At 36.6% G+C, this 52093-nt stretch carries 47 protein-coding genes and 2 pseudogenes; 31 read left to right on the top strand and 18 right to left on the bottom strand.

The features are described from left to right. The first annotated feature begins 173 nt into the window (after positions 1-173). Positions 174-2102 carry a ribosomal protection-like ABC-F family protein gene (gene abc-f / locus V7024_RS09145; protein WP_335518608.1) on the top strand — a complete coding sequence of 643 codons (1929 nt, stop codon included), beginning with the start codon at positions 174-176 and terminating at the stop codon, positions 2100-2102. A gap of 268 nt (positions 2103-2370) precedes the next feature. Here the strand turns inward: abc-f and V7024_RS09140 are convergent, their stop codons facing one another. Then, positions 2371-3036 carry a TetR/AcrR family transcriptional regulator gene (locus tag V7024_RS09140; protein WP_335518605.1) on the bottom strand — a complete coding sequence of 222 codons (666 nt, stop codon included), beginning with the start codon at positions 3034-3036 and terminating at the stop codon, positions 2371-2373. A 150-nt stretch (positions 3037-3186) separates the two neighbouring features. On the opposite strand from V7024_RS09140, the gene V7024_RS09135 reads away from it, so the two are divergent. The 3 genes from V7024_RS09135 (at position 3187) to truA (ending at position 5887) form a co-directional block, all read left to right on the top strand. Further along, on the top strand, positions 3187-4155 hold the full coding sequence (locus tag V7024_RS09135) for an aldo/keto reductase (RefSeq protein WP_335518602.1): 969 nt from the start codon (positions 3187-3189) through the stop codon (positions 4153-4155). A gap of 59 nt (positions 4156-4214) precedes the next feature. Beyond that, entirely contained in the window at positions 4215-4712 is a 498-nt protein-coding gene (locus tag V7024_RS09130) for a DinB family protein (RefSeq protein WP_335518599.1), read from the top strand. A 437-nt stretch (positions 4713-5149) separates the two neighbouring features. After that, positions 5150-5887: a tRNA pseudouridine(38-40) synthase TruA gene (truA, locus tag V7024_RS09125; RefSeq protein WP_335518595.1), complete on the top strand. Its 738-nt coding sequence runs from the start codon at positions 5150-5152 to the stop codon at positions 5885-5887. A gap of 59 nt (positions 5888-5946) precedes the next feature. Here truA and V7024_RS09120 read toward each other — a convergent pair whose 3' ends face one another. Next, positions 5947-7368, bottom strand: coding sequence for a sigma-54 interaction domain-containing protein (locus V7024_RS09120; protein ID WP_335518591.1), 1422 nt, complete (start codon positions 7366-7368; stop codon positions 5947-5949). Positions 7369-7649: 281 nt separating this feature from the next. On the opposite strand from V7024_RS09120, the gene V7024_RS09115 reads away from it, so the two are divergent. Then, positions 7650-7904, top strand: coding sequence for a hypothetical protein (locus tag V7024_RS09115; protein WP_335518588.1), 255 nt, complete (start codon positions 7650-7652; stop codon positions 7902-7904). A gap of 436 nt (positions 7905-8340) precedes the next feature. Then, positions 8341-9756 carry an amino acid permease gene (locus V7024_RS09110; protein ID WP_335518585.1) on the top strand — a complete coding sequence of 472 codons (1416 nt, stop codon included), beginning with the start codon at positions 8341-8343 and terminating at the stop codon, positions 9754-9756. A gap of 61 nt (positions 9757-9817) precedes the next feature. Here the strand turns inward: V7024_RS09110 and V7024_RS09105 are convergent, their stop codons facing one another. Then, positions 9818-10486 carry a DUF1232 domain-containing protein gene (locus V7024_RS09105; protein WP_335518582.1) on the bottom strand — a complete coding sequence of 223 codons (669 nt, stop codon included), beginning with the start codon at positions 10484-10486 and terminating at the stop codon, positions 9818-9820. 127 nt (positions 10487-10613) lie between these two features. On the opposite strand from V7024_RS09105, the gene ytaF reads away from it, so the two are divergent. Together ytaF and V7024_RS09095 are read left to right on the top strand one after the other, a co-directional pair. Continuing rightward, the gene (gene ytaF, locus V7024_RS09100; RefSeq protein WP_335518579.1) at positions 10614-11222 is read left to right on the top strand and encodes a sporulation membrane protein YtaF; all 609 of its coding nucleotides are present in this window, start codon (positions 10614-10616) and stop codon (positions 11220-11222) included. Between the two features lie 246 nt (positions 11223-11468). Next, entirely contained in the window at positions 11469-11627 is a 159-nt protein-coding gene (locus tag V7024_RS09095; protein WP_020061179.1) for a hypothetical protein, read from the top strand. 29 nt (positions 11628-11656) lie between these two features. Here the strand turns inward: V7024_RS09095 and V7024_RS09090 are convergent, their stop codons facing one another. Both V7024_RS09090 and glsA read right to left on the bottom strand, forming a co-directional pair. Further along, positions 11657-11998, bottom strand: coding sequence for a DUF3969 family protein (locus V7024_RS09090; RefSeq protein ID WP_035433471.1), 342 nt, complete (start codon positions 11996-11998; stop codon positions 11657-11659). Positions 11999-12150: 152 nt separating this feature from the next. After that, positions 12151-13080 carry a glutaminase A gene (gene glsA, locus V7024_RS09085; RefSeq protein ID WP_335518575.1) on the bottom strand — a complete coding sequence of 310 codons (930 nt, stop codon included), beginning with the start codon at positions 13078-13080 and terminating at the stop codon, positions 12151-12153. A gap of 633 nt (positions 13081-13713) precedes the next feature. Between glsA and nagE the strand changes: the two genes are divergently transcribed. The 4 genes and pseudogenes from nagE (at position 13714) to V7024_RS09065 (ending at position 18757) form a co-directional block, all read left to right on the top strand. Then, a complete protein-coding gene (gene nagE, locus V7024_RS09080) occupies positions 13714-15213 on the top strand; it encodes an N-acetylglucosamine-specific PTS transporter subunit IIBC (RefSeq protein ID WP_335518572.1) in 1500 nt (499 codons plus the stop codon). 567 nt (positions 15214-15780) lie between these two features. Then, positions 15781-16150 (top strand): annotated as a pseudogene (locus tag V7024_RS09075) (VOC family protein). 382 nt (positions 16151-16532) lie between these two features. Continuing rightward, the gene (locus tag V7024_RS09070; RefSeq protein WP_335518569.1) at positions 16533-17753 is read left to right on the top strand and encodes a serine hydrolase domain-containing protein; all 1221 of its coding nucleotides are present in this window, start codon (positions 16533-16535) and stop codon (positions 17751-17753) included. A gap of 185 nt (positions 17754-17938) precedes the next feature. After that, positions 17939-18757: a sugar ABC transporter ATP-binding protein gene (locus tag V7024_RS09065; protein ID WP_335518567.1), complete on the top strand. Its 819-nt coding sequence runs from the start codon at positions 17939-17941 to the stop codon at positions 18755-18757. A 225-nt stretch (positions 18758-18982) separates the two neighbouring features. Here the strand turns inward: V7024_RS09065 and pyk are convergent. Then, positions 18983-20392: pseudogene (gene pyk, locus V7024_RS09060) on the bottom strand (pyruvate kinase); the annotation flags it as partial. Positions 20393-20938: 546 nt separating this feature from the next. Between pyk and pflB the strand changes: the two are divergent. The 4 genes from pflB (at position 20939) to V7024_RS09040 (ending at position 25557) form a co-directional block, all read left to right on the top strand. Beyond that, entirely contained in the window at positions 20939-23188 is a 2250-nt protein-coding gene (gene pflB / locus V7024_RS09055) for a formate C-acetyltransferase (protein WP_335518564.1), read from the top strand. Positions 23189-23254: 66 nt separating this feature from the next. Further along, positions 23255-23986 (top strand): pyruvate formate-lyase-activating protein, encoded by a 732-nt coding sequence (pflA, locus tag V7024_RS09050; protein WP_335518561.1) that lies wholly within the window; start codon positions 23255-23257, stop codon positions 23984-23986. Positions 23987-24257: 271 nt separating this feature from the next. Continuing rightward, positions 24258-24401 carry a hypothetical protein gene (locus V7024_RS09045; RefSeq protein ID WP_335518557.1) on the top strand — a complete coding sequence of 48 codons (144 nt, stop codon included), beginning with the start codon at positions 24258-24260 and terminating at the stop codon, positions 24399-24401. Further along, positions 24394-25557: a diglucosyl diacylglycerol synthase gene (locus tag V7024_RS09040; protein WP_335518554.1), complete on the top strand. Its 1164-nt coding sequence runs from the start codon at positions 24394-24396 to the stop codon at positions 25555-25557. Before V7024_RS09045 ends, V7024_RS09040 begins: the two co-directional genes overlap by 8 nt. A gap of 653 nt (positions 25558-26210) precedes the next feature. Here the strand turns inward: V7024_RS09040 and V7024_RS09035 are convergent. The 4 genes from V7024_RS09035 to V7024_RS09020 form a co-directional block, all read right to left on the bottom strand. After that, a complete protein-coding gene (locus V7024_RS09035; RefSeq protein ID WP_335518551.1) occupies positions 26211-26333 on the bottom strand; it encodes a YfhE family protein in 123 nt (40 codons plus the stop codon). A gap of 67 nt (positions 26334-26400) precedes the next feature. After that, positions 26401-26958, bottom strand: a complete 558-nt coding sequence (locus V7024_RS09030) for a GNAT family N-acetyltransferase (protein WP_335518548.1) — start codon at positions 26956-26958, stop codon at positions 26401-26403. 251 nt (positions 26959-27209) lie between these two features. After that, positions 27210-28334 carry an amidohydrolase gene (locus V7024_RS09025; protein WP_335518545.1) on the bottom strand — a complete coding sequence of 375 codons (1125 nt, stop codon included), beginning with the start codon at positions 28332-28334 and terminating at the stop codon, positions 27210-27212. Between the two features lie 52 nt (positions 28335-28386). Continuing rightward, on the bottom strand, positions 28387-29289 hold the full coding sequence (locus tag V7024_RS09020; RefSeq protein ID WP_335518542.1) for a TIGR01777 family oxidoreductase: 903 nt from the start codon (positions 29287-29289) through the stop codon (positions 28387-28389). Positions 29290-29369: 80 nt separating this feature from the next. Here V7024_RS09020 and recX point away from each other — a divergent pair, with 80 nt between their 5' ends. Continuing rightward, positions 29370-30182, top strand: a complete 813-nt coding sequence (gene recX / locus V7024_RS09015; protein WP_335518539.1) for a recombination regulator RecX — start codon at positions 29370-29372, stop codon at positions 30180-30182. A gap of 8 nt (positions 30183-30190) precedes the next feature. Beyond that, positions 30191-30511 (top strand): YfhH family protein, encoded by a 321-nt coding sequence (locus V7024_RS09010; protein WP_335518535.1) that lies wholly within the window; start codon positions 30191-30193, stop codon positions 30509-30511. A 61-nt stretch (positions 30512-30572) separates the two neighbouring features. On the opposite strand, the gene V7024_RS09005 is transcribed toward V7024_RS09010, so the two are convergent. Then, a complete protein-coding gene (locus tag V7024_RS09005) occupies positions 30573-30725 on the bottom strand; it encodes a YpzG family protein (protein WP_098918432.1) in 153 nt (50 codons plus the stop codon). Positions 30726-30763: 38 nt separating this feature from the next. Then, positions 30764-30922: a small, acid-soluble spore protein K gene (gene sspK / locus V7024_RS09000; protein ID WP_090916964.1), complete on the bottom strand. Its 159-nt coding sequence runs from the start codon at positions 30920-30922 to the stop codon at positions 30764-30766. 272 nt (positions 30923-31194) lie between these two features. On the opposite strand from sspK, the gene V7024_RS08995 reads away from it, so the two are divergent. Further along, positions 31195-31461, top strand: a complete 267-nt coding sequence (locus V7024_RS08995) for a YfhJ family protein (protein ID WP_335518530.1) — start codon at positions 31195-31197, stop codon at positions 31459-31461. Positions 31462-31485: 24 nt separating this feature from the next. Here V7024_RS08995 and V7024_RS08990 read toward each other — a convergent pair whose 3' ends face one another. Further along, positions 31486-32466 (bottom strand): metal-dependent hydrolase, encoded by a 981-nt coding sequence (locus V7024_RS08990; protein ID WP_335518527.1) that lies wholly within the window; start codon positions 32464-32466, stop codon positions 31486-31488. Positions 32467-32612: 146 nt separating this feature from the next. On the opposite strand from V7024_RS08990, the gene mutY reads away from it, so the two are divergent. After that, a complete protein-coding gene (gene mutY / locus V7024_RS08985) occupies positions 32613-33707 on the top strand; it encodes an A/G-specific adenine glycosylase (protein ID WP_335518524.1) in 1095 nt (364 codons plus the stop codon). Positions 33708-33719: 12 nt separating this feature from the next. Here the strand turns inward: mutY and V7024_RS08980 are convergent, their stop codons facing one another. Next, on the bottom strand, positions 33720-33944 hold the full coding sequence (locus V7024_RS08980; RefSeq protein WP_335518520.1) for a hypothetical protein: 225 nt from the start codon (positions 33942-33944) through the stop codon (positions 33720-33722). A gap of 121 nt (positions 33945-34065) precedes the next feature. Here V7024_RS08980 and V7024_RS08975 point away from each other — a divergent pair, with 121 nt between their 5' ends. The 4 genes from V7024_RS08975 to V7024_RS08960 all read left to right on the top strand — a co-directional run bounded on the left by V7024_RS08975 (position 34066) and on the right by V7024_RS08960 (position 37271). After that, complete coding sequence (locus tag V7024_RS08975) at positions 34066-34356, top strand: gamma-type small acid-soluble spore protein (protein ID WP_335518614.1); 291 nt, start codon at positions 34066-34068, stop codon at positions 34354-34356. A gap of 153 nt (positions 34357-34509) precedes the next feature. After that, entirely contained in the window at positions 34510-34770 is a 261-nt protein-coding gene (locus tag V7024_RS08970; protein WP_335518517.1) for a YgaB family protein, read from the top strand. Positions 34771-34920: 150 nt separating this feature from the next. Then, a complete protein-coding gene (gene ntdP, locus V7024_RS08965) occupies positions 34921-35451 on the top strand; it encodes a nucleoside tri-diphosphate phosphatase (RefSeq protein ID WP_098918440.1) in 531 nt (176 codons plus the stop codon). Positions 35452-35513: 62 nt separating this feature from the next. Beyond that, positions 35514-37271 carry an ABC transporter ATP-binding protein gene (locus V7024_RS08960; RefSeq protein WP_335518513.1) on the top strand — a complete coding sequence of 586 codons (1758 nt, stop codon included), beginning with the start codon at positions 35514-35516 and terminating at the stop codon, positions 37269-37271. Positions 37272-37289: 18 nt separating this feature from the next. Here the strand turns inward: V7024_RS08960 and V7024_RS08955 are convergent, their stop codons facing one another. The 3 genes from V7024_RS08955 to V7024_RS08945 all read right to left on the bottom strand — a co-directional run bounded on the left by V7024_RS08955 (position 37290) and on the right by V7024_RS08945 (position 44532). Beyond that, positions 37290-38378, bottom strand: a complete 1089-nt coding sequence (locus tag V7024_RS08955) for an FUSC family protein (RefSeq protein ID WP_335518510.1) — start codon at positions 38376-38378, stop codon at positions 37290-37292. A 188-nt stretch (positions 38379-38566) separates the two neighbouring features. After that, on the bottom strand, positions 38567-43006 hold the full coding sequence (locus V7024_RS08950) for a glutamate synthase-related protein (RefSeq protein ID WP_335518508.1): 4440 nt from the start codon (positions 43004-43006) through the stop codon (positions 38567-38569). 236 nt (positions 43007-43242) lie between these two features. Continuing rightward, positions 43243-44532 (bottom strand): glutamate-1-semialdehyde 2,1-aminomutase, encoded by a 1290-nt coding sequence (locus V7024_RS08945; RefSeq protein ID WP_335518504.1) that lies wholly within the window; start codon positions 44530-44532, stop codon positions 43243-43245. A 424-nt stretch (positions 44533-44956) separates the two neighbouring features. On the opposite strand from V7024_RS08945, the gene V7024_RS08940 reads away from it, so the two are divergent. The 7 genes from V7024_RS08940 to perR all read left to right on the top strand — a co-directional run bounded on the left by V7024_RS08940 (position 44957) and on the right by perR (position 51373). Further along, positions 44957-45970, top strand: a complete 1014-nt coding sequence (locus tag V7024_RS08940; RefSeq protein WP_335518502.1) for an ABC transporter ATP-binding protein — start codon at positions 44957-44959, stop codon at positions 45968-45970. After that, on the top strand, positions 45963-46754 hold the full coding sequence (locus V7024_RS08935; protein ID WP_098918446.1) for an ABC transporter permease: 792 nt from the start codon (positions 45963-45965) through the stop codon (positions 46752-46754). Before V7024_RS08940 ends, V7024_RS08935 begins: the two co-directional genes overlap by 8 nt. A 7-nt stretch (positions 46755-46761) precedes the next feature. Then, entirely contained in the window at positions 46762-47547 is a 786-nt protein-coding gene (locus V7024_RS08930) for an ABC transporter permease (protein WP_335518497.1), read from the top strand. Positions 47548-47609: 62 nt separating this feature from the next. Then, positions 47610-48014, top strand: coding sequence for a potassium channel family protein (locus tag V7024_RS08925; RefSeq protein ID WP_335518492.1), 405 nt, complete (start codon positions 47610-47612; stop codon positions 48012-48014). A gap of 46 nt (positions 48015-48060) precedes the next feature. Further along, on the top strand, positions 48061-48525 hold the full coding sequence (gene bcp, locus V7024_RS08920; protein WP_335518489.1) for a thioredoxin-dependent thiol peroxidase: 465 nt from the start codon (positions 48061-48063) through the stop codon (positions 48523-48525). A 359-nt stretch (positions 48526-48884) separates the two neighbouring features. Next, positions 48885-50597 (top strand): M60 family metallopeptidase, encoded by a 1713-nt coding sequence (locus V7024_RS08915; protein WP_335518611.1) that lies wholly within the window; start codon positions 48885-48887, stop codon positions 50595-50597. Positions 50598-50947: 350 nt separating this feature from the next. Then, positions 50948-51373, top strand: a complete 426-nt coding sequence (gene perR / locus V7024_RS08910; protein WP_196060820.1) for a peroxide-responsive transcriptional repressor PerR — start codon at positions 50948-50950, stop codon at positions 51371-51373. A gap of 68 nt (positions 51374-51441) precedes the next feature. Here the strand turns inward: perR and V7024_RS08905 are convergent, their stop codons facing one another. Then, complete coding sequence (locus V7024_RS08905; RefSeq protein ID WP_335518484.1) at positions 51442-51798, bottom strand: YgzB family protein; 357 nt, start codon at positions 51796-51798, stop codon at positions 51442-51444. Positions 51799-52093 lie beyond the last annotated feature (295 nt).

Genomic DNA, 52093 nt, shown 5'->3' with positions numbered 1-52093 from the left:
ACCAATCGGGCTTTTACGGGCAGTTGTCCCCCACCTATCTTCTTTGTTTTTCTCTCAATCTTGAGGTGGGGGTCTTACTGCCCACGAATAGCGGGATAAAATAGTAATGAAGGTCTTCTTTGTCCTGTCCATAAAATGCGTAACTTGTATTATGGATGAAAGAAGGGAATTGCATGTTTGAGTTAACGTTAAATGGTATTAAGAAATATATGGATGCTACACTTGTTCTTAAAAATATAAGTTTTGAGGTTTATGCAGGAGAGAAGGTTGGGATTGTTGGCGCAAACGGAAGCGGGAAGAGTACGATCCTGAAGTTAATTGCGGGGATAGAGCCTATGCATTACTATCCAGGTTATCCACAAACCTCAAGCTATGGATATGATGAAGGTCTTATTCATTTTCCGAGAGGGGCAACTTGTGCATATCTTGAGCAAACGCATTCGTATCCAGAGGGCTTAAAGGTGATCGATGTTTTAAACATGGCTTTTGAGGAAGTTCATTGTATAGAGAAGGAAATGCGTGTATTAGAAGAGCAAATGAAGATGTTAGCAGATGCTCCTTTAGAAAAAGCTCTGCAAAAGTACAGTGACTTGGTTCAATTATATGAAGTGAAGGGCGGATATGATAGAAAAGAAAAATTAGGTAAAGTTTGCACAGGGCTGAAATTTGATGAAAGATTTTTAAATAAGGATTTTGATTTATTAAGTGGTGGTGAAAAAACTACCGTTGTACTTGGAAAACTGTTGATTCATGATCCGGACATATTGCTGCTGGATGAACCGACAAATCACTTAGATATGGATTCCGTTGAATGGCTCGAAGGCTATTTGAAGAGTTACAAAGGAGTTGTCATTATCGTATCCCATGATCGATATTTTTTGGACAATGTAGTCACAAAAATTGTAGAAATAGAGGATATGGAGTCTATTACCTACAAGGGGAACTATTCATCTTACGTGAGTCAAAAGGAAGAGAATTTACGCATTCAATCTGAGCATTTTAGAGAGCAACAAAAAAAGATCAATTCTATGGAAAAGACCGTAACGGATTTGAGAGACTGGGCTATGAGAGCTGATAATAACAAGTTCTTTAGAAGAGCTGCTAGTATACAGAAAAAGCTTGCTAAAATGGAGCGGATTGAAAAACCGATTTTTGAGAGGCAGAATATGAAGCTGCATGTAAAAACTGCTCAAAGGTCCGGAAATGAAACGATTAAGGCAGTAGGACTTTCCAAAGGTTATGGAGATAAAGTAATTTTTAAGGATGCAGATGTAATGGTTCATTACGGGGAAAGAGTCGGGTTAATCGGTTCGAATGGTAGCGGGAAGACTACGTTTTTAAAGATGCTTTTAGGTGAAGAGAGGCCGGATCATGGTGTAGTGGAATTCGGTGCTAACGTGAAGGTAGCCTATTTACCGCAGAAACTTACCTTTACAAATGAAGAGTTTACGGTGCTTGAATGCTTTAGAGAGGATATTTCGATACTGGAAGGAAAAGCGCGGGAATATTTATCAAAATTCATGTTTTATAAAAATAGCGTCTTCAAAAAAGTAAAGCATTTGTCAGGGGGAGAAAGAATTAGACTCAAACTTGGTATGCTGTTATATCAAGATGTAAATTTATTAATACTAGATGAGCCGACAAATCATCTTGATATTGATTCGATCGAAACCCTTGAGGAAGCGCTGGAAGATTTTAAGGGAACAATATTTTTTATCTCTCACGACAGATATTTTATTAATAAACTAGGTGAAAGAGTGATTGCTATTGAGGAGCATTCTTGTAAAAGCTACCTTGGAAATTACGATTATTATAAAAGTATAAAAGAGGAGTTAATCCTGCAGAATGTGAAGGAGCCAGTTAAAAAGAGTGTGAAGGTGAAGAAACAAAGAAATGCTTCTGAAGATATAAAGGAGGAAGCAGTAAAGGCTAAGGCACTAGCAAAGATTGAAAGGCTTGAAGATGAAATCAGGCAGTTAGATATAGCCATGGCTGCCGATCATATCGAGTATGAGGAACTCAATCAGCTATATGGTAGGAAACTTGAATTAAATCATGAATTAGATTCGGTGATGGAGTTGTGGTTAAGTTTTGGGGATTAACTTTAACGGTCTATATCTTTCCGAAGTCCTGTAATGTATTTAGAGATGAAAAACTTTAAGTCTCTTGAGCAAATAATTGTAATTCATCAGATATAGAAACTGACATACAAAAACGCTATCCTTTCTAATGATTCTATAGAAAGGGTAGCGTTTTGTTCATTTTAGGGGGTATTTTGTTGTATTAGCTGGATAGCAATATGGTTCCCCCTATAAGGTCTTTACATGTTGAAAGAAATGAATGTGAAACAAGTGTTAGTTGATATCCTGTCTATATATAATTCGATACTTTTTGAACAATATACTGTATTGTGGATTCCATTTTCGAATCATCTATCTCGTCCTTATATTTATGATGAATGATTTGTTGCTTTTTAAGAACGTAATAATCAAAAAGTGCTTGATATAAAGTCATATTGTTTTTAATTAAGATTGTAGGTTCAAAGAGCTTCCGCAGTAGTACATCGTCTTGGAGCAGAATAAGTGCTGGATTGATACTGTTGAACACTTCTTTTTCTATATGTTCCTCATAGAATTTTTTTAATTTATGATTTCGTTCGTTTTGAGCTTGTGTGATTTGCTCATATAGTACAGGAGCACTATGTTTTAAATCGAATATAAAGGTATCGGATATATATAAAGCAATGAGTAATGATTGCTCAAATGTTTTTTGAAAACGCTCTCCGAACGGGACTGTTTCTTCAAAAATGGTTTGATCTATACTAGTAATATATTCGGCATAAATCTTGACGATGTATTGGATAATCTCATCTTTTGATGAGAAATATTTGTACATAGTTGCCTTGCTGATATCCATATAACGAGCAATATCATCTGTTCGTAACGGGCTTATACCTTGTTTTTTTACAATCGGTAATAATTTAAAAATGAGCTTTTTTCTCATTTCTGCTTGATTATCAATATTGTTATTTAACATAACAACCCTCCTTGCATTCATTTTATTATAAATTAATTTATGAATCCATACAAATTAAACTGATTGAACTAAAAACACTAAAATAGTTTACTTGTTCTTAAGTGTGTGCTATTCTCTGTTTACATCATCTTTTTGAAAGAAGGGGAACTTATGAAAAAGAAGCAACTAGGTTCACAAGGTTTAGAAGTAGCGGAAATCGGATTAGGTTGTATGGGGATGTCTGAATTTTATGGTCAAACAGATGAGACAGAGGCGATAAAAACCATTCATCGTGCTCTTGAACTTGGAATTACAATGTTCGATACAGCAGATATTTATGGATATGATGAAGAGGGAATGGGAACAAATGAAAAACTAGTAGGGAAAGCGTTACAAGAGGTTCGGCATGATGTGAAAATTGCAACGAAGTTTGGAGCGTTGCGAAATGAAACAAAGTCACTAGGATACAACGGTTCTCCTCAATATGTGAAGGAAGCATGTGAAGCAAGTTTAAGAAGATTAGGGACAGACTACATCGACTTATATTATTTACATCGAGTTGACCCAAATACACCAATTGAAGAAACTGTAGGGGCGATGGCAAAGTTAGTACAAGAAGGAAAAGTGCGTTATATTGGACTATCGGAAGTAACGGTTGAACAATTAAAAACAGCTCATGCAATTCATCCCATTTCAGCTGTTCAAACAGAATATTCCCTTTGGTCTCGCGAACCAGAGAAAGATATTTTACAGGCTTGTCGTGAATTAGGCGTTGGATTTGTTCCGTATAGTCCACTTGGTCGTGGATTTTTAACAGGAAATTTAACAAGTCGTGATCAATTAACACCTGATGATTGGAGATATTATAATCCACGTTTTTCAGAAGAAGCGTTTGCTTCTAATATGAAAATTGTCGAAGGAATTAAACAGCTTGCGCTAAAGAAAGAATGCACACCTGCACAATTAGCACTTGCTTGGGTTGTTGCCCAAGGCGAAGGAATCGTACCAATTCCGGGTACAAAGCGAGTGAAGTATTTGGAACAAAATATAGCAGCTCTTGAAATTACTTTAACAGAAGAAGAACTAGCATATTTAAATACGATTGCGCCAATTGGCGGTACGATTGGTAATCGATATTAAGAGTGATTATCCTTTTACAATAAAATCAATTAAATAAAACAGCATGGGAGTCGATTATTATGGAGCAATCAAATAAAGCGTTTAGTGAGGCATTAGTAAAATCGTTAAGAGGAGAACGAGGACATCTTCCCATCAAGAATGCTTTGTCGGATATAGACGTGGCTCTTGCGGGAAAACGCAGAGAGGAACTACCTTATTCTATTTATCAATTAGTGAAACACATGACCTACTGGCAAGATTTTCTCTTATTAGCCGCTCAGGGGGAAAAACCTGAACTGCCTGCTCATGTAGGAGAGAGCTGGCCTGAAGAAGAATGTCCTGGCAGTGAGGAAGAGTGGAAACAGACGATTCAGTATTTTCTTCAGGGGATTGAACAGGCATGCACGATTGCCCAAACGGTTCAATTGGACGAACTATTGGAGAGCTGGTCTGGTGAAACCCCAGGCGGTGTGCTACGCAATATTGCATCTCACAATTCCTACCATTTAGGAGAAATTGTACTGATTCGCAGATTATTTAGTGCTTGGCCACCGCCAACAGGCGGATATCCTGTCTAAACAAGGTTATGGGTTGAAGCCTTTCCTTTGAATTGATTCAATATAGTTATATTGCGGATATTAAGTAAATTTTTGAGGAAATGGAAAGTTGTAAGAAGAGTTGAACGCTATTATGTGAGGAGATACCACCTGTTAAAGCAGGTGGTTTTTTCCTTTACTGTTAGTTCAGGTAAAGATAAACAATAAAAAAATCATGAATTGACTTCTATATTTTTAGATATGAATAATAACTTTGCGGTCTACAACGAAAACCCTGTGATTACCCCTATAAGCATGAATACAAGAGACCGAGTAAAATCGGTCTTTTTATATTCATTATCTACCGCAGTGCTCTGTAGCGTGGTATTTTTTCAAATGAAGGTGTATATTTAGGTACAGGTAAAAGAAAGGCGGTGAGTCTGTTACTAAAAACAGAATAGGTTTAGTAACAGAAAACAATGAACAACTACAAATTAACAATTCAATATGACGGCGGCCGCTATAAAGGTTGGCAGCGTCTCGGGAATAACGATAATACCATTCAAGGAAAAATCGAAAGCATATTATCAGAAATGATCGGAAGAGAAATTGAAATTATCGGCTGCAGCAGAACCGATGCGGGTGTTCATGCTCTTCATCAAGTAGCTAATTTTAAGAGTGATGAAAATTTAGCGGAGCATAAAGTGAAAAAGTATTTAAATCAATACTTACCAAATGATATTAGTATTACGAACGTGGAATTAGTTTCGGAGCGTTTCCATGCCCGCTACAATTCGGAAGCGAAAACGTACTTATATAAGATTTGGAATGAGGAACATACGAATCCATTCATGCGTAAGTACAGCATGCATGTTGGAAAAAAGTTAAATATTGAACGCATGAAAAAAGCAGCTCAATATTTAATCGGTTCGCATGATTTTACGGCTTTCTCTAATGCTAAGTCGAAGAAAAAATCCATGGTTCGTGAAATCTACTCGTTAGATGTAACGGAAAAGGATGGCTTCGTCCAAATTAGAGTGAGCGGAAACGGCTTTCTTCACAATATGGTAAGAAAGATTGTCGGAGCGTTAATAGAAGTTGGGTTAGGCCAGTTAGACGCTGAAGCAATACCACAAATTCTAGAGGAAAAACAACGAAATCAAATCAATTGTCTTGCTGATGCAAGTGGGTTGTATTTGGAGAAGGTTGATTTTTAGGGAAAAATAAAGACCGTCCTTTCGGAACGGCCTTTATTTTTTTGCACTTATAGAAACTTCTAAGATTGCGTATTTAAACCATACTTTTTCAAGCGATATTGCAGATTTTGCCTACTTAATCCTAAATATTTTGCGGCTTGCGAGATATTCCCGTTATGCTCGCTAAGAATTTCAATAATATATTCTTTTTCCATTTCTTTTATTGTGTTCTTTAAAGTTCTAGAAGTGTGAGCTGAGTTTTCTGTTTCCCAATTAGCTAGAGGAGGATGAATGTTGCATTCATTTTTTGTTAGCTCATAAAAACGGGTTGGGAGATGGGATGTTGTAATCACATCTTCATCTTCAATTAAGTTCATAGAGCCTTCAATGATGTGCTCTAATTCGCGTATATTCCCAGGCCAATCGTGTTTATAGAAAAAATCAATTACGCTGTCATCCACACCTTGTACTCGTAAACCAAACTGCGTATTATATTTTTCAATAAAGCGATGAAGAAGCGGTAAGATGTCTTCTTTACGCTGTCTTAAAGGTGGGAGAAATAAAGTAACGACGCTTAATCTGTAATATAAATCTTTTCGCAGGCGATTATGCGTGATCGCTTCAATCGGATCTTCATTAATTGTAGCTATGATGCGAACGTCTACTTCTTTTTCTTGTGTTCCTCCGATTCTTCGTATTGTTTTATCTTGGATTGCACGCAACAATTTAGCTTGCAAGGCTGGGCTTAACGAGTTAATTTCATCTAATAATAAAGTTCCTCCATGTGCTTCCTCAAATAAACCTGGTTTATCGATTGCCCCTGTAAAAGCTCCTTTATTTGTACCGAATAATAAGCTTTCCATTAAAGTTTCAGGAATGGCCGCGCAATTTTGCGAGATAAAAGGCTTTCCGGCACGCTGGCTTTCATTATGAATACTTTGTGCAAATAGTTCCTTTCCAGTTCCTGTTGCTCCCACGATCAGTACAGAAGAAGAGGTGCGTGTTACTCTTTTTGCTTCTGCAATAACAGATTGAATAGCGTTAGAATTACCGATTATATGATTGAAGGTAAATTTAGTATGATGCCCTCGAATAGAGCTGTCTTTACTAGTTTGTTTGAATGGAGGAATCTCCTTTACGATTTCAATAGCGCCTTTAATTTTTCCATTTCTCACTATAGGGAAGGTGTCATTAATCGTTGTAATCTCTTGCCCTTTATTATTAAAATACGTTTGCTTTATATTTTTCCTCGCTTTTCCAACTGTTAATGCCTCGATAAGAGTACTATTTTGGTTTGTTTCAAATGCAAATACTTCTAAAAGATTTTTATATAGTACATCTTTATGGTCCATTGATTCAATTTCCATCATTTTGCGATTATAGATGATTGTTTTGCCTTCTTCGTTAATCATGTGAATCCCAATATCAATTTCATTCAGTAATGTTTCATATAACGTATTCATTTCAACTAATTTTTTGAAATTGATTTCTTCTGTATACATGTTTCATCTTCTCCTTGTTATACCCTGTGAAGACTGATTTTTCTTAATTTTAATAAAATTTTTGCGATTATGCAAAAAAAATTTGCGTTTTTAATCTTAAAAATCTGTAAAGGAGAAGAAAGATTTTGCGTGGAATGCAGATTTTTTCAGTACGAACTCTTAATTCCAGGTAAGAAACTAGGTTGGTACATATCTTGCATGAATAGTAGTTGAATCCTATAAATTTGGAGGTGGATTAATAGAGTTACATGAGCACTTAATAAGAAAGAGGGGTTTAAAAGATGAAAACAGTGATAGAAAACGTGTACAGTCCTTGTTATGGCAAAGTTACAAAATTATTTATTAATGAAAGTTCCTATGTTTATGAGTGGGAGAAATTAGCTTTAATTGAAACCATGGATGAGCGGAAAGTAGAAGTTAAAGTGGGAATCAGCGGCTATGTAGAATTGCTAGAAGTAGAAGAAGGACAAGTTATCACGAATGAAACATTATTAATAGCAGTTAGGGATGATTTATTGATCACAGGAAGTGATTAATAAATTAAAAAAGTAACACAAAAACCTCCTTTTTTAGGGGGGAGACCAGAGCATTTGGCCATGTATAGAAGAAGCGCTCAGGGCCTTTTCCTGCCACATGCGAGGTTTAAAACAAAGTGAGAAAGCAAGTAGCAGTTATGTTGTACTGTGCATAGCAGCGACTTATGTGTTGCTAAATTAAATGGATTTATAAAGTCCTTCTGGATAATGTACCGTTTTCTAATAATCTTTTAAACAGTTATGTTAATGCCTGAGTAAATTCTAAGAAAATTTTCGCAGCAACTATTTATCCTATGATAGGAATTTCCTTGGATTGGGGGATTTTCTTTTGAAAAATCTCCCTCTTGTTACAAGTCGGTAGTAATAATGAGAATGCACTTTATTCTTTTTATATTATTTTTAAAGCGTTTACATTTTTTTGCCTAGGGGGGTTCATATGGAAAAGCAAAACCAGGAGTTAAAGCGAGAGCTAAAAAGTCGACACATATTTATGATTGCACTTGGAGGGGTTATTGGTACAGGGCTTTTCTTAGGATCTGGCTATACAATTCATGAAGCCGGACCAGGCGGTGCGCTTGTCGCGTATCTTGTTGGGGGCTTTGTTATGTATTTAACGATGCTTTGCCTTGGCGAATTAGCAGTTGCCATGCCGAATGCAGGATCTTATCAAATGTATGCTACAAAGAATATTTCGCCTGCGGTAGGTTATGTAGTCGGCTGGATGTCATGGCTAAACTGGGCTGTTACGATAGGGATTGAGCTAATCGCAGTGAGCATTTTAATGAAACGCTGGTTTCCGCATGCTCCATCTTGGATTTGGTGCGTTGCTTTTGCAGTACTTCTTTTTGCTATTAATGCATTATCATCACGGAGTTTTGCAGAGGTTGAGTTTTGGTTTGCGGGTATTAAAGTCATTACGATTATTGCGTTTATTATTTTAGGCGGTGCAGCGATGTTTGGTTTTTTACATATGAAAGGAAATGAAGCAGCACCGATGCTTTCAAACTTTACGGATCACGGGGGACTGTTCCCAAATGGACTGAAAGCGATTCTAGTTACAATGATTGCCGTTAACTTCTCCTTTCAGGGAACTGAAATTGTTGGGATTGCGGCTGGAGAGAGTGAAAATCCGGAGAAAACAGTTCCGAAGGCAATTAATAACACGGTTTGGCGTATATTCGTTTTCTTTATCCTTTCCATGTTTATACTCGCTGGCTTATTCCCATGGCAACAAGCAGGATTAGTGGAAAGCCCGTTTGTAGTTGTATTTGATAAAATTGGGATTCCATATGCCGCAGATATTATGAACTTCGTTATTATTACAGCGGTGTTATCAGTAGCAAATTCTGGCTTATATGCAACTTCACGTATGCTGTGGTCTATGTCGAGCCAAGGGTTGATTAGTCCGATTTTTGGGAAGTTATCTAAAAAGGGTGTTCCTATTTATGCATTAATCGCAAGTACGATTGTTGGTTGTTTGTCATTATTATGTGGTATATATGCAGAGGATACAGTTTATTTATGGCTTCTTTCCATTGCAGGATTCGGTGCAATACTAGTTTGGGCATCGATTGCTTTATCAAACCTTTTAGGTAGAAGAAAGTATGTAAAACAAGGCGGAGATATTAAGGATTTGAAATTTAAAACGCCGTTATATCCGCTTGTGCCTCTTCTTTCTTTCGTATTAAATATGATCGTAATTGTGAGCATGGCCTTTATTCCAGATCAACGGATGGCATTGTATTGCGGCATTCCGTTTATGTTAGTATGCTTACTGTTTTATCATTTTTCTAAGAATAAAAAAGCGAAACAGGTTGAAGAAACGAATGCAAAAGAAGTACACAGCCTATAATCAAAACAAAGAAAATCGGGGCATGTTGCGCCGATTTTCTTTGTTATTTGTGTGGAATGAGTCATTCTTCTTTCTCCGATTTGTTTTTCATCGCAATTAATTTTTCCTTTGCTAGTTCTACTGCAATTGCATCATCTAAGTATCCAATAGGAAATATGTAATCTGGAATAATATCTGTTGATAAAACGAAATAGAGCAAGGCACTTCCGATAATTCCTCGTTCTTGCGGTGTAATCGTTTCTTTGCAAAATTGATGATACATATCTGTAAGTTGATCAATGAAAGGACCTGTGCTATCCAGTTGTTGCAATTTTGTTGAGAATCCTTCGTGAATAAGACGGGTGCCTTCTGTTGTTTTCGCATAGCGTTCGTAATTTTCAAGCTCTTGTTTTACACGAGTTGTTGTGTACTTGTAATCGAATACGTTAGAGGATTGTAATGTGTTTTGAATGGCATCAATTGATGTATACATTTCAGTCTGGGGTTCAGTAGTTTGGTGAGGCTGTTTGGCGTACGTTGCATCATATAAGAACTGTATAGGAATTTGGAGACATTCCGCAAACTTTTGAAGATGCTTTTTCTTCGCTTGTTGCTTGCCGTTAATAATTCGTGAAATGGTGGAAGGATCAATATCAGTTAGCACTCCAAACTGCCGCATCGATAATGCACGCTCTTGTAACAATTCTTTTAATACCGTACCGAGCTGATGATTTATATTTTGAGTAGACATAGGTTTAGGCGCTCCTTTTTGTTTCTGGAATGTTGATATTTTATTAAAAGTATATGAAACAGACAGGCACAATTGCTCAATATTTGCATACGATGCAATAAAAAGTGCAATAAAGGAGTGCTTATTGATGTATATAACAAGTTTGCTTCCCATTCTTTTTATTGGGATTGCTTCAAATTTAGATAATGCGGGTGTAGGCGTTGCTTATGGAATTCGGAAGATTCATATCTCATGGTTCAACAATTTTATCATAGCTTTCTTCGGTTTTTTCTTTACACTTTTGGCAGGTTTTTTCGGGAATTGGCTTTCCTTGTTTATTTCAAGTGCTGCCGCTAGTACGATAGGCGCTCTCGTACTTGGAAGTATTGGCGTATTGGTATTATGTCAGCCGCTGCTTAGTAAAGAGGAAGGAGAAAGAAAGCAAAGTAATGTGCTGATGCGTATTTTACGTAATCCAGAAGCAGCTGATTTTGATGAGTCTAAAACAATTGGCTTTACAGAAGCAATTGTACTTGGCGTTGCATTATCCATTAATAACATTGCAGGTGGTTTTGATGCAGGTGTGACAAATTTGAATTTGTGGATAACGGCTATAATTTCAGGTTGTTTTAGCTTCTTATGTGTTAGGTTCTGTTCGTATATCGGCAAAAAATACTTAGCGCTATATCTAGGGAAATGGGCAACTGTCATTGCTGGAGCTTTGCTTATTATAATTGCAGTTAATCAACTTTTGTGAAAGCTATATGGAAAAGATGACATAAAACCCGTTTTTTTAGGGGAGGCGAGAGCATCTGGCCATGCATAGAAGCGGTCATGTTGTATTTTGCATAGCAGCAAGTATAGAGTAAAGCGGTTCTACTGCTCGTTAAGTAACGAATAAAACAATTTTCTACCATTTCCTCGGAAATACAACAAACCATTGCATATGTCGACGACCTTTTATTTATACTAACATAGACTTTAGGTAAAGGAAGGTGTTAGTATGGGACGCGGTAAATCCTTTGATCATAAGAAAAAAGGACATGATCATCAACCTCCAAAAGGTGCGTATATTCATAAGGATGTAAATGAACATACGTTAGAAGAGGAAGAATTACCAGTAAATATTGAAACGTATAAAAATAGTTTGAAAAAACATTAAAAAGCACCTGAAAAGGTGCTTTTTTCTACTTACCGAATATCTTCAAATAATTGTTCCGTTTCTTCATACATTTCATAGTCGCTTAGTACTTGAATACAGCGCCATTTTAACTCTTCAATATTTTGTTCTAAATCTTCCGGGATTAAATTTTGGATGTCTTCTAATTCGATGCCAAAATGGACAATTTCTAATACTTTATCATCAATACTGCGGTCCATTAACAATTCCAGTACGTCTAGATTAAATATGTATCGATAGGCTTCATCAAGGGAAACAACTTTTAATTTTAAACTTTCAACGATGCTTAATACAAAAAGAAGGATGGTCTTCTCGAGAACTGCCTGATCTTCTGTTTGAAGGATGAGTTTCATGAGCACCTCCATTTTCCTCTGCTACTTGCGGTCGATAAAACGTCCGTAAGAGCAAGTTTCCTATTATAAAACACTAGGCTGTACTATATTATTCGGAGGTGTATGGTGAATATGCACAATTATATTGAAAAAAGCGTCGTTTCAGACGCTTTTTAGAAAATACTCCAACTTTCTTGTTCAGAAAGTAATTCTAATATTTTAAATCCAGCAAGGCTATTTCCGTTTGCATCTAGTGCAGGACCGAAAATACCAATACCCATTTCACCTTTTACACATCCTAAAATCCCGCCAGCTACACCACTTTTCGCTGGGATCCCAACGCGAATTGCAAATTCCCCAGATTCGTTGTACATACCACATGTCACCATAAATGTTTTACAAATTTTCGTAATGTGTTTCGGGATAATTTGCTTCTTATAATATGGATCGTAACCGTCCATTGCAAAAATGAGTCCAATACGAGCTAAGTCGATGCAACTTACTTCGATTGCGCATTGGCGTGTGTATAGGTCCATTAACTCTTCGATATCCCCATCAATGATGTTGTTTTGCTTCATATAGTAACAAAGAGAACGATTTAAATAAGCCGTTTCTAATTCAGAGATGGCCACCTTAGAAGAGTAGTTAATGGAAGGATTAGCTGTAATCTCACGAACAAAGTGGAGGATACGTTCCATTTTCTCTTCATTAGAATTTCCTACAATCATACTTGTAATCGCTAATGCCCCGGCATTAATCATTGGATTTAATGGTTTAGATGGGCTTGTTGTCTCTAGCTTAATAATAGAATTAAAAGGATCACCAGTTGGTTCCATGCCAACTTTAGAAAATACATATTCTTCACCGCAATCTAAAAGTGCGAGTGCAAGTGTAATTACTTTTGAAATACTTTGAAGTGTAAAGAGTGTCTGGGATTTTCCAGCGTGAACGTAATGGCCGTCTATATGATAAATTGCAATTCCTAAATCATCAGGATTTGCGTTTCCTAACTCAGGAATATACGTTGCAAGCTTTCCTTGTTTCGTATAGGGCTGAACTTGATCTAATAATTGTTGTAAGTTGTTAGTCTCGATACACTGCATAATAAAACACCCCTAGTTGTATTAGTCATTAAATTTAACTTGCCCGACAAGCCGTGGAAATAAATAATAACATGAAATAGAGGAATGATAAAATGAAACTGCTATTCATTTACATTTATATATAAATGTAAATTGAAAAAACAACATAAAACCCCCTTTTTTAGGGGAGGGCGAGAGCACCTGGCCATGCATAGAAGCGGTCAGTGCCTTTTCCTGCCACGTGCGAGGTGTGAAACAAAAGGAGGAAGCGAGAGCAGGTTATGTTGTATTTAGCATAGCCGCGATTTGTATGTTGAAAAATTAAATATAAAACCCCTTTTTGAGGTGGGCGAGAGCGTCTGACCATGCGTAGGAGCGGTCAGTGCCTTTTTCTGCCACGCTCGAAATTTAAAACAAAAGGAGACAACAAGAGCAGGTTATGTTGTTTTCTGCATAACTATAATTTAGATGTCGAAAAGTCAAAATGGATTTATATAGATTACATAAGGAAAATAAATTTACAAAAAAAAAATTGAGTATAATAACTACACATCTATACAACTATATGTTATTATGTTTTTGTAATAGAAAGCGTTTTCTGAAATATATTTACTATTGGTAACGATTTCATAATTTTGGATAGGGGGAATTCGGATGTTGCAGTTTTTACAACGTATTGGTAAAGCGTTAATGCTCCCAATTGCAGTGCTACCAGCGGCAGGTCTATTGCTTCGCTTAGGGCAGCCTGACGTATTTAATATTCCTGTTATGGCGCAAGCCGGTGCAGCAATTTTTGATAATTTAGCACTTATTTTTGCAATTGGTGTTGCAGTTGGTTTGGCTGTTGATGGCAGCGGTGCCGCAGGTCTTGCAGGTGCGATTGGTTATCTTGTTTTGAAAAATACGACTGATACTTTAAGTAAAGGATATTCAGCGGTAGAGTTAAACGATAAATTGAAAAGTGTTCAAGATTTAATGGGTTCTGTAGATCCATCTAAAGTCGCAGATACGTTAGGGAAGATTTCAAAAGCGGCAACGTTAGCACCTAAAATTAATATGGCCATTTTAGGCGGTATTATTGCTGGTATCGTTGCGGGATTATTATATAACAAATTCTATAAAATTAAATTACCAGAATGGTTAGGATTCTTTGCTGGTAAACGTTTCGTTCCTATCATTACATCTGTAGTGATGCTTCTGTTAGGTTTAGTATTTGGACAAATTTGGCCAACAATTCAAAGCGGTATCGATGCGGTAGCACATGGTATCGTTAACTTAGGAGCAATTGGTGCAGGGCTTTTCGGTTTATTAAACCGTTTATTAATTCCAATTGGTTTACACCATGTAATGAATACGTACTTCTGGTTTGTATTTGGTGAGTTTACAAACTCAGCAGGGGCCGTTGTAAATGGCGACATTGCTCGTTTCTTTGCAGGAGATCCAAGTGCGGGTATGTTTATGACAGGTTTCTTCCCAATCATGATGTTTGGTTTACCAGCAGCATGTTTTGCGATGATTGCAGCAGCAAAGCCAGAAAAGCGTAAAGCAGTTACAGGTATGTTAATTGGTCTTGCCTTAACTTCATTTTTAACTGGTATTACAGAACCAATTGAATTCTCATTCATGTTCTTATCACCAGTATTATATGGAATTCATGCTGTATTAACAGGTCTTTCTTTATTTATAACAACAAAGCTCGGCATTCACGATGGTTTCTCATTTAGTGCTGGGGCGATTGACTACGGTATTAACTTCGGTATCGCGACAAAACCAGTATTATTAGCAGGTGTCGGCTTAGTTTACGCAGCAATTTATTTCTTCGTATTCTATTTCTTAATTAAGAAATTAAACTTAAAAACGCCTGGTCGTGAAGATGATGATGAGTTATTAGAAGAAGGAACAATTCCAGCAGGGGAAGCTGGTTCCATCGGTGAAACATATGTCGCAGCGTTAGGCGGAAAAGAAAATTTAGCTGTTATTGACAACTGTGCCACTCGTCTTCGCCTGCAAGTAAAAGATGCAAGCTTAATAAACGAACAAGCATTAAAACGTGCCGGTGCAAAAGGTGTTATGAAATTAAGTGATACAAGTATACAAGTTATCGTTGGAACAAACGTTGAGTCTGTTGCTGATGATATGAAGAAGCATGTGTAAGGAATATGAAAACCCTTATTGATAAAAATTAACGGTTTTACTTTAGAGGCGCAAACGGTTATAAAACAAGCAAATGCGTATTAGAAATCATATATGATTTCTAATACGCATTTTTGTTATAATATTAATGTTTATATGAAATTCCCTCTTCATTTAACAAGCTAATTCGCATAAGAAAACGCACAATTGTATCGTGAAGATATGCTTTTCACAAACAGGGATGTAGGAACGAGGACTTCACTCCCTTTGATCATCTTGCGCACCTACTATAACTTTTGTTTGACAATGAAAACCAAGGGAAAAGAAAAATTAACTCCTGCTTAACAATTAGAATTAACTAACAAACAATTTACAATCAAGTAAAGACGTCTTTTCATTAAGAAAATAAGGATTCTTATGATAAGTATCATATAAATATAAGAAATACTTATCAAATATTATAATAAATGTATATTATACTTATTGTATTTGTGATGTAAAATAAAAGAGCGGTTGAAAAATATTCCTAAAAATATTTATTATAGGAGAAAACGTTCTTAAATTTCGATTCATAATGGGGGAGATTATATGATTCTTGGTTTACATCACGCACAGATTACCATTCCAAAAGGCGCTGAAAAAGAGGGGGAAAGATTTTTACTGCGGAATTCTCGGTTTATCTGAGACAGAAAAGCCCGAATCACTAAAGGGGCGCGGAGGATTTTGGTTAAAAGTCGGAGATAGAGATGTACATATAGGTACAGAAGATGGTTTTGACCGTTCGAAAACAAAAGCTCATTTAGCTTATCAAGTCGATGATATCTCACACTGGAGAAATGTGTGAGAAAAAAACAACATTCAAATCCTTGAAGGAGTACCAATACCAGGTTTTGAACGTTTTGAGTTCAGAGACCCATTCGGAAACAGAGTGGAAATGATTCAAGCAATTTCTAAATAAAATTAAAATGACAAAGAGCTTAGGGAATTCCCTAAGCTCTTCGTGTGTGATTTATAATAAGAAACGGTATGTTTTTTATCATTTTGCATCCTAAAAGTAAATCCGTTAGATAAAGTGAAATTTCCGTCAGTGGAGGTTTTCTCCATCCCCCACTGACGGTTAGCCCGCCCAATTGGGCTTTTACGGACAGTTATCTCCCACCTATCTTCTTTGTTCTCTCTGAATCTTGAGGTGGGGGTCTTACTGCCCGTTAATGCGGGATAAAAATGAGGTTTTTTTTCATTACAAATATAACGGCTATCTTGCATTTTTGGTGTTCTTTTTTATTTTTTTGTGCATGGCATTGGTAAAATACTGGTTGCGTGATAAAGTAAGATGTGAAATGAGCAACTATGTGAAAAGGCAGGTTTTTATCGTTATGAAATCTCGCAGACCGATTGTATATATCAAACGCACGATTATTCTCAGTCTGTTGTTTGCCCTTGTATATTGGGGATATACGAAAGTTACTTCCCATGATAAAGAAAAGGCAACGTTACAAGCAGTAAAAGAAGAAAAAAGAGAAGTGAAAAAAGAAGTAAAGAAAGAAGAAGTAAAGAAAGAAGTTGTAGAGAAACCAAAAGAAGAAGTGGTAGCTGAACAACCTCCGCAAGAAATCAATAATAATGCCCAGTTAGATGAGTATATGAAAAGTAAAAACTTTAGCGGCACAGCGGTTGTTGTAAAAGATGGAAAGGTTCTTTTGAACAAAGGATATGGACTTGCCAATCAAGAAAAAAATGTTGCTAATAATTCAGAGACATCCTACTATATTGGTTCCATTACAAAAGCTTTTGTTGCAACTTCTATTATGCAATTGAAAGAACAAAATAAGTTAAACATAGAAGATACTGTCGCAAAATATATTCCTGATTTTCCAAGAGGTGGAGAAATTAAATTAGTACACCTTCTTACGCATACGTCAGGGATTCCAGAGTACAGCGAAGGATCAGAGAATATCACACATGAGGAATTAATTAAAAGAATAGGAAAGCAAAAATTGGCATTCCCGCCCGGATCAAAATGGAAATACTCGGATTCCAATTATTCCGTGCTTGCGTATATTGCTGAGAAAGTGAGTGGACAATCCCTTCAAGATTATATTCAAAAGAACATCTTTGAAGTAGTCGGTATGAAACGCTCAGGATTTGGTGATCAATTTCAACAAGGAAAATATCCATCTACTGGTTATAAAATTGTAGATAATAAAATGACAACACCAGCTTTACCAAGTATGTCGCAATTATTTGGCTGTGGTGATATATACACAACTGCATATGATTTATATTTATTTGATCAAGCTTTATTTACTGGAAAGCTTATTTCAATTGATAGTTATCATCAAATGTTTACAGCAGTTAAAAAGGATTATGGTTTTGGTTGGTATGTGGACCCTGGCAGTTACTCGAATCATGGTGTTATGCCAGGATGGAATTGTTTAAATAGTTTTAGTAAAGATGGAAATACGTATGTTGTGTTATTATCAAATATTCAAAATAACATTAAATCGTTTGGCGTTGTAAGTAATGATATTTATACGATGGTACGGCATGTAGAAGGTTAGAAAGCTATCTTACGAGATAGCTTTTTTTATATTTTTAGGTGGAAATCTATGGGCATAAAAATCCTCTTCTTTTGAGGGAGGTGCGAGCAGGTCATGTTGAAAAATCAAGGTGGCTGTATACATTTGGAAAAAAGTGCGCGGAAATGAGATAATAATAAAAATATGTAAAAATAAGGAGATGAAAAATGGGAATCCATGAGCATCATGCCCGGAATGGAAAAAGGTTATTTCTTGTTGCTATTTTTATATTTTTAATTGCTATTATAGCGTTTATCCTTGATTATACTCGAACGCCGCATTTCCAGTGGAACAAAGAGACGATGCCTTTTATTAGCATGATTATAACGGCCTGTCTGCTTATGATTTATAGTTTTGTAGAAAGAGAGAGGGCGAAGAAAATTGGCGCAACAATTTGTATCGAAGGGACCGCATCGTTGTTGCATCACCATCGATTCGTTGTACGAAGAGAGGCATCTTTCGTAACCACTGTTACATACTTTTCGATGGATGGAAATACAATGGCTATTTTAAAAGAAGAATATGAAACAAACCTACAAAGACTATGGAAGATTTTCATATCGTTTTTTTTGAACGCATTGATTGAAAAACGCTTTGTTTTATATAACGAACTGGGTGAAGCGATGCTGATTGTAAAACAAAAAGCAGGCATGTCCTTTTCCTATACGTTTTATGACTTGGCAGGGAATAAGATTGGTGGATTGAAACAAATCTTAAGCTTAAAAAAATTGAAGTGGCTCTTACTGTCTGAGCATGATGAAGAAATTGGTGAAATTACCGGGGATTTGTATGCGAATATCCAAAAAGGACAATGGAATGATGGTAGTTCTATTGAAGTAAAAGAAGATGCAATTCCAGTAGAAGCGATTGAATATTTTTCGGCAAGCGGTGGCTCGCTTGTTAATTTATTAGTGGTGGAACATGCGGAGTATGAGAAAGCTTTATATTATGCCGTAGCTGCAATACTGACATTGAAAAATAGTTAGACATAGTAAAGTGAAGGCAGATAGGGATATAAATCCATTTTAATTTTTCGACATAGAAATCAAGGCTATGCACAACACAACGTGATCTACTCTCGCTTTCTCCCTTTGTTTTAAACTTCGCATGTGGCAGGAAAGGGCACTGATCGCTTCTATACGCGGCCAGATGCTTTCGTCCTCCCTAAAAAGAAGAGGGGTTTATTAGTTTATATAAGTCCTTCTTTACTTCATGACCTCAATTTTCAACAGATTTGTTGTGCCACGTTCATTAACAGGAACGCCTGCTGTTACGATAATGATATCTTGCGAAGAGACAAGTTGTTGTTCTTTAGCATTACTTATTGCTTGTTCAATTACTTCATCTGTCGTTTGTTTTGGGGTGGTGAAAAATGGGTGTACGCCCCATACGAGTGCAAGTTGCTGCATAACATATTGTTCAGATGTTGTTGCGATAATCGGTGTGCGTGGACGGTATTTGGAAATCATTTGTGCTGTATAACCGCTTTTCGTTGGTGTTAAAATTGCCTTTGCTTGTAAAGAATAAGCGGCTTGGACAGCAGCAGCGCCAATTGTTTCTGTTATTTGTTTGTAGTCATTGTGAAGTGATTGCGTTTGGTTTTGGAATAAAGAAGATTCTTCTACTTGCAGAGCAATTTTATCCATCATTTGTACGGCTTCTACTGGATATTCACCGGCAGCTGTCTCTCCTGAAAGCATAATCGCATCTGTGCCATCAAAGATAGCGTTTGCTACATCGGATGCTTCCGCTCTTGTTGGTCTTGGATTTCTTTGCATAGAATCAAGCATTTGTGTTGCTGTAATAACGGGTTTTCCGAGTAGGTTACAAGTGTGAATCAACTCTTTTTGAATGATTGGTACATATTCTGCTGGGATTTCAATCCCCATATCACCGCGTGCAACCATAATCCCATCCACAACTTCTACGATTTCTTTTATATTATCAATTCCTTCTTGGTTTTCAATTTTTGCGATGATACGAATATGCGAGGCGTTATGCGCTGCTAATATATCGCGTACTTCTAAAATATCCGCAGCTTTACGTACAAAAGAGACTGCGATGTAATCAACCTGTTGCTGTATGCCAAACAGAATGTCTTGTTTATCTTTTTCAGTAATACCTGGCAAGCGGATTTTTACATTTGGTACGTTTACACCTTTATGATCTTTAATGATTCCGCCGTGTATAACTTTCGTTTGTAATTCACCATTATCTTTTGTTGTTACTTCTAGCTCTAATAAGCCATCATCGAGTAATAGATGAGATCCTACTTCTACATCGTCATATAGGCCTTCATAAGTGACAGAAAAACGTTTAGATGTTCCGAGCACTTTTTTCATGGAAACAGTAACTGTTTCTCCTTCAAGTAGCTTTGCTTCTCCCCCCTCAAATTCATCTGTACGAATTTTTGGTCCTTTAATATCTTGTAAGAGCGCAATGTTCTTTTTGGAGGCCGCTGCAGCTTTTCGGATTGTATTGATACGTACTTGATGTTCTTCGTGCGTTCCATGAGAGAAATTTAACCGAGCTACATTCATTCCAGACTCTAGTAAAGAAAGCAATGTTTCGTATTGGTCACTTGCAGGTCCAATCGTGCAAACAATTTTTGTTTTTCGCATATCAAATTCCTCCTTATAGAAGTTTCACTATATTATGTTGCACTTGTATGTGTACTTCATGTATACGTATGTAATTTGTTTTAGTTAATGTTAAAAGTGTTGTTTTCGGATATCTTGATAAGTTTGAAGAGGTTGTCATATGTAATAGAAGAACTTGATGTTCGAGGTATTTTTTATGATAGAGGACGTGAGCGAGAAACAGAATGAAAAAAGTTGTACCGAAACAGGTGAAACTTTTTTCATTCTGTTTCAAAAATACTATAACAGAACAAAAATGAAGAGTATTACAGTTTGCAATAGGTATGACCCTTGTATTACAGGGAATGATTCCTTTATTGGAATTCAAAACAATAAAATTACTAAAAGAGGGTTAATTTAACAATGTTTGTAGCAGTGTTTCCACTACGTCGATAGTAGTTTGTGTAAATATTCACAAACATGTCACAACTTAAACGTTCACTTTTTCAAAAAAGTAGTATTCTAAATACGTAAGCTGTTATATAAAAAATCTAAGTCCTGTACTAATCAAAAATGGAGGAGATTAGGATGACTGAAGTATTAGAAAATGTAAAAAATGCATGGGAAAACTTTAAAGGTGAAAAGTGGAAAGCAGAGATTGATGTCCGCGACTTCATTTTAAATAATGTAAACGTTTACCAGGAGGATGATTCCTTCTTAGCTGGAGCAACAGAAGCGACGAAACAACTTTGGGATCAAGTAATGGATTTAACGAAACAAGAACGTGACAATGGCGGAGTTCTTGACATGGATACGAAAATTGTTTCTTCTATTACATCACATGACCCAGGATATTTAAATAAAGATATTGAAAAAGTAGTTGGTTTCCAAACTGACAAGCCATTTAAGCGTTCATTACAACCATTCGGTGGTATTCGTATGGCAGAGCTAGCTTGTGAGTCTTATGGATATGAAATGGACAAAGAACTAAGCCGTATTTTCAGAGACTGGCGTAAAACGCATAACCAAGGCGTATTCGATGCTTATACTCCTGAAATGAGAGCAGCTCGTAAATCTGGCGTTATTACAGGTCTTCCAGATGCATATGGACGTGGTCGTATTATTGGTGACTATCGCCGCGTTGCATTATACGGTGTAGATCGTTTAATCGAAGCGAAAAAAGCAGATTTGAATTTAACTGGTGGTGTAATGAGCGAAGAGACAATGCGTTTACGCGAAGAGTTATCTGAGCAAATTCGTTCCCTTCAAGAATTAAAACAAATGGCAGCGTCTCACGGTTTTGATATTTCTAAACCAGCAACAAATGCACAAGAAGCATTCCAATGGTTATATTTTGCTTATCTTGCAGCAATTAAAGAACAAAATGGTGCAGCAATGAGTCTTGGCCGTACATCTACTTTCTTAGATATCTTTATCGAAAGAGATTTAGTAAACGGTACATTAACAGAAGAAGCAGCACAAGAAATTGTGGATCACTTCATTATGAAATTACGTCTTGTGAAATTTGCAAGAACACCTGATTATAATGAATTATTCTCTGGTGATCCAACTTGGGTAACAGAATCTATCGGTGGTATTTCACTTGATGGTCGTCCATTAGTAACGAAAAACTCATTCCGTTTCTTGCATACATTAGACAACCTAGGACCAGCTCCAGAACCAAACTTAACAGTTCTTTGGTCTAAACAATTACCGCAGGGCTTTAAAAACTACTGTGCAAAAATGTCTATTAAAACATCTGCAATTCAATATGAAAATGATGACATTATGCGCCCAGAGTACGGTGATGATTACGGTATTGCTTGTTGTGTATCTGCAATGAGAATTGGTAAGCAAATGCAGTTCTTCGGAGCTCGTGCAAACTTAGCTAAGACACTATTATATGCAATTAATGGCGGTAAAGATGAAAAATCAAAAGAACAAATTGCACCTGAATTTGCACCGATTACTTCTGAAGTGTTAGATTATGAAGAAGTAATGCGTAAATTTGATGTGACAATGGAATGGCTAGCAGGTTTATATTTAAATACATTAAATGTAATTCATTATATGCATGATAAATATAGCTATGAACGCATTGAAATGGCGCTTCATGATACAGAGATTCTTCGTACAATGGCAACAGGCATTGCCGGATTATCTGTAGTAGCTGACTCTTTAAGTGCAATTAAATATGCGAAAGTAAAACCAATCCGTGATGAAAATGGTATCGCAGTTGACTTTGAAATTGAAGGGGATTTCCCTAAATACGGTAACAATGATGATCGTGTAGATGAAATTGCAGTTAATCTTGTAAAAACATTTATGAACAAACTTCGTAAACATAAAACATACCGTAATTCTGTTCATACAATGTCAATCTTAACAATTACATCTAACGTTGTATACGGTAAGAAAACTGGTAATACTCCAGATGGTCGTCGTACTGGAGAACCATTTGCACCAGGTGCAAACCCAATGCACGGTCGTGATACAAAAGGTGCACTAGCATCATTATTATCTGTTGCGAAATTACCATATGAAGATGCACAAGATGGTATTTCTAATACATTCTCAATCATTCCAAAAGCACTTGGTAAAGAAGATGAGGTACAAGTTAAAAACTTAGTATCTATGCTTGATGGATATGCAGTAAAAGAAGGACATCACTTAAATATTAATGTATTTAACCGTGAAACATTAATGGATGCAATGGAACATCCTGAAAAATATCCACAATTAACAATTCGTGTATCTGGTTATGCGGTTAACTTCATTAAATTAACTCGTGAACAACAAATTGACGTTATTAACCGTACAATGCACGAAAGCATGTAAGGAAAAAGTTTCCCTCTGTTTTTCATAAAGACAGAGGGGGGCTGTTTTAATAGAGGAGGAAGTAACATGGTAAAAGGAAGAATTCATTCTGTTGAGTCTTGTGGTACTGTTGACGGTCCAGGAATCCGTTATGTTATATTTACGCAAGGGTGTTTACTACGTTGTCAATATTGTCATAATGCGGATACGTGGGAGATCGGTAAAGGGAAAGAAATAACAGTTGAAGAAGTGATGCAGGATGTTACATGTTACCTTCCTTTTATGGAAGCTTCTGACGGTGGTATTACAGTAAGTGGCGGGGAGCCACTACTACAGTTAGACTTTTTGACTGAGTTGTTTAAGAAATGTAAAGAGGTCGGCATTCATACGACAATTGATTCTTCAGGAGGGTGCTATTCTGAAGATGAAGAATTCCAAAGAAAACTAGATATTTTGATGGAATATACAGATTTGGTATTACTTGACTTAAAACATATTGATTCAAAAAAACATCGTAAATTAACAGGCAAACCGAACGAACATATTTTACAATTTGCTCGTTATTTATCAGATAAAAAGAAATCAATTTGGGTGCGTCATGTACTTGTACCTGGAGTTACTGATAGTACAGAGGACTTAGAAAAGCTCGGAGCCTTTATTCAAAGTCTTGATAATGTACAAAAGGTAGAAGTTTTGCCGTATCATAAGTTAGGGGTCTATAAATGGGAGGCACTAGGTCATAAATATCCTCTTGAAGGAGTAGAGCCTCCAACGGAAGAATGCATTCAAAAAGCAAAGAATATTTTAGCAGCAGTCTAATCCAATTGTGGATTAGGCTTTTTGCTTTCTTTCGATAAATAGTAGAGCAAATATAAGGAAAAGAGTATACTTATATTATATAATGACTATTTTTGTAAAGAAATGATATGGATAAATTTACAAAAATGTAAAGGGAAAACGAAACAATAAAAAGAATTAAGAAATAGTGTAGTGCGTATCATGAAGTATAGATGCCAAGTTATTGCGAAAGCAGTTATGGGAAAGTATAATGTTAAGATATGAGCAGATGGGATTAAGGGGTCAATAACATATGCTTTGTATATCCACGACAGGTACATATCCAGCGGAAATTCGTTGGAGTTCAAACTTGCAAAATTATAAGGAAATTGTTTTTTATATTGTACATATGCAATATAAAGGACCGAAAAAGCTAGGAGTGGATTTGTTTGATTAAAAACCCCAAGGTTTTAATATTAACAGCACATTACGGTAACGGTCATGTACAAGTGGCAAAAACATTAGAACAAACATTTCGTCAAAGAGGACTTAAGGATGTAATTGTATGCGATCTTTTTAGTGAATCACATCCTGTCATAACAGACATTACAAAATATTTATATTTAAAAAGTTATACAATTGGGAAAGAGCTATACCGCTTATTTTATTATGGTGTTGAAAAAATTTACGATAAAAAAATCGCATCATGGTATGCCAACTTTGGGCGAAAACGTTTAAAAGCGATATTACAAGCTGAAAAACCCGATATTGTTATTAATACATTTCCAATCATTGCGGTGCCAGAGTTAAAAAAACAAACAGGTATTTCTATTCCTGTTTATAATGTACTTACTGATTTTTGCTTGCATAAAATATGGATCCACGGAGAAGTGGATCGTTATTTTGTTGCAACAGATTATGTAAAGAACATTATGATAGAAGTAGGGGTACCTGCTGAGCAAATTGTAGAAACAGGGATTCCGATTCGGAAAAACTTTGAAGCATCTGTTAATGTAGAAGCCCTGTATGATAAGTATAATTTGTCACGAGACAAAAAGACTTTACTTATTGTGGCAGGGGCACATGGAGTGTTAGGAAGTGTAAAAGAGTTATGTCAGTCCTTTCTATCAGTTCCTAATCTGCAGATAGCCGTAGTTTGTGGGAAAAATAAAGCATTGCAGGAGGGTTTGCTACAACTACAAGAAAGCAACCCAGATGCATTAAAAGTATTCGGTTATGTAGAGAATATTGATGAGCTGTTCCGTATTACCTCTTGTATGATTACGAAACCAGGAGGAATTACATTAAGTGAAGCAGCAGCTTTGCAAGTACCTGTCATTTTATATAAACCAGTACCAGGACAAGAAAATGAAAATGCGAAGTATTTTGAAAAACAAGGTGCAGCGGTTGTTATTCGTGAAGATCATGAAATCTTTCCGAAAACGAAAGAATTATTGCAAGATGATATGAAGTTATTGCAAATGAAAGAAGCGATGAAACGCATTTATCGTCCGGAACCAGCGTTTCATATAGTGGATTCTATTTTAGAGGAAAATCACGTGCGGGTGCATACACCGGTACGTTCACCAGCCCTTGTACAGTCTTTTACTTAATATAAGAGCCTCTTTTCTATCTGTAGAAGGAGGTTTTTTTCGTTATTTCGTTTATATAAATCCAAATTAAAAAACGACATAAAACCATTCTTTTTAGGTAGGCGAGAGTATTTGGCTATGCATAGAAGCGGTCAGGGCGTTTTTCTACCACATGCGAAGTAAAAACATAGAGAGAAAGCGAGTGCAACTTCCTTTTTTTCTGCATAGCAGCAATCTATATGTCGAAAAAATAAAATGAATTTATATAGATAGGAATGCGAAAAAAGGAAGAATAGAAATTATTTGGTTCATCACTGTAACATGGGAGTGATTTTTTGAAAATGAATCATTTTGAATACACGGAACGGAAAGCGTCCACTCGGAGTGGAGTGTACATCTATATGTCTCCCGTTTTTTGATAATAAAATTGTTTGCAGAATGATAATTTATCCACAAAAGAATCCGCTTTCAATATACAGTAAACTTAAAATGTTAACAAAACTACCCACAATATCCACAAGTTTTAGTAAAAGTATCCACAAATCAAACAAACTCACTGTGGTTAAATTCCTCTTTTATAGGAAAGATATTCGAATTTATACACATTTTTAGTTTTTTGTGGATAAAGTTTTCCACAAAAAAACTACCTCTTCTGAACAAGAGGTAGCTGTATGTTAATAAATTCCTTTTGGTTTATATCCAGCTGCACGATCTGCTCTTCTAAATTCACGTTGATAGAGAACTTCTTGTGTGCTAGATAATTTACTTTTCGTTTTTTCACGTCTTTTCTTATCCATTCCAGTTCACCTCATGTCATAAAGTCATTACCTATCGTTACCAATGACAGAGGGAGATATACATAGATTACGCTTCTTTTAAATGGTGAGCGTCTTGGAATGTTGCTTCGCGCATTGTGTGTAGTGTGTATTGATCTTTTGGAATTTCATATAAGTTATATACTTCATCGTTTGCGTTAATTTGATCGTATACACATTTACGAGTTTCATTTGCTAGATTGACGTATGGTAGTTTTTCGGCAGCTTTAATAGAACGAGTATTTAATTTGCGAATTCGCATGAAAATAGTCTCAATATCTAATTCGTAGAAAAGCTCACTAAAGAAAGCATCTTTTGCTGGTTTATTATAACCTTTTCCATGATAGGGTTTACCGAGCCAAGTGCCAAGAAAACCTGCTTTTTCTTGGATGTCGAATAAAGTTATTGTTCCGATTGGATTTCCCCATTCATCAACAATTGCGCGCGAAATTAATTCTCCACGTTCTTCCGCTTCAATTGTTTGTTTTGTTAAAAACAAAAATTCGTCATAAGAAGACGCCTTCTGACGCACAAAGGGGAAGACATCAGGGTGAATCATCAAATCATATAGAACGTGGCTGTCATGTAGGTCACGTTTTTTTAACATACTATCTCCTCCTAAAAAGAGGGCAGCATGACGAAAAAAAAACATCCCACCCTCGAAATTTTTATATAGAACTTTAAAAAATTTCGGGGTGGGAATCGAACCCACTAGAACCAGTCTATAATGCTGGTGGCGCACCATTTGCCTTCCCCATTCATCAATTTGAAATTACTAGGCACGACACAAATTGATCATGGTTTCATTCAGTTTATAATCGTATAATACTTCATCTAGTCAAAAAAATAAACTAGTTTTTATGAATTTTTTGTATAGATAATTTTTCCATCTATCATCGTTAATACAGGCTTGGCTAAATAGTGAAAAGGGTGATGAGTCCATAGGACAAGGTCAGCGTCTTTTTTCGTCTCTATGCTACCAATTTTCTTTTCTAGCCGTAAATTGCGAGCGGGTAGAATTGTAATTCCTTCTAGAGCTTTATGTTCATCTAATCCTTCTCGAACGGCGATAGCCGCACAAACATTTAAATATTGAATGGGTGTATAGGGGTGGTCTGTCGTAATAGAAACTTCAAGCCCATGAGTAGATAAAGTATGATATGTTTGCCAAGATTTGTTTTTAATTTCAATTTTTGAACGGCGCGTTAATGTTGGTCCGACAGATACTTTTAAATCGTGGCCTGCTAATTTATCAGCAATAAGATGGCCTTCTGTACAGTGTTCAATACGTAAGTCGAGATTAAATTCCTTAGCGAAGCGAAGAGCAGATAAAATATCATCTGCACGATGAGCGTGGGCACGTATAGGAATTTCGCGGCGGAGCGCTTGCAAAATAGGAATCATTCGAAAATCGGTATCATTTCCATAGTGCTTTGCTTCATAAAATGCTTCTCGAAGCATTCCCATAATTCCCATACGGGTAATAGATTCTTTGTTTCCGTTGCTATGCATTCGTTTTGGATTTTCTCCAAATGCAATTTTTAAACCAGCGGGTTCTTGAATGACCATATGATCAATACTATTTCCTGCCGTTTTGATGACGCATGTTGTTCCGCCGATTACATTTTGACTTCCAGGCATAACATGCACAGTTGTAATACCACTTTGCAGGGCATCTTGAAAAGCCACATCAAAAGGATGAATGCCGTCTAGAGAACGAATATGAGGTGTTAATACCTCCGCTGTTTCATTTGCGTCATTTCCAGCCCAACCAGTTCCTTCGTCATATAAACCAAGGTGCGTATGCACATCGATAAAGCCTGGAAGTAGATGAAGGCCGCGTGCATCAATAACGCTCATATCCTTGCTAGCCTCAATAAATTGTTCTAACGCAATGATTTTGTTGTTTTCTACTAATACATCACCTTGCAATTTAGGAGATGTAATAGGATAAACAGTTGCTTGCTTAAATAATGTTTTCATAAGAACCTCTTTAGTTTTCCTGCAAGTTTTTTCTAGCGGAATTTAGAAATTGTTAGTGCAATACAATATTTTGAAGCGCATGTTCTAGAGTAGCATAAGAATGTGTATATCCATGTTGTATTGCCTTTTGAGGTAATACTTTTTGTCCTTCTAAAACAAGGATACTCTTTTCACCGAGAAGGGTTTTAAGCGCAAACTCAGGTACTGGTAACCAATGTGGGCGATGCAGCACTTTTGCGATTGTGCTTCCAAATTCCGTCATTGTTACAGGATGAGGAGCTGTAATATTGAATGCACCGCTTATTTCTTTTGTATGAATCGCAAAATCGATCATTTGAACAACATCTTCAAGGTGAATCCAAGAAAGCAATTGGTTTCCTGAACCGATTGTTCCCCCAATAAAGAGTTGATAGGGAAGTAACATTTTCGGTAATGCTCCTCCATCTTTTCCAAGAACAATACCGAAGCGCGTATAAATTGTACGAATACCAAGATCAGCTGCTTTACTCGCTTCTTCTTCCCATAATTGTACAGTAGTGGCTAAAAAATCATTCCCTTTCTTAGAATGATCTTCTGTAAATGTGTCTGTCTCTGATGTACCGTAATAGCCAATCGCACTTGCATTTATAAACGTGCTTGGGGATTGGTGTAAAGTTTGTAGTTGTTTAATTAAGCCTTTTGTTGTGTTTAAACGACTATTTATAATTTTTTCTTTCTGTTGTTTCGTCCAGCGACCATTATTAATAGATTCTCCGGCAAGATTAATAACGATATCAACGGAAGAAAGCGGGAATTCTGAAGCGTCAGCATCCCAATGTATATACCGTATATTTGCAGGGGAATGATTTTCTCTTACTTGACGTGTCAGGATGTACACGGTATGTCCGTTGCTTGCTAAATATAAAGTGAGTGCTTTTCCAATAAAACCAGTTCCTCCAGCAATAGCAATTTCCAAGAGAAATCCCTCCTTATTATGTATATTCAAGAAACTCAAATTTGTTTCATATATGTTAAAATGATATTGAGGTGAATTTTATGGCTGTCATTACAAAAATAGAAGTACAAAAACGAACGAAAGAAAGATTTAATATTTACATTGATAAAGGTCATGGAGAAGAATATGGCTTTAGTGTTGATCAAGTGACCTTAATAAAACATGGGCTTCAAAAAGGTTTGGAATTTGATGATGTTGAATTAGCAAACGTTTTATATGATGAAGAAATACAAAAAGCATATTTATATGCAATTACTTATTTATCGCATCAAATGAGAACGAAGCAAGAAGTAGAAGAGCAATTACGGAAAAAAGAAATTGGACAAGCCATCATCTCTGAAGTTATTTCAAAACTATTACGTGATCGTTATATTAATGATAAAGAGTACGCAATTGCCTATGTGCGTACGCATAGCAATGTGAACCCAAAAGGGCCAATTGTCATTAGACGTGAACTGTTAAGTAAAGGGATTTCGGATGTAATGATTACCCATAGTTTACAGGAGTATCCCGAGGAGAAGCAAATTGAAAATGCTCTCGTACTTATAGAAAAAAAGAAAAAGTCTTATCAAAAACATTCTTTTCTACAAATGAAACAAAAATTAGAAGAGATGTTAGTGCGGAAAGGATATGGGCGGGATATCATCCAAATTTGTTTAGAGGAATTAAAAGATGAAAAGGATGATAAACAGCAAGAAGAAGCCCTTATATATCACGGGAATAAGTATCATGAAAAATATAAGAAATATGATGGTTGGACGTATAAAAATAAGATGAAGCAAGCGTTATATCGAAAGGGTTTTTCGATTGATGAAATAGAAGGATTTATTGAAATGAAACGTGAAGAGGGATGAGGGAAAATATGAGAAACATGCCAAAGCGCTATAGCGAGATGACACCACATGAGTTGCGAGAAGAAATAGGCGTTTTAAAAGAACAAGTAGTAAAAGCAGAACAACTTGGCATTGTAAATGAATTTGATGTTTTAATGAGAAAAATTGCGATGGCACGTGCTTATATGACAGATATTAATGAGTTTCAGGTTGGTGAAACATATGAACTTGTAGAAGAGCCAGGGGCATCGTTTACCATTACGTATTTTAATGGGGTATTTGCTTGGGGACATAAACAAAATGAAACAGAGGAAATTGGTATTCCTATTTCATTATTGCAAAAGAAATGAAAACCAGAGAGCCTTGGCTGCTCTGGTTTTCACTTTTCGTAGTTGTTAAAGAGATAGGCAGTTAAATTTGACGTTTTCTCATCTCATTTGCCAAAATAATGAGAGACTGCGTTTGCTGCGTTTGTCCATTCACTTGTGCTTTCGCGTGTTTTGGACGAGCCCACGTGGGGTTGAATGACTCAGAACGACGGTCTAAATGATTGCGGTAGCTCATTTTATCACCTCGTATAAGAAGTTATTGATAAACAGTTGTTATGCTTCTTCTTGATTAGCGGCACGCATTCGCTCTTGCGGATGCGTATTAATAGTGCCGTTAGGTCGTTTCGAAGCAAAGCGAGCTTTTGCTTGTGTAGGACCGTTGATTTTGCTGTTGTTTTTGGATTCAGACCAAATTTCAGATTGTTTGCCCAAGAGGAACTCCCCCTCGCTACAAATTGATACAAAAAGTATCACTTATAGATTGTGCAATGTGAGAGAAAATATACAAATTAAAAAACGACCTAAAACCCCTTTCTTTTAGGTTGGCGAGAGCACCTGGCCGTGCATAGAAGCGGTCAGTGCCTTTTTCTGCCACTTGCCATATTTTAAACAAAGGGAGGAAGCAAGTAGCAGTTATATTGTATTTTGCATAGCCGTGATTTACATGTTGAAAAAATGAATGAATTGATTAAAGGAGATATAACATGAACGATATTTTTGAAAAATTAACGAAAGAACTTCTTGAAAAAAATGCTTCTCTTTCTTATTCTCAAGCGCGTACTTGGGTTGAGTTGTTATGGGAGGATTTTGGTGCGACATATGCAAAAGTAGGAACGTATCAAGGGAGTGAAATGACAGAGAAAATCGTACGCACGTGGATTAACAACCAAGGGGCACGTTTGCATGAAATTCAAACGAGTAATCCAAAGTATAGTCATTTAATTAACAAAGACGATCATGTTAAACATTAAAAAACGACCAATTTTGGTCGTTTTTTAATGCGGAAGTAATTCTAATTTTTTGCGCAGTTTTTCTTCGCTGAAAATCCATCCTGTGTAGGAACTCATAATATCAAAATCTTTATTCAGCTGAACAATTGCGACAAATGGATAATAATCTTTGCTGCGATAGCGCAAATCAATAAATCGAACTTCATAATAATCGTTGTATTCAAAAATATCCCAGCGATAGACAGGAGAAAACGATAAGAACGCTGAAATGTTTTCATCTTTTTGAGCGGCACGAATGACATCGTTATCAGGTAATGGAATGCGCTCGAATTTATCATGAACCATAATACTACCGCGATGCCAACGGGCAACGTAATAATGGTCTTTTGTCACAATGGCTAAGTGATAATGATAAAAGCGGTATGACGGTGAAATGATGACTTGTTCAACGTCACGAAATCGTTTCTTTACGACACCTTTTACATTTTGGCGCATCATAATTCGGCCAATATAATACATGGTCATTAAAATATAAGCAGCTACTCCGGCATAACCTTTATTTGCACCGACAAGCATACAGGCAATCGCTAATGTATGAATGAAGAAAATCACTGCATCAAATGTATTAATAACACCTAGTGCCACCCATTTCTTAGTGAAAGGCCGCAGTGCTTGTGTACCGTATGCGTTGAAAATATCAACGAAAACATGAAGAAACACAGCAATAAATGACCATAGAAGAAGGTGGAGATAGGGAGGACTTTGAAATACTGCAAAAGTAATCCCGCTAACAAGAAATGACCAAAGAATAACAGCCGGGATCGAATGAGTAATCCCGCGGTGATTTCGAATATATTTTGCATTGTTTCTTAATTTTAAAACTGTATCAATATCAGGGATATTGGAACCGACAATTGTTGCAAACATTACAGCTTGGGGTCCGAAGTCACTTTGACTGAGCGCTGGATCTAGCGTGGCTAAGCTTCCTAATGTAACGCCCATAACAAGATGAGTGGCTGTATCCATGAAAACCACCTCCGTTTTTTATTAATGTAACTCTTTTTATTCTATATCACAAGGCATTTGCCTTTTATTTCTTACGTCATCTTACTTAAATTTTCTCCTAAATTCTTTATAATAGTACGTATATGCAAAAATGAGGGGGATCAAGTTTGAAACTTGAGATATTAGATGAATTTAACATAGAAAAATTTCAACATGATTTAATCAGTTGGTTTGAAACAGAGCAGCGTGATTTACCATGGCGCATTAATAAAGACCCATATCGCGTTTGGGTTTCGGAAATTATGCTTCAGCAAACACGGGTTGAAGCTGTAAAACCATATTACGCAAACTTTATGGAAAAGTTCCCAACATTAGAAGCGTTAGCTGATGCAGAAGATGAAGAAGTGTTAAAAGCGTGGGAAGGCCTTGGTTATTATTCGAGAGCGCGTAACTTACATGCTGCCGTAAAAGAAGTAAAGGAACAATACGGCGGAAAAGTTCCTAATGATGTAAAAAAAATTGAAAAGTTAAAAGGTGTAGGGCCCTATACAAAAGGGGCGATTTTGAGTATTGCTTACGGAGTTCCAGAGCCGGCTGTTGATGGAAATGTGATGCGTGTATTATCACGTATTTTGTCAATTTGGGATGATATCGCCAAACCAAAAACACGTAAAGTATTTGAAGAGGTTGTGCGCCAAATCATCTCAAAAGAAAATCCATCTTATTTTAATCAAGGATTGATGGAACTCGGGGCACTGATTTGTGTTCCGAAAAATCCTGCTTGTTTGCTATGTCCTGTTCGGGAGCATTGCCGCGCATTTGCAGAAGGTGTACAAAAGGAATTACCAGTGAAAAGTAAAGCGAAGGCACCGAAAATGGTTCCAATAGTGGCTGGAGTATTGCGTACAGAAGATGGGAAATACGTGGTAAATAAAAGAGCGAGCACAGGCTTACTTGCTAACATGTGGGAATTTCCGAATGTAGAGATTGGAGAAGGGATTCGTAATCATAAACAGCAATTAACAGATTATATGAAAGAGAATTTTTCTCTTTCTGTTGCTATTGATGATTATGCGATGAATGTTCAGCATACATTTACGCATAGAACGTGGGATATCTTTGTATTTTATGGTACCGCGTTGCGACCAATTGTTGAAACTGATCATTTAAAAATAATCACTACCGAAGAATTTGAACAATTACTTATTTCGAAATCACATCGAACAATTTATGAAGAGTGCGTGAAAAGACTCCAGCCGTAGCGGCTGGAGCTCTTAATCATGAGGTATTTCTGTACTGTGCGTCCAATCAGCTTGTTGCCGCTGCAGGCCGCCTCGTGCTTCAATTTCTTTTATAATTTCTTTATAAATGGTTTGTCCTTCTACGTTTAAGTAGGGCATCATTTGTTGTAAAGAATGATGAAAATAAGCGAGCTCTTCTTGATTCCATTGATCTTTCGGAGTCATTGATAACTCTGTCATATCACGTCCAACATACATCGTGTAGCACCTCCATCATAATTAGTTTGAATGAACGGTTTTATCTGTATACGTAAAAAAAATTTTTTCTTTTCACGTTTTTAACGGATAGGTTCAGGTAAGGATGGTTACATTATTTGTTGTGGAGGTGAGAAAGATGAATCAAAAACAACAAGGTTTAGGTAAAACAACTTCTGGTGCTAGCATTCAAAGCGCAAAACAACAAAGCGCTAGCTATGGCACAGAATTTGCAACAGAAACAAATGTACAAGCAGTAAAACAACAAAACGCTCAAGCAGAAGCTAAGAAATCACAAACTTCTAGTGCTAGCGCTCAAAGTGCAAATGCTAGCTATGGTACAGAGTTTGCAACAGAAACAAATGTACAAGCAGTAAAACAACAAAACGCAAAATCAGCAGCAAAGAAATCTTAGTTCGAATCAATAAGAAAAAACACTCCTCTAATGTAAGGGGAGTGTTTTTCTTTGTGTAAGCCGACATAACTTCTAATAAGTCAACAAATATAGTCAAAGGAGACGAAGCGGTTTTATTCGAAAATATGTAATAGGATTTTTAGGAGGGATGGAATGAAACTGTTTGATGAATTGGTTGAAGAGCAATTGCGGACGATGGATGAATTATTAAAGTTACAAGTTCATTTAGAAAAATATCAACATCTTGAAATGAATCAGCAAGATGCGAAAGAACTTCATTTTATTCGTCAAGAAATTCAAAGAACAGAAAAAGCATTAAAAGATTTACAATTGAAATTTGAGCAACAAACAGCTGCGGTCATTCATTCTTTTGAAAATGAGAAGATGCTTTCAAGCGAAGAGACGATTTCATGAATCGGCTCTTTTGTTTTAAAATTTCGACAGAACCGTTATAATAAAAAGAAAAGTGAATTCGGCTCAATATGTTTGAAAAAGAGTAAAAAATGAACGGCATCTCAAATAACAACTTTAGAAGAGCGTTCACGGCGAAAGAAGGGAGAAAGTATGGGGTTTCCCAGAGAAGGAGAAAAAATACAAATACATAGTTATAAACATAATGGTTCCATTCATAGAATGTGGGAAGAAACAACAGTTTTAAAAGGGACACAAAGTTTTGTGATTGGAGCAAATGATCGAACGGTCGTAACGGAATCTGATGGACGAACGTGGATTACTCGTGAACCGGCTGTTTGCTATTTTCATTCGAATTATTGGTTTAATGTTATTGGCATGCTAAGGCAGGAAGGTGTGTACTACTATTGTAATTTAAGTTCACCATTTGCCTATGATTATGAAGCATTAAAATATATTGACTATGATTTAGACATTAAAGTGTATCCCGATATGACGTATACATTGTTAGATGAAGATGAGTACGAAAAACATCGTGAGCTTATGAATTATCCGGCTGTCATTGACACGATTTTAAAACGAAATGTTGAATATTTAACGCAATGGATTCATCAGCGAAAGGGTCCGTTTGCTCCTGATTTTATTGATATGTGGTATGAACGGTATTTAATGTATAGAGATTAAAGAAAAAACCTGCTAGGGCGTCCAGCAGGTTTTATCCTTTTAACATGATGGGAGGGAGAGGTATGAAAGGAATCAAACGGTATCTCCAATTCGTAACGCCGTATCGGTGGCTCATTACGATTACCATTGTAATCGGTCTTATTAAATTTGGGATTCCGCTTATTATGCCGTGGCTATTAAAGTATATTATTGATGATATTATTCAAGGTGGAAGTTCACTAGAACAGAAAACATCTCAATTATTTGTGGCTATCGGGATTGCTATGTTTATTTTTGCGGTATTGCGTCCGCCGATTGAATACTATCGTCAATACTTTGCGCAGCGTATTGGAAATGCAGTGTTGTATGATTTGAGAAAACATATTTTTGCGCACTTACAAAAATTAAGCTTACGATTTTATTCTAATACAAAGACGGGTGAAGTTATTTCTCGTGTAATAAACGATGTTGAACAGACGAAAGACTTCGTTATTACTGGATTAATGAATGTGTGGCTTGATACGGCAACGATTTTTATTGCGATTTCAGTTATGTTTTCGATGAATGTGAAATTAACGCTTGTTTCCTTACTCGTACTGCCTGTTTATGTAGTTGCAGTTAAGTATTTTTTCAGTCGTCTTCGAACATTAACACGAGAGCGTTCACAAGCGCTGGCAACGATGCAAGGCTATTTACATGAGCGTATTCAAGGTATGCAAGTCACGCGAAGCTTTGCTTTAGAGGAGTATGAAAAAGAGAAATTTCAAGAGAAAAACAGTGCATTTTTAACAAAGGCATTAACTCATACGAGCTGGACAGCAAGGACATTTTCTACTGTAAACACATTAACGGATCTTGGACCTTTAATCGTAATTGCTTTTGCTGCTTATGAAGTCATTCATGGATCGTTAACGCTTGGCACAATGGTAGCTTTTATTGGATATATGGATAGTTTATATAGTCCGCTGCGCCGCCTTGTGAACTCTTCGACAACACTTACACAAGCTTTTGCCTCTATGGACCGTGTTTTTGAATTACTAGATGAAGAGTATGATATTGTAGATCGTCCAAATGCGATTACAAAGAAGTCGCTTCGAGGTGAGGTTATATTTGAAAATGTTTCTTTTCGCTATAATGAACAGGAACAAGATGTACTCCGAAATATTTCTTTATCTATTTCACCAGGTGAGAAAGTAGCACTTGTCGGTTTAAGCGGGGGTGGAAAGTCTTCACTTGCAAGCTTAATTCCGCGCTTTTATGACGTTTCTAAAGGAGCAATTTATGTAGATGAGACTGACGTTAGAAATTATAATGTGCGGAATTTACGCAGTCATATTGGTCTTGTCTTGCAAGATAATATTTTATTTAGCGATACAATTGGTGCCAATATTTTATATGGAAGACCGGAAGCGGCAGATGAAGAGGTAGTCGAAGCAGCTAAAGCCGCACATATTCATGATTTTATTATGAATTTACCGGCCGGATATGAAACGGTGGTCGGGGAAAGAGGTGTAAAATTGTCTGGCGGGCAAAGGCAGCGCATCGCAATTGCGCGTGTATTTTTAAAAAATCCGTCATTGCTTATTTTAGACGAAGCTACATCTGCGCTTGATTTAGAAAATGAACGTTATATTCAAGAGGCGTTGCAAACGTTAGCGGCTGATCGAACTACAATTCTGATTGCACATCGATTATCGACAATTACACACGTAGATACAATCATTTATTTAGAAGACGGTGAAATAAAAGAAAAGGGTTCGCATCATCAATTAATGGAAAAGCGTGGTTATTACTATAATTTATATCAAATTCAAAATATAAAAGAAACGACCCCTTCATAATAGGAAAGGGTCGTTTTCTTATTCATCTTCTTGTTTTTCGTGAATTTGTAGTTCATTTTCTGGGTTGTGATACGTATAGAAACTGTCTACAAGTAAATCTAAATGTTCTACTTCTTCGCTATAATTAATAATAGCTGAAACGAGAGGAAACAGATGAAGCCATATTCGATAGCTTTCTTCATCATCTTTATTTTGATAGTTCATAAATATATCAATTAGTTGTTGTTTACCAACAGAAACTTCGTCAAGAATTTCAACAGATTGTTGTTTCTTTGCTTTTCCGATAAATTTGAGCAATACTTGCTCATGATAATGAGTTAATGAATCCAGCTCATTTTGAATCGATTCTTGAAATGATTCTGGCATATATCGTAACTCGTTCTCTGTTCGATGGAGCGCCTTTAATGTACTTAAAGCGCGACTTGTTGTTGCTAACATTTGTCTAAATAGGACTAGTTTACGAATTTTAGCAACTTGTACTTTCTTTGTATAACTTCTTTCTTCTTTATACAACAAATAATAATGATTGAGACGAATCATTCTTTCTTTCATACGATCAATATCTGTTTTCAATGTTGTGAAATCAGATGCTTGCCTACTGCTCATTCGAATCCATTTTACAATTTCTTCTGTACTATCCACGATTTTATGATAGAGTTTTGTTTCGTATTTTGGCGGCATAAATATTAAATTTACGAGAGATGCCGCAATAATCCCAATCATAATTGTTGCGAATCGTAATAGGGCAAAATCAAAGAAATTTGCTCCTTGATATTCCATAATCGCAATAACAGTTACGAGCGCAATGGAAATTGTATTTTCTAGATGTAATTTTAAAGCAAGTGCAATAACTAATATGCACGTTAATCCAATAGTAAGAGGATTACTTCCAAAAGCAAATACAAAGACAATTGCAAAAATTGCTCCCATTACATTTGCTTGAATTTGTTCTAAAGCTGTTAAATATGAGCGGTACACAGAAGGCTGTACAGCAAAAATTGCTGAGATTCCCGCAAATACAGGGCTTGGTAATCCAAGCAGTACACATGTAAATAAAGCTAATGTAATGGCAATACCCGTTTTTAAAACGCGAGCACCAAGTTTCATACTCTTTTCTATATCCTTTCTTTCTTGTCAGAATGAATGTACAATATGATACTATACATTCATTAACTTATGTTAGCAAGTAGTATTTTAATGAAAAAACCTGCTGAATTTCAGCAGGTTTTTTTAATTTGTTATAGAGTACTATGAGAATGAAAAGTCGTCAATAAGAAAGCTGTTATCCTTTTGTTTTACTCTGTTGAAACAGATGGATCGGCTTGCTCTTTTGTTGGAATTACTTCGTAGAAATGAGAATTTAGATTGGTTAACAAAGGTGAGAGAAAAGCAACCTCTTCGTATTGTTTATGCTCATTTAATATACGAAGGTAATCTAATAATAGCTCACTCACATCAGATTCTCCTATTTTGCTGAGCGGACGAAGCGTAACATTCGCTCCTTTTGCAATTCGTCGTCTTAATGATTGTTCTGTTAAGCCAAAATCAGGATAATGACGTAAGTAGACAACTCCGCCCGTCATTCCGGCACAAATCCACGGGCCAGGGTCACCGAGGACGAGCGCGCGGCCGTTTGTCATATATTCAAAAGCAAATCCTTTTATATTAGCGTGAACACCGATATTTCCATGCTCTTCTTTCGGGAGTGGTTTTGCCATTCTTCCGCCAATAATCATATCAGCTCCTGATAGACGAATCCCTGCTCTAGCGTCAGCATTTCCTTGTACATATAATGCTCCTTTTTGTGCGCCGTATCCGAATCCTTTTCCAACAGAACCGTTATAGTATTTACCATCTTTTCCTTTTGTTTTTGTAATATAAATCCCACCGCCAAAAGCTGTTTTTCCAATGCCGTCTTGTGCACCGCCGTTGACGTGAATAAAGAGGTTTTCGCTATTATAAGCGCCTAGTCCATTTCCAGGAACAGAACCGTTTGTATATTTTAATGTGATGGGATCTAAGACACGATTTTCATATAGTTTACTGCGAGTGCGGTAGCAAGATTCCATGCCGCCCATCACACGTTGATCGACGCCGACGCTAATAAGTTCTTTAGATGTAATAGAATAATGAGCCTTACTATCTTCTTGATGCGCTGCTGTTTGCAAGGCATTGTATGTTACATCTTCTAATGTTTGTAATAAGTAATGTAAATTTAGTAAATGCTGGCCGCGTGTTTGTTCTAATAAATCAGAACGGCCGACAATTTCTTGTAAATTGCTATAACCAAGCTGTCCTGTTAATCGTTTTAGTTCTGTTCCAAAAGCTGTGAATAAGTGTAACAATCCTTCTACAGCACTTTCGAAATTTCGTGGTACGAAGCGGCGCAGGCCATGTTCTTTCGCTTGTACTTCGGATTCGATTTGCGTTGCAATCCCGACATGACAAGTATCTAAATGACAGCCGCGGCATGTTGTACAACCGATCGCAATCATAGACAGTGTACCGAAACCAATGCGGTTTGCACCAAGAAGCATAATTTTTAATGCATCTGCAGCACTGCGGATGCCGCCGTCGGCCCAAATTTCTACACGCCCTCTCATTCCCGCTTCTAACAGGGCGTTATGAGCAGCTTTTACACCAATTTCAACAGGAAGACCAACGTGCTGCAGGGCATGAATACGTGCGGCACCTGTCCCGCCATCGAAACCACTAATGTTAATAAAGTCAGCACCAGCTTTGGCGATGCCTACTGCGATGGTTCCAATATTAGGGACAACAGGAACTTTAACAGCTACTTTCGCATGTTGGTTGGCAGTTTTAATTTCAGTAATGATTTGGGCTAAATCTTCAATTGAATAAATGTCATGGTTATTGGAAGGCGAGATTAAATCTGAACCAACTGTTGCATTTCGCGCTTCTGCAATTTTTGCTGTTACTTTTGAACCTGGTAAATGTCCGCCTTCTCCTGGTTTTGCGCCTTGCCCAATTTTAATTTCAATTAAATTAGATGAATTCAGGAGTTCAGCGTTAACACCAAAACGTCCTGATGCGATTTGTTGCCCGCGTGTATGTGGATATTTACCAATCATATCTTTAATTTCGCCGCCTTCACCGTTTAAACTAATCATATTTAATCGGTCAGCAGCCTCGGCATAAGCACGGAAGGCAATTTCGTTTTGTGAGCCAAATGACATCGAGCTAATAATAAATGGGAGACTATGATTGTTTACTGCAATTGAAACTTTTTCAATTGGCGTTTTATGATTTGTTTCTTTTATTTTTATAAGATGACGAATTGCTGTTGGATTCTTTTCTTCTAATTCATTTAGTTTTTCACGGTAGTCATCGTATGCATTTCCTTTGGCAATATCTCCAATTGCTTTCCAAATGCGCGGGAATAGATGAAACGTTTTTCGTATGTTTGCTTTTTCATTTGTATAATCGATTGCCCGAACTTTTGTATCTTCTGCTAGTGTTTTGAGTGAAAAAGCCAACCTACTAGATCCAAGGAAATTTGTAATATCCAATATCTGTGCAATTTCTTCGTGTAGACCGATGGAAGAGAAGAGGCGACCATAGCCGCGTAATTCATGAATTCCAAGTGTTGAAATTACTTTTTCAATTCCTTTATTCAATGCGTTATATAAATTGAGAAGAGGCGTTTCTGTTCCATCGTTTACTGTTGCAAATGTAAGGTATGGATTGATAACATCTGCCCCTAAACCATATAAAGTCACAATGTCGTGTAAAGAACGAAGTGCTCCGGAACGTACGACAATTGCACAATCACGGCGGAGTTTATGCTTCACGAGCTCTTGATGAATTTTGGCTGTAAGTAAGTGTGGATCAATCCATAATTGGTTGTTTTGATGAGTTTTTGCATCATCAATGATAAGAAGTGATGTGCCTTTTTTTATTGCTGCCACAGCTTCTGCTCCAAGTCGATTCAGCGCCGCACCCAAAGTTTCATCCTCTGTAAACGTTCCAGACAATTTATAGACAGTGCTGTGCAGAGCGAACATACGGATGAGTTGTTCATAAGATACTGTGTCTAAATGCCCTGCAGCTTGTTGTCCGGATGCTCCTTCTAAGACAACTGGACTTGGAAGTTCTACAATAAAGGGTTGTTCGTTTGCTGCATACAGATTTGGCCGTTTTCCTACAATTGTACGTGTGGAAAAGTGCTCTACTTCTCGGTCGCGATCAATTGCAGGATTTGTTACAACAGCAACGCTTTCCTTTATAAAATCAGCAATATTTCGTCTTCCTGTATCGAGTGCTGCAAGCGGGGCATCATGCCCAAGGGAACGGATTGGTTCAGCGCCTTTTTCAGCCATTTGCTCGAGAAGCTGAATATGTTCGCGGTCCCAGCCAAAAGCCGCGTATTGCTTTGATTTTACCTCGGTAATTGAAACAAGGTGATCTAATTCATCTGTTGGCGGAACATGTAGATGATAGCGATAGTCGATACATTCCATGCGTTGTTTCATACGTGTATATACTTCTTTTTGGTATGCATCGTATTCATATAAAATAAGATCGCCTTCTAGGTTTCGCTTCAGCCCTATTTTTTCACCTGGAGCAAGTGATTTTGGTTCTGCGACATATTCAGCCGGAGAAATAACACCTGGTTCAGAGGAAAAAATATAAGAGCTTTCCGTTTCTACTTTCCAAACGGGGCGTAAACCAAGGGAGTCTACGCTAAAAACAGCTTCATCTTTATGGCGTGAAATAATTCCAGCGGGTCCTTGAGCGAAATGTCCCCATGCTTCACGTATATACGTATATAAGTCTTGCATATGCGGTTTGTATAATTTAATCTCATTAATAATTGGTGGAAATAATATATCCATTGCTTCGAATAGGCTATAGTTGTAATGGGTGAGAAGTGTTTCTAGCGTGCGGTTTAAGTCTTGCGAGTCGCTGCCGCCATTTGTAAGTGGCACGTCAATCATTTCAGCTTGATCTCGCAGCTTAGCAATCGTATTAATTTCTCCATTATGTCCAAGGATGCTGAACGGTTGAACGCGAAAGAAATTAGATAATGTATTAGTAGAATAACGGTTATGTCCAAGAGTCATTGTAGATGCGATGAGTGGATGTTGCAGGTCAGCATAATAGGATACAAGTGTATCGCCAGCTCCGAGCACCTTATAAACAACATAATCCGGACTGAATGATGCAACATGAATTGCTTCATTTTTTTCGATTTCTATCGTTAGCGAGAATAATAATTGGTCAATGTTTTCATGTTGCTTTTCTGGAATAACGGCAATTTGCCAAAATAGCGGTTCTTCTTGTTTGCCAAGAGGTCCAAGGGCATTAGAGTTAGTTACAGTGCTAGTTTCAAATATAATTGTTACATCTTCTCTCTGTAGTAAGGAACGGATATCATTTTGCAAGGCATGTGCACTTTGTTTTTGCTGTAGAAAAAAATGCCCAACGATAAAGTGAGGATGGTCCACTAATGTTGGATTATAACCATTTTTCATTAATTTTTCTTTCCAAAGTGCTTTCGGAAGATCAATATGAATTCCGATTCCATCGCCTTCGTTATTAATAAATCCAGCGCGGTGATTCATTTTTACAAGAGACTGTATGCAAAGATCGATGTTTTCTTTCGTTGGAATGTTTCGTTTCTCCATTACGGAAACGATTCCACACGCGTCGTGTTCGGCATTTGCATAATTTCGAAATAAAGATGGTGTCCATTTATTTGTTGTACTCGGCATTCGCCAATCCCCCTCTTATTTGGATTTAGAATAATCAAAATATTAAAGGTGTACGACACCTAATATTAATAAAGTGAAACTTCCGGTAGTTATCCTTCCCTGGAGTATTACTGCCCTAAAGCAGGGGGATAACTCTTTGTTTTGAATTAAAAACAGATAATTACGAATAATTATACTATTATTGTATGATTTATGAAATAGTAAAAATAAAAAAACAGAGGCGATCCTCTGTTTTTCTATTTTAAGGTAGCAAATGCTCTGCCAACGGCTTCAATTGTGTATTCAATGTCTTCTTTTGTATGTTCTGTAGTTAAGAACCATGCTTCATATTTAGATGGTGCTAAGTTAATTCCTTCATGAAGCATTAGTTTGAAGAACTTACCGAACATTTCACCGTCTGTATTTTGGGCAGCATCGTAGTCTTCGATTTTATCTTTTGTAAAGTATACCGTCAAAGCGCCTTTTAGGCGATTTACTGTAATATCAATGTTGTGTGCAGCTGCTTGTTCTAGAATACCTTTTTCAAGCATTGCCCCAAGCTCATCTAGTTTTTCATATACGCCTTCTTGCTTAAGTAACTCTAAACATGCGATACCAGCAGCCATAGAAGCAGGGTTTCCGGCCATTGTACCCGCTTGATAAGCAGGACCGAGCGGTGCAACTTGCTCCATAATTTCTTTTTTCCCGCCATAAGCACCGATCGGAAGACCACCGCCGATTATTTTGCCAAGTGCAGTTAAGTCTGGTGTCACGCCAAGTAAATCTTGAGCACCACCATACATAAAGCGGAACGCTGTGATAACTTCATCATAAATCACTAATGCACCTGCTGCATGAACAAGTTCATTTACCTTTTCAAGGAAGCCTGGTTTTGGTTCAACAATGCCGAAGTTTCCAACGATCGGTTCTACAAGAATCGCTGCAACTTCATGTCCCCATTTATCTAAAGCTTCTTTTAATGTATCTACATTATTAAAAGGAACTGTAATGACTTCTTGTGCAATGCTTTGCGGTACACCAGCAGAATCAGGAGTACCAAGTGTAGAAGGACCAGAGCCTGCTGCTACAAGCACTAAATCAGAATGCCCATGGTAGCAACCCGCAAATTTCATGATTTTTGTGCGTCCTGTATAAGCGCGCGCAACGCGGATTGTTGTCATAACAGCTTCTGTTCCTGAGTTTACAAAACGTACTTTATCCATTTCTGGCATAGCTTCTTTCAACATTTTTGCAAATGTTACTTCTAAAGCTGTTGGTGTTCCGTATAACACACCATTTTCGGCAGCGACTTTAATCGCTTCTGTTACATGTGGATGAGCATGACCCGTAATAATCGGCCCGTATGCTGCTAAATAATCGATATATTTGTTGCCGTCCACGTCCCAAAAGTAAGCACCTTTCCCGCGCTCCATTGCAACTGGTGAACCGCCGCCAACTGCTTTATAAGAGCGAGAAGGACTGTTTACACCACCAACGATATGTTCTAAAGCTTCTTTATGTAATTCTTCTGACTTTGTGAACTTCATGAAAATTCATCTCCTTACAAAAATCTATGTATTATTTTAACATGTTTTTGGAAAAGACGTATTGTTTGTACAAGTTGCTGCTGTTGGGTAAACTATTCGTTGTGCGAAATGGAAGCTTTCACTATCGTATTGATAATTATATATACAAGTTAAAGAACGACATAAAACCCTCTTTCTTTTTAGGAGAGGTCGAGAGCAACTGGACGTGCGTAGGAGCGGTCAGGGCCTTTTTCTGCCACATACCATGTTTAAAACAAAGGGAGAAAGCGAGTAAAAGCCCGATTGGGCGGGCTTTCCATCAATGGGAGATGAAAAAACTCTCCACTGATGGAAGTTTCACCTTATATGTCGAAAAATATATAGTTAGGCATGTAACAAGGAAAGCTATTGTTTACTAGAGTGGAAGAGAGAAAGGAGAATCGTAATGGAGACGGTTATTGAGGTAAAAGATTTACGAAAAGAATTTACATCGTATTCAAGCCGCTCAGGATTAAAAGGAGCGTTTCGAGATTTATTAAATCGTAATTATAAAATTGTCCCAGCAGTAAATGATATTTCGTTTACTGTAAAGCAAGGAGAAATGGTTGGATATATTGGAGAAAATGGTGCTGGTAAATCCACTACTATTAAAATGCTAACAGGTATTTTGACACCGACTGCTGGACAAATCACTGTAAATGGTATGAATCCTCACAAACAAAGGGAAGAATTTGTGAAAACAATTGGTGTTGTGTTTGGTCAACGTTCGCAGCTTTGGTGGGATATTGCCGTGCAAGAATCATTTCGTTTGTTAAAAAAAGTATATGGTGTATCTGATGCAGAGTATAAAGAACATATGGAACATGTAATTGAAACGTTGGATATTGGTCCTTTATTGGATAAGCCAGTCCGAAAGCTATCACTTGGACAACGGATGCGCTGTGAATTAGCGGCAGCTTTAATTCATAATCCGCCGCTATTGTTTTTAGATGAACCGACAATTGGGCTTGATGTCCTTGTTAAATTGAAAATTCGTGAGTTCTTAAAAGAAATGAATGAACGATATAAGACAACAATTTTACTAACGACACATGACATTACAGATATTGAAGCGCTTTGTGATCGAGTTGTTATGTTAGATGAAGGAAAAATAATGTATGACGGATCTTTAAACAAGCTTCGCGCGCAGTGGGGAGCAGAAAAAGAAATTCATTTTCAATTTGTAACTTCTGTTTCTTATCAGCAACTTGCGATGTTAATGCCTGATAACGATGTAGTTTGGTCACAAGGAAAAGAACAACATACATGGATTGCCAAGATCCCAAATGAAGAAATCATGATTTCAACGCTTATATCAAAAGTTGTCCAATCTTTTGGGATTAAAGACTTGAAAATTAATGAAGTTTCTACAGAAGAAATCATCCGTAATATTTATGAAGAGGGCATGATTCATGGGTAAGTATATTGAAATGATTCGCGTTCGTTTTTTAATGATGCTTGCGTATCGAACAAACTATTATAGCGGTATTATCATTTATACAATTAATATCGGAGCATATTACTTTTTATGGCAAGCTATTTATAGCGGAAAAGAAAATATCGAAAGTTTATCCGTTACACAAATGACAACATACATTGCAATTGCCTGGATGGCCCGTGCATTTTATTTCAATAATATTGACCGGGAGATTGCGATGGAAATTAAAGAAGGACGGGTTGCGGTTGAGTTAATTCGTCCATATAACTATTTAGGTATGAAAGTCATGCAAGGATTAGGAGAAGGGATTTTCCGATTTGCTTTCTTCTCTATTCCAGGTATGGTCATCGTTACATTGTTATTCTCACTGCAAATTACAACAAATGTTCAAACGTGGTTGTACTTCTTCCTATCATTATTATTTAGTTTTATCATTAATACACAAATTAACTTAATGACAGGAATGTTAACGTTCTTTTTATTTAATAATAATGGAATTATGTATGCAAAACGCGTTGTGATCGATTTGTTTTCAGGGTTATTACTTCCGATTAGCTTCTATCCGTTATGGGCGCAAAAAGTAATGACGTTTCTGCCGTTTCAAGCAATTAGTTATATTCCGAGTATGATTTTCTCGGAAGGAATGCAAGGTGAGGCGATTTATAAAGCTTTATTATTTCAAATCATATGGGCAGTGCTGCTCATTATTCCAATTGTTATGATGTGGAAAACAGCAAGAAAAAGGCTGATTGTACAAGGGGGATGATGAGAGAATGTTATATTTTAAGTTGTTTTTACAATATGCAAGTCAATATATAAAAACGAAGCTAGAATATCGCGGGGATTTTATTATTGGTCTACTATCTGATTTATTGCTGCAGGCAGTAAACTTAATTTTTATTCTTGTTGTATTTGGACATACGCAAGCGTTAAAAGGATGGAATAGGGAAGAAGTGATCTTTATTTATGGTTTTTTCCTAGTTCCGTTTGCGATTTTCTCTTCATTCTTTAATATATGGGATTTTAATGATCGTTATATCGTAAAAGGTGAAATGGACCGCATTTTAACACGCCCGATTCATAGTTTATTTCAAGTCATCTTAGAACGAATGGAATTAGAGTCACTTCTTGGGGCAATAACTGGTTTTGGTGTAATGGGATATGCTGCACTGCAGCTTCAATTAACATTTCATTGGTACGATTTCTTTCTATTTATATTGATGGTACTCGGCGGTGCACTCGTGTATGGTGGCATTTTCGTAACGCTTGCAAGTATTGGCTTTTGGTCAGATGCAAGAAGTTCGATTATGCCGCTCATGTATAACATTGGAAATTACGGACGTTATCCTGTTAATATTTATAATCGCGTGATTCGTTTTGTTTTAACGTTTATATTGCCGTTTGCTTTTGTTGGTGTGTATCCGGCATCTTACTTTTTAGGAAAAACAGAATGGAACTCCTATGCGTTTGTAACACCGGTTGTTGGGATTATTTGTTTTTTAATCGGGTTTTTCATTTGGAATTTAGGAGTAAAGCGATATCGCGGTGCCGGGAATTAGTCACTTATTCATATGGGATAAAACTCCGTTTGTCCTCATACAAATAAAGTGAGGTGGAGGACATGTTGTGGGTAATGATTTTATTGATTGCTGCGATTGCTGTATTACGGAGTATACAATTATTATGGAGTTCGGCAGGAGAATCAAACCGTTTTTTCTCTTTGTATAATCTGATATCGTTATTTCTTATTTACACAACGGTACTCATTGCATTTGCGCTTAGTTATGTTGTTTTAGAAGAAAGTGGATTTTCGGTATTAGAAGAAGACGGGAAATTAGTAATGAATCATTCATTCGCTCTTGTAGAAATATGTTTATATTTTAGTGCAATTACATTGTTATCAGTTGGATATGGTGATGTAACGCCGATTGGAATTGGCCGTTGGATTGCCATTATAGAAGCACTGATTGGATATACGATGCCATTTGCATTTGTTGTGCGGACAGTTATGGAAAATGAAAAATAATAGGATATTTGATATAGTGGAAGCAAAATAGAAGGAGTGATTGTATATGGTTACAGTAGGGCAAATGGCACCGGATTTCACGTTAGAAGCAAGCAATAGAGAGCAAGTAAAATTATCTGATTTTCGTGGGAAACACGTTGTCATTTATTTTTATCCAAAAGATATGACACCAGGATGTACGACTGAGGCGTGCGATTTTCGAGATCATCATATAGCCTTTGGAGAGTTAGATTGTGTAATTTTAGGGATAAGTACGGATTCTTTACAGCGACATGAAAAATTTATAGAAAAATATGACTTGCCATTTTTGCTGTTAGCTGATGAAGATCATACAGTTGCAGAAATGTACGGTGTTTGGAAGCTGAAGAAAAACTTTGGAAAAGAGTACATGGGAATTGAAAGATCAACATTTATAGTTGATAAAGAAGGACAGTTAGTAAAGGAATGGACAAAAGTTAAAGTTAAGGGCCATGTTGAAGAAGCGTTACAGTTTGTGAAAGAAAGTTTATAAGAAAAAAGTGCTTTAGGGATTTTACTTGAATACGATAAAGTAAAGTTTTTTAATCCTTCATCATAAATGTGATGAAGGATTTTTTGTCGAAGTTTGATGATAAATGTCATATTTTATGTTAAACTCAGTGTAGAATGAAAGGGAAAATGGAGAAGGTATGTATAGGGTTAATTTTTGGAATATTTTTTAAATAATCATTTTGTGTTCTTTTCTCTATTTGCAATGAGGTTTTATCCTTAAAGTAATTATTGTATAAAAATATATTAATTTTTTAATAGAATGCTAGGTTTGGAAAGCGATAGAAAGGTATGGGGTGAAAGATGAAAAAAGATACTAAAAAAAGGAATAGTAAAATAGTAATGAAAACGTTTGTAGCTTTGAATGTACTTGCTTTTCCGTTTATCGGAGAGGTAGCAAAAGTTTCAGCTGAAACACAAGAACAAACTACAAAAGCACAAGTATCCACTGAACGTACTTTTCATGTTACGGGCAAGGGGAATATAGATCAAATCAAAGATAGGGATAGACGTCAATTTCGATTTAGTCCATATGAACCAACTGGATTATATGCAAACCCGAATGAAAAAATAACAATTCAAGTAGACGGGACGCAAAATATTCAAGCTTATATAGGAACACTCTCCTATGACGGTTCATGGAAGGAAGATTCGCTCATAAAGTCGTTTACTTTAAAACCAGGCGAAAATACAATTGAATCGCCAAATGGTGGAATGATTTATTTTTACAATCCACAACAAGGCAGCACTGTTCAAGCTGAAATTAAAGCAGGGGGATCGCCTACGCCTTTCTTTGAATTAGGCAAACATACGAAACAAGATTTAATCAATATGCTCGATACATATCCTAACGCCCATGCGGTAGAGTTAAAAGGAGAACGCTCACTCATAACGGCAAGCCCTGAACGAGTTAAAAAATATTTAATAGGTTCGAATACAGATCCTGTAGAACTGTTAAAAAAAATAGATGAATCTATTAGAATTGAAGATCACGTTGCTGGTTTATCTGAAGAAGAAGCGGATAAGCATTATATACACTTTGTAGAGGATAATCACTCTGATGGGTATATGTATGCATATACTAGTCGAACGGCATATATAGGAGACGCTATTCAAAATGTATTAAATATAAATAAGTTTACAAAAGACGGATGGGGACCTTGGCATGAAATGGGTCATCAAAGACAACAAACCCCTTGGCTGTGGGATGGATTAGGAGAAGTCACAACAAACATTTATAGTATGTCTGTGCAGCGTGCTTTCGGAAATCCATCAAGATTAGAGAATGGAACATATGAAAAAGCATTTACGTATTTAAGCAAGCCGCAATCGGAAAAAGACTTTAATAAAATTGATGATGTCTTTGTGAAATTAGCGATGTTTTGGCAATTGGACTTAGCTTTTGGAGAGGAATTTTACCCAAAATTACATCAATTGTACCGCTCCATACCTAAAGCAGAGCTTCCGAAAACAAGTGACGAGAAAATCCAAGCATTTATTTACAATACATCTAAGATTGCAAAGCAAAATTTACTACCTTTCTTTGATAAATGGGGACTTATAGCATCACCGGAAACAAGACAAAAGATAGAAGCTTTACATTATCCAACATTAACTGCACCGATTTGGGAAGCAACAGATTCTAAACCTGTTAAAGTTCAAGAACAAACAACTAGCGATCAAAAGGGTCAAACAGATCAAAAAGATCAAACAGGTAAAACAGATCAAAAAGATCAAACAGATCAAACAGGTAAAACAGGTAAAACAGGTAAAACAGACCAAACAGATCAAAAGGATCAAACAGGTAAAACGGACCAAACAGATCAAACGGGTCAAACAAGTAAAACGGACCAAACGAATCAACTAGATCAAACAAGCAATGTTAATCTAACAAGTCATTCTTCGAACATTGATGATAAGTCTGTAAATTCTAAAGTAAACAATACAGAAGATACAAATAATAAATTACCAAGTACAGGCTCACAAATGCCGACATCAGGATTAATGGGTTTTACCTTATTATTAGTAAGTGTTATTTTGCGCAGAATAAAATAATTAGTAAAACATTACATACATGGCATATGACTATACACTTTTGGGGGATTTTTCATATGCTAACAGTGTAGGGCATACCTCCTCAGATGATAGTTTTTCATGTGCGAGATTTTCTCGCACTTTTTTTCATGTAAATGTATAAAAAGAAATACGGTCATCTAAAAATAAAATGAAGCTTTATCTGGAGAAGGCATCCACATTAACTACGTTGCGCTGTTTGTTAAATTTGGAATAAGCTTAAGAATAAAATACATAGTTATAGTAGAAATGTTGACGAGTGGAAGGAAAAGGAGTACACTCTTTATAAGAATTACAAAATAATAATCCGTATAGAATCGGGGTGCATGACGGTGGTCAAAGAAGAATTAAAAGAAGCGCTGGAAATGTTGAAAAATACGGGTGTACGCATTACTCCACAGCGTCATGCTATTTTAGAGTACCTTGTGGAATCTATGATGCATCCAACAGCGGATGAGATTTATAAAGCATTAGAAGGTAAGTTTCCAAATATGAGTGTTGCGACAGTTTATAATAACTTGCGCGTATTTAAGGAAGTAGGGCTTGTAAAAGAGCTTACCTATGGTGATTCCTCAAGCAGATTTGATTACGTTACAAGTCAGCATTATCACGTGATTTGCGAAAAATGTGGTAAGATTGTTGATTTTCCGTATGCGGGTCTAGAGGAAATTGAGAATGAAGCTGCGAAAGCAACAGGCTTTGTAATCAATAGTCACCGTTTAGAAATTTACGGTGTTTGTCAAGACTGTAATAAGTAATACACTTGATTAAAAGGCTGACGCTTTAAGTCAGCCTTTTTTTTATCGAAAGTAAGTATAGACTTTTGTTACATTTTATAGCCCTTTCGATTGTATTTTTCATCGAATTCTTTTCCTTCTAAACTTCGATCGAGTGTGAGTGGCTGGTTACAATACATGCAAGCATCAACTCGTCCAAGTATTTTAGTTGGTTTGTTGCAAGATGGACAAATAACTTGAACTGTTTTTGTTGATAGCATACCAATCCAAAAATAAACAACAGTACTAGCGATGACAGCAAAAAAGCCAACCATCATAAAAATTGTCATAACAAGAATGTTTTCACGAAAAAAGACCCCTAAGTATGCAATGAAAAGTCCAATAAATACTAAACTTAATGCAAAAGTTCTAATCTTATTGATTTTATTTGAGTATTTTATGCTCATCCCTTTCACCTTCCTATAGGTAATAATATAGCATAGATTTCTGAATTTTTGGATGATTAAGGATTTCTATAGTTTTTTATGTATTTGGAGGTATTTAATCAGGATGTGAAATTTTTTATAAAAAGTATTGACCATCTAAAATGAGCATGCTATATTAATAAACGTCGCTGCTGCACGAAAGCAGAAAGCAGACAAAAAAGAAGTAAAAAAACAATGTTGACATCAAAAAACAAAGATGTTAACATGAGGAAGTCGCAATTGAGCGACGGATAAGTCCTTTGAAAACTGAACGAAA

It is taken from the genome of Bacillus sp. JJ864 (assembly GCF_036963045.1).
Taxonomy (GTDB): Bacteria; Bacillota; Bacilli; order Bacillales; family Bacillaceae_G; genus Bacillus_A; species Bacillus_A pseudomycoides_C.
The sequence above is the reverse complement of the archived record's forward strand: the minus strand, read 5'-3'. Positions and strand labels throughout refer to the sequence as shown.

Bases quoted from the DNA above. Each gene is read 5' to 3' on its own strand.
- abc-f (WP_335518608.1), top strand. From the start codon at position 174: ATGTTTGAGTTAACGTTAAATGGTATTAAGAAATATATGGATGCTACA.
- V7024_RS09140 (WP_335518605.1), bottom strand. From the start codon at position 3,036: ATGTTAAATAACAATATTGATAATCAAGCAGAAATGAGAAAAAAGCTC.
- V7024_RS09135 (WP_335518602.1), top strand. From the start codon at position 3,187: ATGAAAAAGAAGCAACTAGGTTCACAAGGTTTAGAAGTAGCGGAAATC.
- V7024_RS09130 (WP_335518599.1), top strand. From the start codon at position 4,215: ATGGAGCAATCAAATAAAGCGTTTAGTGAGGCATTAGTAAAATCGTTA.
- truA (WP_335518595.1), top strand. From the start codon at position 5,150: ATGAACAACTACAAATTAACAATTCAATATGACGGCGGCCGCTATAAA.
- V7024_RS09120 (WP_335518591.1), bottom strand. From the start codon at position 7,368: ATGTATACAGAAGAAATCAATTTCAAAAAATTAGTTGAAATGAATACG.
- V7024_RS09115 (WP_335518588.1), top strand. From the start codon at position 7,650: ATGAAAACAGTGATAGAAAACGTGTACAGTCCTTGTTATGGCAAAGTT.
- V7024_RS09110 (WP_335518585.1), top strand. From the start codon at position 8,341: ATGGAAAAGCAAAACCAGGAGTTAAAGCGAGAGCTAAAAAGTCGACAC.
- V7024_RS09105 (WP_335518582.1), bottom strand. From the start codon at position 10,486: ATGTCTACTCAAAATATAAATCATCAGCTCGGTACGGTATTAAAAGAA.
- ytaF (WP_335518579.1), top strand. From the start codon at position 10,614: ATGTATATAACAAGTTTGCTTCCCATTCTTTTTATTGGGATTGCTTCA.
- V7024_RS09095 (WP_020061179.1), top strand. From the start codon at position 11,469: ATGGGACGCGGTAAATCCTTTGATCATAAGAAAAAAGGACATGATCAT.
- V7024_RS09090 (WP_035433471.1), bottom strand. From the start codon at position 11,998: ATGAAACTCATCCTTCAAACAGAAGATCAGGCAGTTCTCGAGAAGACC.
- glsA (WP_335518575.1), bottom strand. From the start codon at position 13,080: ATGCAGTGTATCGAGACTAACAACTTACAACAATTATTAGATCAAGTT.
- nagE (WP_335518572.1), top strand. From the start codon at position 13,714: ATGTTGCAGTTTTTACAACGTATTGGTAAAGCGTTAATGCTCCCAATT.
- V7024_RS09070 (WP_335518569.1), top strand. From the start codon at position 16,533: ATGAGCAACTATGTGAAAAGGCAGGTTTTTATCGTTATGAAATCTCGC.
- V7024_RS09065 (WP_335518567.1), top strand. From the start codon at position 17,939: ATGGGAATCCATGAGCATCATGCCCGGAATGGAAAAAGGTTATTTCTT.
- pflB (WP_335518564.1), top strand. From the start codon at position 20,939: ATGACTGAAGTATTAGAAAATGTAAAAAATGCATGGGAAAACTTTAAA.
- pflA (WP_335518561.1), top strand. From the start codon at position 23,255: ATGGTAAAAGGAAGAATTCATTCTGTTGAGTCTTGTGGTACTGTTGAC.
- V7024_RS09045 (WP_335518557.1), top strand. From the start codon at position 24,258: ATGCTTTGTATATCCACGACAGGTACATATCCAGCGGAAATTCGTTGG.
- V7024_RS09035 (WP_335518551.1), bottom strand. From the start codon at position 26,333: ATGGATAAGAAAAGACGTGAAAAAACGAAAAGTAAATTATCTAGCACA.
- V7024_RS09030 (WP_335518548.1), bottom strand. From the start codon at position 26,958: ATGTTAAAAAAACGTGACCTACATGACAGCCACGTTCTATATGATTTG.
- V7024_RS09025 (WP_335518545.1), bottom strand. From the start codon at position 28,334: ATGAAAACATTATTTAAGCAAGCAACTGTTTATCCTATTACATCTCCT.
- recX (WP_335518539.1), top strand. From the start codon at position 29,370: ATGGCTGTCATTACAAAAATAGAAGTACAAAAACGAACGAAAGAAAGA.
- V7024_RS09010 (WP_335518535.1), top strand. From the start codon at position 30,191: ATGAGAAACATGCCAAAGCGCTATAGCGAGATGACACCACATGAGTTG.
- V7024_RS09005 (WP_098918432.1), bottom strand. From the start codon at position 30,725: ATGAGCTACCGCAATCATTTAGACCGTCGTTCTGAGTCATTCAACCCC.
- V7024_RS08995 (WP_335518530.1), top strand. From the start codon at position 31,195: ATGAACGATATTTTTGAAAAATTAACGAAAGAACTTCTTGAAAAAAAT.
- V7024_RS08990 (WP_335518527.1), bottom strand. From the start codon at position 32,466: ATGGATACAGCCACTCATCTTGTTATGGGCGTTACATTAGGAAGCTTA.
- V7024_RS08980 (WP_335518520.1), bottom strand. From the start codon at position 33,944: ATGTATGTTGGACGTGATATGACAGAGTTATCAATGACTCCGAAAGAT.
- V7024_RS08970 (WP_335518517.1), top strand. From the start codon at position 34,510: ATGAAACTGTTTGATGAATTGGTTGAAGAGCAATTGCGGACGATGGAT.
- ntdP (WP_098918440.1), top strand. From the start codon at position 34,921: ATGGGGTTTCCCAGAGAAGGAGAAAAAATACAAATACATAGTTATAAA.
- V7024_RS08960 (WP_335518513.1), top strand. From the start codon at position 35,514: ATGAAAGGAATCAAACGGTATCTCCAATTCGTAACGCCGTATCGGTGG.
- V7024_RS08955 (WP_335518510.1), bottom strand. From the start codon at position 38,378: ATGAAACTTGGTGCTCGCGTTTTAAAAACGGGTATTGCCATTACATTA.
- V7024_RS08950 (WP_335518508.1), bottom strand. From the start codon at position 43,006: ATGCCGAGTACAACAAATAAATGGACACCATCTTTATTTCGAAATTAT.
- V7024_RS08945 (WP_335518504.1), bottom strand. From the start codon at position 44,532: ATGAAGTTCACAAAGTCAGAAGAATTACATAAAGAAGCTTTAGAACAT.
- V7024_RS08940 (WP_335518502.1), top strand. From the start codon at position 44,957: ATGGAGACGGTTATTGAGGTAAAAGATTTACGAAAAGAATTTACATCG.
- V7024_RS08935 (WP_098918446.1), top strand. From the start codon at position 45,963: ATGGGTAAGTATATTGAAATGATTCGCGTTCGTTTTTTAATGATGCTT.
- V7024_RS08930 (WP_335518497.1), top strand. From the start codon at position 46,762: ATGTTATATTTTAAGTTGTTTTTACAATATGCAAGTCAATATATAAAA.
- V7024_RS08925 (WP_335518492.1), top strand. From the start codon at position 47,610: ATGTTGTGGGTAATGATTTTATTGATTGCTGCGATTGCTGTATTACGG.
- bcp (WP_335518489.1), top strand. From the start codon at position 48,061: ATGGTTACAGTAGGGCAAATGGCACCGGATTTCACGTTAGAAGCAAGC.
- V7024_RS08915 (WP_335518611.1), top strand. From the start codon at position 48,885: ATGAAAACGTTTGTAGCTTTGAATGTACTTGCTTTTCCGTTTATCGGA.
- V7024_RS08905 (WP_335518484.1), bottom strand. From the start codon at position 51,798: ATGAGCATAAAATACTCAAATAAAATCAATAAGATTAGAACTTTTGCA.